This window comes from Peptostreptococcus sp. D1 (assembly GCF_900112955.1).
Classification (GTDB): domain Bacteria; phylum Bacillota; class Clostridia; order Peptostreptococcales; family Peptostreptococcaceae; genus Peptostreptococcus.
The window spans coordinates 1-57,671 of the sequence record NZ_FONP01000003.1; the positions used below are offsets into that span (position 1 = coordinate 1).

Genomic DNA, 57,671 nt, shown 5'->3' on the forward strand with positions numbered 1-57,671 from the left:
ACATTAAGCGGAGATATTTAAAATGATGAATAAAATAAAAATAGGTTGGAAAGAATTTGATATTGAACACATTGAAAAAGAAAAGGCAAGATTGAATGTAGTAAGTGGCGACTGCTATGGAGAGATTCATTTTGATAAAAATAAAATTTATTTAAATAATGAATTTTCAGATGAACAGAAACAAGCAACTTTAATACATGAGGTGTTGCATGGAATCGAAAGAATGTATTCAATTGATAGCTTAGATGAAGATACAGTAACAAGGCTAGGAAATGCGTTGTATACAGTATTAATTGATAATAATTTAGAAATTGTAAAAAAAGAAAGAGAGGTAAAATGATGAATTACATTGAAAGAATGGAACAGGAATATATAGAACTTACAGGAAGGTTAGAAAAATTATACAAAGGCATAAAAACGCTTGAAGGTCTTACGGCTGATGAACTAGGTTTAATGTACGCACAGTACTATGTTATGAAAAATTATGAAGAAGTGTTGTCAAGAAGAATTTCATTAGCAAAAGAATTAGGGAAAAGGAAATAAAAAAGTGGATTAACTCTATTTCTTATGTGGAGATAGAGAAAGTATATATCGACCTAGACACGTCGTTAAAAGGTCTTATTTTATTACAATGAAAGGAGTAACTATAAGGGATGAGAGATAACTTACAGGGACTAATAAGAATGAATTTACAGCTTTTGGCAGAGGATACAGGAGCTGGTAATGGTGAGGAAAATAATCCACCAGATGCAAAAGAGGGTAAAACTTATACGGATGAGGAGTTGCAGAAATTAATTCAATCTGAATCTGATAAAAGGGTTACACAGGCTATGAAAACTGCTGAGCTGAAATGGCAAAAGGAATATGAAAAGAAGCTAGAGGATGAAAAATCAGAGGCTGAGAAGCTTGCTAAGATGACAGCAGACGAAAGGGCAAAAGCTAAATTTGAAAAAGAAAAACAGGAATTTGAACAGGAAAGAATAAAATTTCAAAGAGACCAATTGGAACTAGAAACAGTAAAAGAACTTGGTAAACAAGGGCTTGATGTTGAATTTAGTTCTTTTTTAATGGGTGAAAATGCTGAAGCAACAAATGAAAATATCAAGCTGTTTAAAGAAAAATTTGATAGTGCAGTTGAAAGGGCTGTTACTGAAAGGTTAAAAGGAAACACACCCAAGACTACTGATAAGAATACTACGATATCTGTGGATAGTCTAAAGGATATGACCGTTGATGAAATCAATGCAAATTGGGATTCAATCAAGGGAATGAAGCTATAAGAGAAAAGGAGATTAATATATGTCAATAAAGAATTTTATACCTAATTTGTATTATTTAGTACATATCAATTTGTTGGTTTGTATTTGAAATTAAATGAAAAGGATGTTGTTTATAGAGTAATTTTCTTTATTTAATTTTTTTAAAAAAATTGTTGACATATATTTTAAATAGTGGTATAAATGTATTAGATAGTTTTAGCACTCTAGTTAAATGAGTGATAACAAAAGAATGATTTAAGTTTATGAGAGAAGGTGATACTATGGATCTTACTGAAAGACAATTAAATATACTTAAGGCCATAGTGAAGGACTATATAGAGACGGCTGAGGCAGTCGGTTCAAGGACATTGTCTAAGAAATACAATCTGGGTATATCAGCTGCTACTATTAGAAATGAAATGTCTGACCTTGAAGATATGGGATATTTGGTACAACCACATACATCAGCAGGAAGAATACCAACACAAAAAGGATATATATTATATGTAGATTTTTTGATGGGAAACAGTGAATTAGAAGCTCATGAAAAAGAAATTATTCAGAAATGTATTAAAAGTAATTTTGAGAAGGTAGATAGTTTAATTGAAGAACTTTCGAAATTATTATCAAGTTTAACTAACTATACGACTATAACCGTTTACGACAATCATAGTGAAACTTCAATAATAAAATATATTCAGCTTGTGAACTTGTCAGTGGATAAAATACTTTTGATCGTGGTGTCCGAGGATGGTGAAATAAAGAGTCAAGAATTTATTACTACAGAAGAGCTACCTCAGGCCAAATTAAATGTAATATCATCAAACTTGACGAACAAACTATCTGGTAAAAAAATTGGTGATTTGGATGAAAATATGATTGAGTATATTAAATATGAAATTGGAGAATATTCTGATATAGTAGATGACTTGATTGATTTATTAAACGATGTGGCAGATGAAGATTTCAAAATTTCTTTGAATGGAGCTACGAATATATTCAATTATCCTGAGTTTAATGATATGGTAAAGGCAAAATCATTTTTAAATATGCTAGAGGAAAAGGACCACATTGCCAAAATGATTGGAACAAAAGGAATACAGAAAGATAATTTAAACATTGTAATCGGAAATGGTGAAAATAATATTAGTACCGATTTGAGTATTATAACAGCGACCTATAATGTTCAAGATAATATGCAAGGTAAAATTAGCTTTATTGGACCTACTAGAATGGATTATTCGAAAGTATATTCTATATTAAATTATATGAGCTTGCTGCTTGATGGTAAGTGATAGGGTAAAGGGGTGTAAAAATGGAAAATGAAAAGAAAGATATTGATAATCTTCAAGATGATGTAGCTGTGAGTGAAGAGATTGACAAGAATGTAAACTTGGAGCAAGAGAGCTGTTCAGATAAAGAAGTTTTAGAATCTGAATCTGATGGAATATGCTCCAATGACGATGAAAACTCACAAAATGAAGAATCTGAACCAGCACTAAGGATTGGCTTACTGGAAAAAACAATCAAAGATAAAGAAGATGCTTATCTTAGGTTAAATGCTGAGTATTCAAATTACAGAAGAAGAACATCAGAGGAAAAGTTGACAATCGGTTTGTTTGCAAATGAAAAAATAATGAGTGAGCTAATTCCAATAATTGACAATATGGAGAGAGCATTATCATCATTTGATGAGAAAGAGTCTTCTATGTATCAAGGTGTGGATTTAGTATACAAACAATTGATTGATGTACTTGCTAAGCAAGGCTTGGAAGAAATATACCCTAAGATGGGGGATGATTTTGATCATAATTTTCATATGGCAGTACTTCAGGAGCCTAGCGAAGAATTTGAAGCTGGAAAGGTGACAATGGTACTTCAGAGAGGCTATAAGCTTGGTAAAAAAGTTTTAAGAGCTGCCATGGTTAAGGTTTCAAGCTGATAATATATGATAATTTATAATATCAGATTAAGAAAAGATAATCATTACTAAGAGTAAATAAAATATAGTATGAAATATTAAAAAATATTTACAATAATAAAAAAATAATATATTAATTTAGAAAAAATTTTTGGAGGTAATAAAATGTCAAAGGTAATAGGAATAGATTTGGGTACTACAAACTCATGTGTCGCAGTTTTGGAAGGTGGAGAGCCTGTAATAATACCAAATAACGAAGGTATGAGAACGACTCCTTCTGTTGTGGCTTTCACAAAGGATGGAGAAAGAATAGTTGGTGAACCAGCAAAAAGACAGGCAGTTACAAATGCTGAGAGAACAATAACTTCAATAAAAACTCATATGGGTACTGATTACAAAGTGGATATTGATGGAAAGGCATACACTCCACAGGAAATTTCTGCAATTATTCTTCAGAAGCTAAAGGCTGATGCTGAAAGCTATTTGGGAGAAAAGGTTACAGAGGCTGTAATTACAGTTCCAGCATATTTTACAGACGCTCAAAGACAGGCGACAAAGGATGCTGGTAAAATAGCTGGACTTGAAGTAAAGAGAATTATAAATGAACCAACAGCGGCTTCATTGGCTTATGGTATGGATAAATTGGAGCAAGAAAAGAAAATATTAGTGTTTGACCTTGGTGGAGGTACATTCGACGTTTCAATTCTTGAAATTGGAGATGGTACCTTTGAGGTTCTTGCTACAGCAGGTAATAATAGACTTGGTGGTGATGACTTCGATAAAATTATCATCGACTATTTGGCTGATGAGTTTAAGAAATCAGATGGTGTTGACCTAAGAAGCGACAAAATGTCTTTACAGAGATTAAAAGAAGCAGCTGAAAAGGCAAAAAAAGAGCTATCTTCAACAATGACTACAAACATCAATTTACCATTTATTACAGCAACAGCAGAAGGTCCAAAGCACTTAAACATCGACCTTACGAGAGCAAAATTCAACGAATTAACAGCATCTCTTGTTGCTAAGAGTATGGAGCCTACAAAGCAGGCTATAAAGGATGCTGGAATTTCGGTTTCTGAAATAGATGATGTTTTATTGGTTGGTGGATCTACAAGAATACCAGCAGTTCAAGAAGCCGTTAAGAATTTTATAGGAAAAGAGCCTCACAAGGGAATAAATCCAGATGAATGTGTTGCAGCTGGAGCATCTGTACAGGCTGGTGTGTTGACAGGTGAAGTAAATGATATATTGTTGCTAGATGTAACTCCACTTTCTCTAGGAATAGAAACATTAGGTAATGTATTTACAAAGATTATAGAAAGAAATACTACTATACCTACTAAGAAATCTCAGGTATTCTCTACTGCAGCTGATAATCAAACAGTAGTTGATATTCATGTTCTTCAGGGTGAAAGAGCAATGTCATATGACAATACAACTCTTGGTAGATTCCAGCTTACAAATATTCCACCGGCAAGAAGAGGAGTTCCTCAGATAGAAGTAACTTTCGATATAGATGCAAATGGTATTGTTAACGTTACAGCAAAGGATCTTGGAACTGGTAAGGAACAGAAAATAACAATAACTTCAAACACAAATATGTCTGAAGAAGAAATTGAAAAGAAGATAAAAGAAGCTGAAGCAAATGCAGAGGCAGATAAGCAGAAAAAAGAAAAAATTGAAGCTGTTAACCATGCTGAATCAGTTGCATATCAGACTGAGCAAACTCTTAACGAGCATGGTGAAAATATAAAGGCAGAAGATAAGAGCGAGATAGAAGCTGCGATTGCAAAGGTTAGAGAGGTTAAAGATAAGCAGGATGCCACTGTAGATGAAATAAGGGGTGCAATTGATGAACTAATGAATAAGTTCCAAAAAATATCACAGGAAATATATGCCAATGCTCAAGCTCAGCAGGGACAGGCAGCAGAATCTGAAGGTCAATCAGATCCAAAAGATGATAATGTAGTAGATGCTGATTTTACAGAAGTTGATGATAAATAATAAATTGTTTTAGATATCAATGGCTTGTAGTTTTTCTACAAGCTATTGTTTCTGTAAAAAATAATGTCAAAATAATTTAGGAAAGTAGGTGCTATCATGGCGTCAAATAAAGATTTTTATGAAATACTAGGGGTATCGAAATCCGCTGATGAAAAGGAAATAAAAAAAGCATATAGAAAAATGGCTATGAAATACCATCCTGACAAAAACCCCGATGACAAAGAAGCTGAGGAAAGATTTAAAGAAGTAAATGAGGCATATGAAATACTATCTGATCCTGAAAAAAGGAGAATGTATGATCAGTATGGTGCAGATGCTTTTAATGGACAAGGTGGTTTCGGAGGTGCTGGAGGATTTAGCGGTGCTGGCGGCTTTGAAGATATTTTCGATATGTTTGGAGATGTATTCGGTGGCGGAAGAGGCTTTGGTGGATTTGGAGGCTTCAGTGGTTCTTCAAGACGTGGTCCTAGGAGAGGCGATGATATCAGACAATCTATAACGTTGGATTTCTTGGATGCTGTTTTCGGTAAAAAAGTATCGATAAAGGTTACGAGAAATGAAGAGTGTGATGTGTGTCATGGTACAGGAGCGAAGCCGGGTACATCTAAAAAAACCTGCCAAACATGTAATGGATCTGGTGTGGTAAGAGATGTAAAGAATACCCCATTTGGAAACATAGCAACACAAAGAGAATGTCCAACTTGTCATGGTACAGGAGAGGAAATAGAAAGTCCATGTACGAATTGTCATGGAAAAGGCTATGTTAGAAAAACAAAAACAGTAGAGGTAGACATTCCAGCAGGCATTGATGATGGACAGGCTATCAGACTTGCAGGTCAAGGTGAATATGGAGAGCTTGGTGGACCGAGAGGAGATTTAATTTTAATAATAAATGTCAGAGATCATAAGATGTTCCAGAGAGATGGCTTTGATATTTATATGAATATGCCAATATCGTTTGTTCAAGCAGCATTGGGTGATGATATACAAGTTCCAACCGTAGATGGTGACGTTAAATACTCAATTCCTGAAGGAACTCAAACAGGAACTGTATTTAGATTGAAAGGCAAGGGAGTTCAAAAGCTTAATTCTCAGGGCAGAGGTGATCAATATGTCAAGGTAAATGTGGAAGTGCCAAAAAAATTGACAGATAAGCAGGTAAGCCTATTGAAAGAATTTGCAAAAGAAGCTGGAGAGGCTGTTACTGGAAACAGAAAAACTTTTGGTCAAAAAATTGAAGATTTTTTTACAAAATAGTACGATAATAAGCTAGCACATCTATTAAAAATAAATGTGCTAGTTTTCTTGTTTGCCAATAATTATCAATTTGTAGAATGCTGATTGTATGTATTAAAAAGGTTTAATTAAAGTCATAACCAAAAGCATTTTTCATGTCCTGATTTGCATCAGAAGCTGGTATTTTTCCACTATACGTTGCTTTAACCATATACCTTAGGCTACCATCGTCATTACAAGTGATAAGAGTAAGCTCTGTTATTCCCTCAGAATCGTTTATTACATCAACCTGTGTTGGTTTGATTGTCGTTATAGATAATGTATCATAAATATAAATAAAGCTAAAATCAGTCAAATAAATTATATTTCCTTGATTAATTTTTGCCAATGGTGAGAATAAAATTTTTGGAGAGTCTGGATAATTATGTCCTGCCAGTGCATAATTTCCGCTACCCATTACTTGATTTTCCTTCATAGTACCAGCACCATAAGCAAGATTGTAATTGTTCAGTGCATCGAAAATAGGAAGGCTTAAATTAATAGCTGGTATTGCTATTGCACCACTAGCATTGTTAAAATTAACCTTATTTTTTGCATTTACAACCGTTTGAAGACTCAATCTTTCAACATTGTCAAAATTATAATCTGCTTTGGAAATATTTTTTTCCTTGTTTTTAGCATTTTTTGATGCATTAATCAATATTTTGCTTTTATTACTCTCGTATTCACTGATATTTTCATTTAATAAATGACTTTTTAATGGCTTTGATAAGAAGAGACATAGAGCAATAATAAGAAAAATAATCCCTAATGTTAATCTTAGATTTACTTTATTCTTTCTTTCTTTTAATTTTCTTTGACGTCTAGACATATTTTCTCCTTTCAGATAGAATATTAATATTTTTATTATAACATACAATTATTACTAAAAGAATAAAATATTTTTCATGTATAGATTCGTGAATGTGTCTGTTTATTATTGTGTGAAATTATGATATAATTAAAGGGCGAAAGCTCTTTGAAAAATAAAAATATCGATGTATAAAACAGTGGTGATTTAGATAAAAAATATTTTATGTTATATACTTATATACCTTTGTTTACAGTTTTTCTGCTGTTATGATTGTGATTTTGGAGGAATAGATAATGTCTAAAAATAAGAAAAAACAAAAACCTTACTATAAAGTTATGACTACAAATAATAAAATAGAAAAAGAATCAAAAGCTTTAGATCTAACAAAAAACACAACTTTTATGCTGGGTGTTGGATTTATTTTACTAATGTATTCAAAATATGTTTCTAATAATCTATTTTCAAGACTTACAGCAATTTTAGGATTACTGATAATGCTGTTTGGAATATATAGCTCAATAAAAAATAATAGAATAAAGGAAAACAAAAATAAAATTAATTATATAATTGATTATGGTGCTCTAATACTAATAGTTGCAACATTATTGTTTAATATTTATATTCTGATTATGAAAAATATTTAAATAATACACAAAAATATTTAAATTATATATTGACAAATTGTCTCATTAGTAATATCATAAATAGCATAGTAAAAAATTAAATACATCTCTTATCAAGAGTGGTGGAGGGACTGGCCCTATGAAACCCGGCAACCTGATATTTATCAAGGTGCTAATTCCAGCGACTTTATGTTGATAGATGAGTAGAATTTCGTGTCTGGTGTGAATTTTACTCCGGGCTTTTTTATTATATTTTTTAAAAAAACATAATAAAATTTGTAATATACAGATTAAAATTATATTTATAAATTTTTGATAATTTTTATTAAAATTTAGAATTTTTGGTATATATTAATTATAAAATTTAGAAAGGGAGTTAAATAATGATTGAGATAAAAAATGTGAATAAATATTTTGGTGAAAATCAAGTGCTGACCGATGTAAGTGTAGATATTGAACAAGGAGAAATCTTCGGCATTATTGGACATAGTGGGGCGGGTAAATCAACGCTTTTGAGATGTATAAATAGATTGGAAACATTTGATAGTGGAAATATAGTAGTAGATGGTAACAATGTAGGTAATCTCAATGAAAAAGAATTGAGGGAGCTAAGAAAAAATCTCGGAATGATTTTTCAACATTTCTCACTACTGGAAAGAAAAACAGTATTTGAAAATGTGGCTTTGCCAATGGAGTGCTTTGGATTTCCTAGGGATGAGATAAAGAGAAGAGTTGAGGAATTGCTTGATTTAGTAGGCATATTAGATAAGAAAGATGACAAGCCTAGAAATTTATCTGGAGGTCAAAAACAAAGGGTAGCAATTGCGAGAGCACTTACAATGAGTCCCTCTGTATTGCTTTGTGATGAGGCTACGTCAGCTCTTGATCCTAAAACAACTAATTCAATTCTTTCTCTTTTACAGGAAATAAATGAAAAGCTTGGAATAACAATAGTGATGGTAACTCACCAAATGGAGGTTATAAAACAGATTTGTACGAGAACTGCAATTATGGATGCTGGAAAGATACTTGAAATTGGAAATACTGAAGATATTTTCTTAAATAACAATAAACCTCTGAGAAAATTGCTTGGTGAAGAAAATATAGTTCTTCCGAGTGGAACAAATTTGAAATTATTATTTACAAATGATTTGTCTAATAAATCGATAATCACAGGTATGGCAAGAGAGCTAGATATAGATGTATCTATTGTATTTGGCAAATTAGAAAAATTTAGAGAAGATATATTGGGATCACTTATTATTAATATTCCAGAGGGGTCACTTGATAAGGTTGAACAATACTTAACAAATGTTGGAATGAGATGGCAGGAGGTAGACGATGAGCTTTAATGAGTATATTACAAATTTATTTCCACCAGCAATTTTACAAACCTTGTATATGATAATAGTACCTACTGTATTAGCATCAATTATGGGGTTTGTTATGGCAATTATATTAGTTATTACAAAAGATGGTGGATTAAAACCGAATAAAGCAGTAAACTGTGTGTTGGGATTTGTGGTAAATGTAATAAGAAGTTTTCCGTTTATGATATTGATTTTTGCGATGATACCACTTACAAGATTAATTGTTGGAACAAGTATTGGGGAAACAGCTGCTATTGTTCCGATAACAATAGGGTCTGCACCTTTCATAGCAAGACTTATGGAAAGTGCGTTAGATGAAGTCGACAAAGGACTAATTGAGGCAGCAAAATCTTTTGGTGCTACTAATACTCAAATAATTTTTAAAGTGATGGTAAAAGAAGCTATGCCGTCTATTGTGTCTGGTATTACTCTTTCAGTTATATCAATTTTGAGCTATACGGCGATGGCTGGTGTCGTAGGTGCTGGAGGATTGGGTAATGTTGCTCTGACTTATGGATATAGCTCTTTTGATTACAATGTAATGACTTTTACTGTTATCGCATTGGTTATCATCGTACAGATTATTCAAGGCTTGGGAGATATTGTGTACAAAAAAATAAAATAAGCTAATATTATCTAGTAGATTAACAGAGCAAATAAATTAAAAAATAACAAATTATAAAAATAAGGTAAAAGCAAACTTTTTAAAAATAAGTTTGTTGATATAAAAAATTATTTTAGGAGGAATTTTATGAAAGCAAAAAAAATATTATCATTGGCGGCTGTTGCCGTATTATCATTAGGTCTTGTAGCTTGTGGAGCAAAATCAGGAGATAACTCAAGTGAATCTAAATCATCTTCAGATGAAAAGGTAATAAATATAGGTGCTACACCTAGCCCTCATGCAGAGATTTTAAATGAAGCTGTTAAACCGCTTTTAGAAAAAGAGGGATATACTGTAAATGTGAAGGTGTTTAACGACTATGTATTGCCGAACAAGGCATTGAATGAAGGTACATTAGATGCAAATTATTTCCAACATTTACCATACCTGGAAGAGTTTAACGCTCAAAATAATACGAAATTAACGTATACAGTTAAGGTTCATATAGAGCCGATGGGTGTATATTCTGATAAGGTAAAAAAAGTATCAGAAGTTAAAGATGGTGGAATAGTGGCTGTACCAAATGATCCTACAAATGAATCAAGAGCACTAAAAATACTTGAAAAAGAGGGGCTAATAAAGCTTGCTACTGGAAAAGAGCTGTTGAATAAGAATGATATTGTTGAGAATCCAAAGAAGCTTGAAATTAAAGAATTGGCTGCTGAACAGCTGCCATCAGCTTTAAAAGATGTTGATCTTGATGTAATCAATTCAAACTATGCATTGCAGGCGAAGTTGAACCCTGCTAAAGATTCTATAGCATTGGAATCGATAGACTCTCCATATGCAAATATAATCGCTGTTAAACCGGAAAATAAGGATTCTGAAAAAATAAAAGCATTAAGCAAGGCTGTTGCATCTCCAGAAGTTAAGAAATTTATTGAAGAAAAATATAATGGAGCAGTAATACCATCATTTTAATTAAGCATTGATTTGAAAGCTTAAAATATATCTTAAAAAACGGCTTACTCACTATATGCTGAATCAGATAGTTAGAAGAATTATCTAATTTGGAGCATCATAGAGTATGCCGTTTTTTAAAGCTTTGTAATGTTTTTTGTATTTTAGTTATAAATTACAAATTCACTATTAATATTATTCGGGTTAATTACTAGGAAGAAGTGATTTTATAAAATTGACTATTTTTTCAAAAAAACCACTTTCCTTTACTTGATTTCCAATATCGCCAGCAATGCTTGCAGCTGTGTTCAATCCTTCGGCAGTAGTGCTGATAACAGCATCAGATGACAACTTTGAGTCATCAAACCTATTAAAAAAGTTAGCAGCATCTTTATTATTATCCAAGAAAGATTTTATTGTATTTTGGAAACCTTTTAAATCAATATTTTCTCCAGACTCCTTTAATTTGCTTATAACATTTGCTGAAATATTATTCAATGTATCTTTAACGTCATTGTAATTGTAGCTTTGACTAGAAATATCTTTTAACAGATTTACAATAATATTTATATCGCCAGTCGTTAAATTTACATTGTAGTTATTTGCTACCTCTTTTACTGCATTTTCAATTTGCTTTTCGTCTTTTATTTTGTCCTTTATTACTTCCTTTTTTGCGTCATTTACTATTCCGGCAGCTTTGTCTTTTCCGATTTTTTCTGCCAGGTTTCCAGTAGTTATTAGCTCTTCATTTGCTAATTTTTTCTTTTTCTCAGTCAGAACTTCACCAGAAGACTTTTCAAATGCCATAATTATTCCTGTTAGAGCACCAGTACCACTTACAGGGAACGGAGCTGCTGCTACGACGTTTGCATTTTCCACTCCGGCCGTAGACAATGTAGACGCTATCATTGAGCTTGTAACCCAAGTTATATTTGAAGTCTTTACATTAATACCACCATCATTAGTTGGTACAACGTAGGAAGATGACATTGTAACTCTACCTATTTGTTCCTCTGGAGCTATGCCTGACAAATATTTTCTCTCTTGCTTATTATTTACATAGATAATATTCGGATTATTTTCATCTACACCAAAATAGTTTAATATCTCTTTTTTTTGAGTGTTATTTAAGTTTATTCCCAAAGTGATGACCTCAGATGTCGCATCTGCTTTTGATAGGGGAGACACTGACATCAAGATGATCATGGACATTATAATCATCGACATTCTTTTTAAAATTCTTTTCATTTTTTACCTCCATAAAAATCTAAAAGATTTAACCCCGAATTACTAAAGAGAATAAACCATTAGACTTAATTTTTCCTTTAACTTTATTATAGACTTTTAATGCATTTGAATGTTATAATAAACTAAAAGAATAGACTTGAAAGGAGATAATTATGTCTAAAGAATTAGTGAAGGACAGAGTAATAGAGTATCTAATCGATGAATTGGGTGTGCCAGAAAATATGATTGAGGTTGATACACCGCTATCAGAGTATGAGGAAGGTATAGAGGGTACTATTGATATTACAGTAGTAACAGAGGACGATAATGGATTTTTGCTTCCATTGATGGTAGTGCAGTGTATTGATGACGATATAGAATTGACTGAAAGCGTAGTAGAAGCACAGATGGACTTTTTAGAATTGATTGATGATACAACACAGGTAGGAAGAATAATTTTGACGAATGGCGATCAGATGATGTATGCCGATTGGAATGGCACTGAATTGGAAGATGAAGAAGCATTGCCAAATTATGAAAGCTTGATTGAAGAGTACAAAGAGCTTGAAAGAGAGTATTTAGAACACGAATATAATCATGAAAATTAGGAAAACAAATATAGTTTGAATTATAAAAAATGGGTTACGATGTCGTAACCCATTTTATGCATATTCACAAAAGATTATAAAGCTGATATACTTACATAAGCATTATATATAAATGCAAATGAATTTATACTAATGTCTTAAATTCGTATCCGTTGCTTTTATAATATTTAATCATCTTATCTAAGTATTTAACAGTTTCTTCTTTTCCGTATGTATCATGCATTAACAAAACTATCAAATTATTTCCTGCACTTGATTTTACAGCAAAATCATAAAGCTGATCTGCATTCTTTTTAGCACCTTCTGCATCACCATTTAAGGCATTCCAGTCAATTGACGCCATATTGTTTTTAATCATGTATTCATTTAATGGAGTTGTTTCTTTCCAAGATAACTGCCCGCCTGGACATCTAATAACTCTTGTGGAGAAGTTATCCATACCCAATGATTTATTGATTAATTTACTGTTTTTGTTAAAGTCTTCCAAAAAATTGTTCATATTTAACACTCTTGAAGGATATAGATATGAATAGTCGTGAGTATATGAATGGTTACCTATTGCATGACCCTCTTCATAAATTTGCTTTAATATTTCTGGCGCACCATCCATTCTCAATGACCTACCAATAACGAAAAAAGTTCCCTTTACACCGTTGTTTTTTAATATCTCTAAGACCTTTGGCGTATTTGTTGTTGATGGACCATCATCGAATGTCAAGAAAACTTCTTTTTTTCCACCGTTCTCATAGTCATACGCATTCAAAGCATTCCAAACTTTTTGGGCATCAACACCTACTTTTTCTTTAAATTGTTTTTTCTGACCGACAACTTTTTGATTATCCTGGTTGTTTTCGAGAAGCTTTTTAAGTTTTTCTTTGTTTTCCATTTCAATTCTTGTTATTTCTTGCTTATGTCTATAAGCAAGTGCAATTTTTACACATCCTCCGATTGTAACGACAATTAGAAGTAACAAAAGAACTTTTTTCATATTTAATCTTTTTCTTCTTTTCCTACCTCTAGAATTTTTTGAAAAATTAATGTTTGCACTTGAATCTTTTTTTCTATTTTTTTTAGTCATATTCAACCTCCTTAATTATATTTTACTATATATTATCTTATTGTTAAAGGGTATATTATTAATATTAATAATAAAAAAAATATGAAAGAAAATATAGAGAGATGGTTTTTTTTATAAACTAATTAGTAAAAATATGGTATAATAAGGTAGGTAGTAAATAGAATTGATACTTTTATTATATCAATAAGTTATTATTTTATCGCAGAGGTGCAATTATGAGGAAATTTAAGTGTAGAGAATGTGGTTATCTTCATATTGGAGATCAACCTCCATCAATTTGTCCAGTGTGTGCTTTTGATTCAAATGTCTTTTTTGAGTTAGATGATAATAAGGATTTGTCATCAGGTTATTTTGAGATGTTGGATACTGCAGATTCTACGACAATAAAGATTATTAGAAATATTTTTGATGCATATAGTGAGTTGGCAATTATTTCGTTAGCTATGTCTATTCAGGCTAACTATGAAGCGAGAGGAAAGGATGTTATTGACAGTTTGGAATGTCTAAGCAAAGAATTGTCAAATCAAGCAACGATTTATGCTATGTTTCTAGGAGAATTTTTGGAGTTTAATACAGAATTGAATATAAGAGATCTTAAAAAGAAAATTGCAAAATTAATGTCAAAAAATAATGAATTAAAGAATAATATAGAGCTTGATTATCCAGAATACAAGAAAATAATTGATAAAAATAATAAAAAACTAGAAAATTTAATAGTTAAAATATAAAAAAATATGCTCCATATTCTTTTTAATATAGATTAGTATAGGATGATGGAGCATATTTTTATTTTTTGATGCTCGTATTATTCGGCAAATACTATTTTTCCATTACAAATTGTGTATTTTATTTTTCCAAACAATTGCCTTCCAATGAAAGGTGAGTTTGATGATTTTGAATGAAATTTTTCAACTGTAAACAGCTCATCTTTATTGAAAATACAAATATCAGCAGTTTTACCAATACTGATATCTCCTTTGCCAAGCTTATATATTTTTGATGGATTAACAGTAAATTTAGCTAATATTTGACTTAAAGAAAGATGTCCTTTTTTCTCTAACTCCGTAATAGCAAGTGCAAGTGCAGTTTCGAGTCCAATTATACCACTAGGGGCTTTTGAAAATTCAACATTTTTCTCATTGTACGAATGTGGTGCATGATCAGTTGCAATTATTTCAATAGTGCCATCCTTCAATCCCTCTATTATTTTTTTCTTGTCATAGGCAGTTCTTAAAGGAGGATTCATTTTTGCCAGAGCTCCATGTTCGATTATAGCTTCCTCTGTCAGTGTAAAGTGATGAGGTGTTACCTCTGCGATTACATTTGCACCCATTGATTTTATATATCTTATAAAATCAACTGAATTACCAGAGCTAATATGCTGTATTACTATTCTTGCTCCAGTGTTTAATGCGAGAATACAGTCTCTAGCAACCATTACATCCTCAGATTCACGTGGGGCACCACTTATTTTTAATTCTTTAGAAATCACGCCATCGTTAATGCCATGAGTAGAGATAAGGCTGTTATCTTCCTCGTGAAGGGCTATTATCGTATCTAATTCTTTTGCCTTCAACATAGCTTCCTTCAATATTTTTGTACTCATTATCGGAACACCATCGTTAGTAAAGCCTATAGCACCATTTTTGTGTAAACTATCCATGTCAACTAACTTATCTTTGAAATCATGTGTGAGTGCTGATTCCTGTAATACATTGATTTTTGCATTTTTTGCCTTGTTGTAGACATAGTTTAAGGCTTCTACAGAGTCTACCTTGGGATTTGTGTTCGCCATCATGACAACTGTTGTAAAGCCACCAGCAGCAGCAGCGTTTGCACCACTAATTATATCTTCCTTATGAGTGAATCCAGGATCTCTAAAGTGAACATGAGTATCTATTAAACCGGGTGAAACAATACAGTCTGAGGCATCTAATTCTTTAAAATTTGCTCCATCATTTTTTATTACATCCTTTACTTTCATGATGTCGATGTTTTTTGCTATTTCACTCACTTTACCATCGACAATTAGAAGGTCAGATACAGAATCGAGTTCTGTAGCAGGGTTTATAATTCTTCCGTTTTTTATTAGCAAAATATTTTTCGCCATGCTTTCCTCCTCAAAAAAATAAATCCATATGATAAAATTCGATTGAATTTAATATTATACTATCGAAATTTATATTGTCTTATAAAAAGAGATTAATTCTAAAGTAGAATTAATCTCTTTAATTAACATAAAAGCTTTATTTGTAAATTATCTTAACCGGATCGACCTTTGATGCCTTTAGTGCTGGCACCAAACCGAATATTATTCCAGTTAACACGATTGCTATAAAAGCGTATAGGAAGGTGTTGATGCTAGGAATTGGTTTAAACGGAAGAACGTTCTTAGAATAAATTGTAACGGCATAGCCTACAATAACTCCGAGAGCACCACCACAAGTAGTAATGAATACTGATTCTATTAAGAACTGGAATAGAATAGATCTAGGCTTTGCTCCAAGAGCTCTTCTAATACCTATTTCCTTACTTCTTTCCATAACAGAGACATACATAATATTCATTATACCAACACCACCTACGACCATAGCAATAATCGTAATTAGTTTAACTGTTTTATCGATTCCTTTTGTCATCTCTTCAGTAGATTTTTGAATACTAGATCTATCTTGAACTTTATATTCTCCCATTATATTAGGATGAAGAGATATTAATTCTGAAACTACGGAATCTGAAACATCGTTTATTTCAAACCCTTCCGCAACAGTTACGATAACCTGGTTGATAGAAGAGTTGTTGGCAATTTTTCCGGCTATTATATTGAACGAACGCTCAGGCACTACAGATGAGGATGAAGATGTATCGAATTGAGTTCTTTTTTTGAATCCCTTTTCAACAGGATCGTACACGACATCACCGTCAAGTATGCCAACGACTTCATATGTCAAGCCTTTAATGGTAACACCTTTTCCAATAGGATTTTCATCCTCAAACATATCTTTAACCACATTGCTTTCAAGTACAATAACTCTTTTTCCATCATCAGCAGGAGTCAAAGCTCTCCCTTTTGTGACCTTGTATTTGGCCTCAGTAGAGGAGATAAATGAACCTGCTCCAGTTTTATCAAAATATGATATGTCAGAATAAACATCATTTGATGTGCTGAAAGTAGGAGTTCGAGAAACATATTTATCTGAAGTCTCTATTTTTTCAACTCCATCCAAGGTCTTTAATATTTGGATATCAGAAGTATTGAATGGATCAAACAAGATCTGATTTGTTTTATATGCATCATCAGATGGTTCAAAATATATTATTGCCGCTCTAGGAGCTACAGCTTTAAAGGATTGCTTAAAAACAGCACTCATTGCATTACCCATAGAGCTTACAAATACAACAGATGTTATACCTATAATTATCCAAATGAATGCAATTGCCAATCTCAATTTGTGACCCTTCAAATTGGCTAGGGAATTTTTTATTAATGTAATCATATTTTATCCCCCTTAACAAAGCATCCATCTTTGAGTGTGACAACTCTGGATGCATATTTTGTCATATCAAGGTCATGTGTAACCATGATAATAGTAGTACCAGATTTATTAAGGTCAGATAATAGACCCATTATGTCTAGACCAGTTTCACTATCCAACGCACCTGTAGGTTCATCAGCAAAAATCAGTTTTGGATTGTTTACCAAGGCTCTAGCTATTGCAATTCTTTGCTGTTGACCTCCGGACAGATGATTTGGAAAACTATTTGCTTTATCGGATAAACCAACATCCTCAAGTCTTTTTTCAACAAGCAGTTTTCTTTGGTTCTTATCCTTCATTCCGGCATAAATCAGCGGAATTTCGATATTTTGGAAAACAGTCAAGGTCTCAATTAGGTTAAATTGTTGAAAAACATACCCAACATAGTTAGCCCTGTATTGTGATCTCATATTCTCCTTCAAACCACTAACGTCATTACCATCAAAATAGTATTTACCCTCGTCTAAGGTATCCAAAAAACCCAATATGTTTAGTAGGGTAGTCTTACCGCTACCAGATTTACCCATAATCATCAGAAATTCACCAGCTTCGATTTCAAGGTTTAAGTTTTTTAGTACATGAAGCTTATCCTTCCCTACTTTATAGTACTTCTGTACATTATCTAAAATGATTTGCATACTGTCACCCTCTAACTACATTTCTTCAGCTTTGTCATCTGCTTTGGCGTCCTCTTTATCTTCACCAGCCGCTGAATTAACAGGTGCAGGATCGCCTTCCTTCATTTGTAGAGTAGGGTTCTTTATTATTACATCATTTTGATTTAAATCTCCAGTTACAACGGAATAGTTATTACCCTCCGAAATAACTTCAATATTTACTTTTTTTAATATACCTTCAATGTTAGCTAATACATAAACTTCTTCTCCAGAATTCAGGATTGCAGAGCTCGGTATTTTATGTTTGTCAGAGTTTACCTCTATAGTGGCCTGAGTATGGTATCCATCTACTACACCTTCTTGAGTGTCGAATGCTAGAACAACATTATAAAATGATAGAGAACCAGTATCCTGTGTAGAGCCTGAAGGCTGAGTAGCACTTGCAGGTCTATCGGAAATATAGCTAATTCTTCCTTTTAAAGTATCACCAGTGGAAAGAACAGTTACGTCAGCAGTCATATCTTTGCTAATCTTTGAAAGGTCTTGCTCACTTATTTGACCATTCATTACATAGTCAGTTGTTTGAACCGTCATCAAAGAGCCGCTCGTTGCAGAAGCTTCAGTTGATGATCCTGCTGATGTGTGAAGATATACTTTTCCATCAAAAGGAGCTTTTACCTTTGTATAAGCCTTTGCATTTGCAGCAGAAAGATTTGTATTTAAAGTTGATATTTGATTATTTATAGATACAATTCCAACATCTCCAGTTTGAAGAGTTGATTTTTCTCTAATTAGATTGCTGATTTGGGTCTTTATAGACGCAATTTCTTGGATAGCAGCCTCATCCTTTACTATATATAATACATCTCCAGTCTTTACGCTTTGTCCATTGCTGACTCTTATGTCAGGTGTGGTACCATTTGCTGGTCCCATGATTTCCTTGCTTTGCTTTGGAACAACTAGACCATTAATAAATATTTTTTCGTTTTCAGGTATTACATAGGTTTGAACAACTGGAACTTTTTCCTTGTTATGACTGTTGTAAATTATTCCAACACCAACAGCTACAATAATCAAGACGGCTGCAGCACCAACATAAATTTGAATTTTTCTGTTTGTTTTAAATTTTTCCCAGCCTTCTTGCAGTTTAACTTTTAAAGACATCTTGTTTCCTCCCGATTTATATTAATTGCATTATCAAAGTGAAAATTATGATTGATGACAATACAAATGTATCATTCATTTCATTATAAAGCCAATGCATATCCAACCAATAAGGCATAACAGCAGTGGCTAAAAGTATCAAATCAACATATTGATAACAAGTGCAGATGACCTGATAAAATGATTTGCTAAATGATTTGAATTTTGAAATATAATCCCCCCATAAAATACAATGATTTTATTTTCATTTTCACATATTATATTTTACCCTAAATGCAAGGCAAAATCAATATTATATATAAAAACAACCACTATTTTTTTAAAATAATGGTTGTTTCGAAATAGATTTGATTAAAAATTCAAATTATGCATAAAATATAGCATAAATTTTTTCATAAAAAATGTGGTGCCTCTATATCTAGTATCCAGAGGCAAAATACAGCAGATTATTCCTCGCCTGTCATTACCTCGTTTTCATCATAGCTTATCCAATCTGAAAAGCTACCAGGGTAAATCTTATAGTCTATTCCAAGTTTATCCAGTGCTAGAGCATTCACCATCAACGATATACCTGAGCCACAATATACAATCTTTTCCTTGTCATTAAAAAGTGAAGAGAAATGTTCTTTTAGAAATTCATCTGATTTAAAAGAGCTGTTTCTCATATCATCTATATTTAGAATATCCATAAAAAAGAAATTTTTTGCACTTGGAATGTGACCTGCAACCTTGTCGACTGGTTCTTCAAGACCAAGATATCTTGGATTTGATCTTGAGTCAATCAATATAGTATTTTCGTCATACAGTTTTGATTTGACGTAATTCATATTTACAATCATATCATTTTTTAAATTCAAATCTAAATCCTGCTTGGATTTTGTTGGAATATTTTCCTTAGATTCAATTTCACCACCATTATGAATATAAGCAGTGATACCACCATCTAATGCTCTTGCGTTGTCAAAACCTATACTATTAAGCTGATATACTAATCTTCCGGCTCCTTGTAAATCGCCATCATCGTAGGTGATTACAGTAGTGTCATTATCTATTCCAAATGATTTGATAATTTCCACAAATCTTTCTACTTTAGTGAATGGATGTCGACCGCCATGAATACTTGGCTTTTCCGCAAGATCATTTTCTATGTCAACTAAAAAAGCACCTTTAATATGTGATTTTTTGTAGGAATCAATACCATAAGTTTTATTCATAAGATCGAATCTACAATCTAAAATTACATATTTTTTTTCTGAATTTAATAATTCGAAAAGCTCGTCAACACTTATAAGTTTTTTCATAAAAGCACCTCCATAACTTATATTCAAAAAAATTATACCTAAATTATTGTAACGAATATATTTATGAATATAATTATATCATACTTTTTATAAAATGTATCTCAAATTACAATAAAGTCTAAATGATAGGAATGAATTTTAATTAGCATTTTTTGCAATAGTATCCAAAATAGAAAATTTAATTTCAAAAAAAATAATAATTAATTTGTTATAAAAAACTATAAAAAAACTAAATTTTGTTGTATAATTATGTTAACTTATTTTACTTATTTATTTAAATGTCTCTAAACCGTCATCGTGAATATGCGGATTTTTGTGTTGTTATGAAAATTAGCGTTATACTGATGGGTAAATTGACATTATTTTTGGATACTAACTAATTTAACTAATGAATTATTTAAGGGGGATGGTTGTAATGAGCTATAAAATAGTAGATAAGAAACAGCTTAATGAGGTTGTTTACTTAATGGATATTGAAGCTCCAAGAGTGGCTAAGTCAGCTAAGCCAGGTCAATTTATCATCGTGATAATAGACCAAAAAGGTGAAAGAATTCCTTTGACAATTGCTGATTACGATGTGGAAAAAGGAACAGTAACTATCGTATTCCAAATTGTTGGTGATTCTAGTAAGAAACTATCAAGGCTTGAAATTGGCGATAGCATCAAGGATTTCGTTGGTCCTCTAGGTAGACCGAGCGATTTTGTTGATGAAGATATCGAAGCAATCAAAAAGAAAAGCATAATATTTATAGCTGGTGGTGTTGGTGCTGCTCCAGTATATCCGCAGGTTAAGTGGATGCATGAAAACGGTATTGATGTTGATGTTATCATAGGTGCGAGATCAAAGGATATAGTAATATTTGAAGAAAAAATGAGAGCTGTTGCAAAAAATGTATATATGTGTACAGATGATGGTTCTTATGGATTCCATGGTAATGTAACAATGCTTCTTGATGATCTTGTAAATAATCAAGGTAAACAATATGATGAAGCGATAGTAATAGGTCCTATGATAATGATGAAATTTGCTTGCTTGGCAACTAAGAAATTGAATATACCTACGATTGTCAGCTTAAATACAATTATGGTTGATGGTACAGGTATGTGTGGTGCTTGTAGAGTTAGTGTCGGAGATGATATTAAATTTGCTTGTGTTGATGGTCCAGAATTCGATGGTTGGTTAGTTGATTTTGATGAAGCGATGAAGAGACAGACTATGTTCAAAACTGAAGAGGGAAGAAAATCATTGAGAAAGAGTGATGGAGACACACATTCAAATCCAAACTGTAAGATAGGAGGATCTCACTAATGGCTATTAATCCAGTAAAGGTTCCTGTAAGAGAACAAGAAGCAAAGGTAAGAGCTACAAACTTTGAAGAGGTTTGCTATGGTTATAATGCTGAAGAAGCGATGGAAGAAGCTAAAAGATGTCTAAATTGTAAAAATCCAAAATGTGTTCAGGGATGTCCTGTTAGCATAAGTATTCCAGAATTTATCCAAGAAGTAAAGGCTGGTGAATTTGAAAAAGCTGCAAAAGTAATAGCTAAGAGCAGCTCTCTACCGGCAGTATGTGGTCGTGTATGTCCTCAGGAAACACAGTGTGAGGGTGTATGTGTTGTTGGTATTAAGGGAGATCCAGTTTCTATTGGTAAGTTAGAAAGATTTGTAGCTGACTGGTCAAGAGAAAATAACATAGATTTGACTGGTGATATTGAAAAGAATGGTATTAAAGTTGGAATAGTTGGCTCTGGTCCTGCAGGTCTTGCTTGCGCCGGCGACCTTGCAAAATTAGGCTATGATGTTACGGTTTTTGAAGCTTTCCACGAATCAGGCGGTGTTTTAACTTATGGAATACCTGAGTTCAGATTACCAAAAGAAAAAGTTGTTAATTATGAAATCGATTCAATTAGAAAATTAGGTGTTAAGATAGAAAATAACGTTATTGTTGGTAGAACGATAACAATCGATGAAATGATCGAAGAAGAAGGCTTTAAAGCTGTATTCATAGGCTCTGGGGCAGGTCTTCCATCTTTTATGGGGATTCCGGGTGAAAACGCCAATGGAGTATTGTCTGCAAATGAATTTTTAACGAGAGTAAATCTGATGAAGGCTTATATTGATGACTACGATACTCCAATTAGAGTTGGTAAGCACGTGGCAGTTGTCGGTGGTGGCAATGTTGCCATGGATGCTGCTAGAACTGCACTTCGTCTTGGTGCAGATACTCATATTGTATATAGAAGAAGTGAGGAAGAATTGCCAGCGAGAGTGGAAGAAGTACATCATGCAAAGGAAGAAGGAATTATCTTCGACTTACTAACAAATCCAAAAGAAATTCATGTTGATGAAAATGGAAATGTTTGTGGTTTAACTTGTGTAAAAATGGAGCTTGGTGAACCAGATGATTCTGGAAGAAGAAGACCGGTTGAAGTTCCTGGCTCTGAATTCAGAATTGACGTTGATATGGTTATCATGTCACTTGGTACGAAGCCAAATCCACTTATTGCTTCAACTACTCCTGGTCTTGATGTAGATAAGAGAAGATGTATAGTTGCAGATGAGGATGGATTGACATCTCTTGAAGGTATATATGCCGGTGGAGATACTGTTACTGGTGCTGCTACAGTTATTTCTGCAATGGGTGCTGGTAGAGTTGCGGCAGCTGCAATGCATAAATATTTAAAAGAAAAATATCTTTAAGTATTCAGAGGAAGCTTAGAGTTTAATATGAATGAATTTAGGGTGTTAGTTTGAAATGATTTTTTATAATTTCGAATTGACACCCTTAATTTAGTCCCATTTTTATACAAACCTTTACTAAATAAGGCTTTTGTGTTATAATTAATAAACGATTTTATTTTGTTTAATTACCTTGCAGGAGGTTTGATGGGATATGAAAAAGAGTTTTATTTTAGGTTTAATAGTTACATTCTCAATTTCTTTAGTTGGCTGTGGTTTTAATGAATCAGGACAGCTTATGAGTGATGCAAGGACTTTTATTGAAAAGGCTGAATATGATAAAGCCATGGATAATTTGTCAAAGGTGCTTCAGGAAGACGAAACAAATGTTGAAGCTAGAGGGATGTACTATCAGGCTATGAAATTACAGAAAGCCGATAGGGCGAAATATAGAAAAGATTATGAACAAGAAATAAAAGAGCTACAGGATTTAATAAATGATAATCAAGGCTCTGCAAAAATTAGAAGTCAAGCAGAAGAAAAATTAGACTTGGCTCAAAAGGCATTCAAGAGTCAGAGGAATGCGTCTATTACGAGAAAAGAAAACGCAAAAAAAACTGCTGAAGAAAACAAATCAAAGTATGCTACAAGCTCTATCTATGGGCGAAAATATACACAGAATACATATAACAGTAGTAGAAATTCTAGCTCATCGGGTAGTGGTAAAACTACAACAGGCAATACCGGAGGCTATGGAGCCGCTGGAAATAGTGGATCATCGACTAATATGGGAGCTGGAAATGGTGGATACGGCTCTGGAAGCTTGAATGGGAATGGTACAACAGGAGGTACGACTAGTTCTAGTAATACCGGTGGTGGCTCCTATACAGGCGGATCTTCGTCTGAAAATTAATAGTGAGAAAAAGACTATTTCGTTTTTTCGGGATAGTCTTGTTTAATGTTTAGTATTAAAGCTTTGATAAACGGAGGTAATATGAGAATTAATAAGTTTTTATCCAATTCTGGAGTTGCATCGAGAAGGAAATCAGATGAAATGATTTCTCAGGGGAGAGTGAAAATAAATGGTAAGGTTGTTGTAAATCTTGGTACTATAGTAGATATTGATAATGATGTTGTAGAGGTTGATGGAAAGAATGTTGATATAAAAAAAAATCAAAAAGTGTATATTTTATTAAATAAGCCTGCTGGATATATTACAACAGCAAAAGAACAATTTGGAAGGAAAAGCGTTATGGATCTGGTTTCAGATATAAAAGAACGTGTTTATCCAGTGGGAAGGCTTGATTATGAAACAGGTGGTCTGCTATTGTTAACGAATGATGGTGATTTGACATATGCGTTGACCCACCCAAAGCACGAGTTTGAGAAAATATATATTGCATCGGTTAGAGGAAAGCTTTCGGAGAATGGGATTAATGATTTTAAGAATGGTTTGGAAATAGAAAACTATGTCACTTCTAGGGCAAAGATAAGGGTGTTAAAATATGACTCTGACAAAAATTATTCAGTATGCAAGGTGGGGATACATGAAGGGCATAATAGACAGATTAGAAAAATGTTCGACAAAATAGGAAACCCAGTTATGAATTTGAAGAGAGTACAGCTTGGGAAAATAAGGCTGGATGATTTGGAAATAGGAAAATATAGGCACCTTAAAGCATCAGAAATTGAATATTTAAAAAAATTTTGCAAATAATTTTAGCTGGGAGGATTGTGTTCTATTATGAATGATTTTAATAATGTCAATTCAGTAATAAAGTTAATTATTGGGTTGAAAGTAAAAGAAAATAGTATAGTTTTGGATTGTACTGTTGGAAATGGGAATGACACAGAATATCTATCATCGTATTTGGGGGATAAAGGATTTATTTATGGATTTGATATTCAACAGAATGCAATTGAAGCTACCAAAACTAGATTGTCATCAATAGGCTTTGAAAACTATCAATTGTTTTTTGATGGGCATGAAAACATCGACAAGCATATTAAAGAAGAAATTGATTTTGCAGTATATAATCTCGGATATCTACCAAAATCAGATCATATGATAATTACCAAGTCAGAAACGACAATACAATCGATATCAAAGGCTATGGATTTGCTGAGCATTGGAGGCTGCATATGTGTAGCCAGCTATATTTCTCATGACAATGGTGTGGAATATCATAATATAAAAAAATTTTTGAAATCTGTGGACCAACAACATTTCAACGTTGCTGAAATGGATTTTGTCAATCAGAAAAATTTTCCAGCACATCTTTTTATTATTGAGAAAAGAAATTAAATAAAGTTAAAATTTGTCAACCATAATATTTTTGTATTGATTGAATGTAATTGATATATTTAGTATAATATTATGTAGTGATAAACAGATACTAAATTTTAGCAAATAGAGGTGTAGTAATATGGACAAACAGGCTCATGACATGGAGTGCAATGGTCTAATAAAAATAATTAAAGACAATTATAAAATGATGAGTAAAGGACAAAAATTACTGGCGAAATATACTCTTGAAAATTACTCAAAGGTCGCTTTTATGACAGCATCAAAGCTTGGTGAAACTGTGGGTGTGAGTGAATCGACGGTCGTTAGATTTGCAAATGCGTTGGGATATAGTGGTTATCCGAAATTTCAGGATGCTCTTCAGGAATTGATTAAGACTAAACTCACTACCGTTGAAAGGGTTGAAATATCAAATAAGGATTATTCTACGGATAGTTTAATACTAGAAAAAGTATTAAAGGATGATATTGATAATATAAAGGAAACGTTGGATTATCTGTCAGAGGATACGTATGAGCAAGCTGTAAATGCAATTTTTTCTGCGAGAAAGGTGTATATTATGGGGCTTAGAAGCTCGATTTATGTGGCCAAGTACCTTGGATATTATTTGAGCTACATTTTGGATGATGTAAAGATAATTAGGATGGATATGGGCGATCCGGTAGAGCAGATGATAAAAATTGGAGAAGGAGATGTGTTTATTTCTATAAGTTTTCCTAGGTACTCTAAAAAGACACTTCAGGTTGTAAACTTTGCAAGGGGAAGAGGTGCGAAGGTAATAGCCATTACAGATAGTCACAATGCCCCTATTTCGAAGGTATCTGATGTAGTAGTCACTGTTAAGAATAATATTATATCTTTTATTGACTCTCTTGTTCCGGCTTTCAGTGTAGCAAATGCACTTGTGATAGGTGTAGCTATGAGAGAAAAGGACGATATCAAGTCATATTTTAATGAGCTAGAAAATATTTGGAAAGAATTTGAGATATTTGAATAGAAGAATACTTGAATAGTAAACCTAATATGGATTCGTATTGGGTTTATTGTTTTGAAAGGAGAAAGAAATGAACAACACGTATTATTTGGTGAGGCATGGTGAAACTGAATGGAATACAATGGGTAGGACACAAGGGCATGGAGACTCACCATTGACAGAGCTGGGGATAGTGCAGGCTGAAAATGCTGCTATTGCTCTTAGTAAATTTCCTATAGATATGATATATTGTAGTGATTTGGGGAGAGCAGTTCAGACAGCTGAAATAATAGGTAAAAAACTCAATAAAGAGGTTATCGCAACAGAATCTCTTAGGGAAATGGGGTTTGGCGAATGGGAAGGCATGAAAATAAAAAATATTCAAGAAAAATTTCCTGCAATGTTTGGAATTTGGAGAAATAGTCCAGATAGATTGGATATTAAGGGTGCTGAAAATCTATTTATTGTAAAAGAAAGACAGGATAAATTGATTGAAGAGTTGAATGAAAAATACTCGGATAAGCATATTCTTTTAGTTTCACATTCTGTGACAGTTAGAGTTATGCTGTTGAGTTTTTTGGACTCTCACGTGAGAAATATATACAGAATCAAGCAGGATAACACTGCGATAAATATTGTTGAAAGCAGAAGCTATGGTCCTGTAATCATAAAGATGAACGATACAAAGCATCTGTCTGATCTTAATATAAAATCATCTCCTGATGTGAAAAGTGCGTTGGAATAGTTATGAACGATAATATATATGATTTGATTGTGGTTGGTGGTGGACCAGCAGGCATAATGACAGCATTGACGGCAAAAGAAAAAAATCCTGACTTTAAGGTTTGTTTGTTAGAGTCTCAAGGCTCAATCGGTAAAAAACTATCTATAACAGGTGGTGGCAGATGTAATTTCACAAGCTCCATTGATATTTCAGATTTTTTTGAGCATATTGTCAGGAACAATAAATTTTTGTATTCTTCATTGTATAGCTTTACGAATCATGACTTAATTGAATTTATTAAAAAATTAGGGTTTAGCTATATGATTGAGAAAAAAACTTCAAAGGTTTATTTAGAAGGAAAAAAAGCTGCTGATTTTTCTAAAGCACTGTATTTTAGATTGAGGAATTTGGACATTGATATTTTTACAAACACGGAAGTAAAGGGCTTTGATTTAGTAAAGAAGGACAAGGCTTCTGATTCAAAAAATTATCTTTATGAAATTTCATCAGGAAGCAAAAAATATTTTTCAAGAAACGTGGCTCTGGCAACTGGAGGAAAAAGCTACCCTCAGCTAGGGTCTAATGGAAAATTTTTTGAAATTCTAAGAAAAAAAGGGATAGAGATTGAAAAAACAGTTCAAGCCCTTTCACCAATATTGATTAAAGAGAGCTATTTTAAAGATATTCCTGGAGTTTCTCTTCAAGACATATGCATTTCTGCAAAGAAACTAGATGGAAAAAAGAAGAGTGTAAAATCAATTTTTGGTGACATAGTATTTACTCACAAGGGGATTGGAGGTCCAGCTGCTTTAAAAATTTCGTCATATATTAACAGAAATACAAAGGAGTATTTTTTGGAGGTTGATTTTATACCTGATATGAGCAGAGAAGAAATTAGAGATTTGATTTTGAAAAGTAGAAATAAGACATTATTTGGAATTATGAAAAAAAAACTTCCTTCGAATTTTTTAAGAGCCGTTTTGATAAATTGTGAGTCGGTATCTGAAAGTAATTTCAGCTTTACTGCTGAAAAAGCCGCCAATATATCTAATTATGAAATTGAAATATTTATTGATTTTCTGAAATGCTGTGTTTTTTCACCACTTTCTCTTGAGAAAATGGAATGCTCTACGATAACTTCAGGTGGAGTATCCACCAAAGAAATTGACTCAAGTACGATGGAATTAAAAAAATTTCCAAGGCTATTTGTCGTTGGTGAAATGATTGATGTCGATGCACTTACTGGTGGCTTTAATTTACAGATTGCATTTTCTACGGGCTATTTGGCTGGTATTAACGTGTATTAGTATCGATAATATAGTTACCTATCGTATGATTATTATGATTAGTATAGTTTAAATAAAGATATATTTAATAGTATAAATAAGTGAAAACAGCAGTATGATGTTTTTTGATTTAGAGAGGAGAACAGATTTGTCTAATACTGATAAGAACATTGTGATAGCAATAGATGGACCAGCAGGAGCTGGAAAGAGTACAGTCGCAAAGCAGATTTCCAGAATCTTAAATATTAATTATATTGATACTGGAGCAATGTATAGAGCAATTACTTACAAATGTATAAAGAATGGCTTGGATTTGGAGGATGAAAAATCAGTCGTTGATTTATGCAAAAATACAGCTTTGAAATTTGAAAGCAACTCAATTTTTATTGATGGACAATGTGTGGATGACGATATTAGGACCCTGCAGGTGAGCTCAAAAGTTTCTTATGTAGCTTGTATACCAGGTGTAAGATGTCATCTTGTCGAGCTGCAAAGAGAAATGGGAAAAGCTGATAGTGTAGTGTTGGATGGAAGAGATGTTGGGACTCAGATCTTTCCAAACACAAAATACAAATACTATTTAAATGCTGCAGTGGAAACAAGGGCAAAGAGAAGATATGATGAGCTGGTATTGAAGGGTGTCAAAGCAGAATTTGAGAGGGTTGTTGAAGATGTCAGAAGCAGAGATAAGATTGATTCCACAAGGGAGATATCTCCATTGATAAAGGCAAGCGATGCAATAGAGATTGATTCAACGAATATGACAATTGAAGAGGTTGTTGATTTTATAGTAAATGATGTTAGAGGTAAATAATAATGAGCTTTTATAAATTTGTAGTAGGTGTGTTGTCTTTTCTATCAAAAATTCTGTATAGAGTTGAAATAATTGGAGAAGAGAATATACCGTCAGAAGGTAATTTGATTATAATTGCGAATCATAAACACTTTTTAGATCCGGTTTTTATGTTGATCGCAGTGAAAAATAGAAAAATAATTCCGGTAGCAAAGCAAGAATTGTTTTCAGTTCCAATTTTAAGATTATTTATGAAAAAGGTAGGAGCAATTCCAGTTAATAGAGATAATCCAAGTATTTCTACTTTTAGAGCTGTATTGTCTGAGATTAAATCCGGAAATGTACTTGGTATTTTCCCGGAAGGTACAAGAGCAGGTACATACGATTTTCTTACTCCAAAGTCTGGAACAACAATGTTTTCACTAAAAACAAAATCCGATATTATCCCAATGAGTATAATATCGACGTTTAGACTTTTTTCAAAGGTGAAGGTGGTAATAGGTGAAACTATTGATATGTCGCAGTATTACAACAGGAAAGTGGATAAAGCTGAATATCAGGGGATTGTTCAAGAATGCTTTGATGTAGTTGTCAAAAATTATAAGGACAATATGGGAGGTATTATTCCTGAAAGGACAGAATAGTATGAAGAAAATAATTTTGGCAGAACATGCTGGTTATTGCTTTGGGGTTAAAAGAGCAATGAAGCTGGCTTGGAATGAACTCGAAAACAAGGAAAATAAAAAAATATTTGCCTTAGGTCCTCTTATTCATAATAAGCAGGCAGTTGAAAAATATGAACAAAAAGGACTGATTACTATAAATGATATAGAGGATATTGACCTAAGGAATGTAAATCCAAAAGAGGTTATTATAAGATCTCATGGTGTGGCAAAGGAAGTATACGATCAGGCGAGTGAAAAAAAACTAGATATAGTCGACACGACATGTCCCTTTGTCAAAAAAATACATGAATTGGCAAAAGAAAGTTACAAAAAAGGAAAAAGGTTAATTCTGATAGGAGACAAAAATCACCCTGAAGTAATTGGGATAAATGGATGGTGTAACAATGAAGCGATTATCATCAAAGAACTAAAAGAGCTATTTGACGTTGAATTGGATTCTAGTGTTGAATATGTAATTGTTTCACAAACTACAATGAACGAGAGAGAATTTGACGTTATTATAGATTATTTAAAGGATAAGAATATAAATATGGTAGTGAATAATACCATATGCTCTGCTACGAAGGTAAGGCAGCAGTCAGCAAGAGAAATATCAAATAAAGTGGATTTGATGATTGTAATAGGTGGAAAACACAGCTCCAACACACAAAAATTAGTGTCTATATGTAAGGAGTCAGTTAATACTATTGCAATAGAAACAAAGGTAGATTTAATTGACGTTGATCTTAGAGAGTATGATGTAATTGGTGTAACTGCTGGAGCGTCAACTCCTGATTGGATCATTGAGGAAACTATTGAGTATATTGAGAATGGAGTGATATAGTATGGATAAAGACAAGAGACCAAAATCAGATTTTTTGTGGTTCTATTCTTTTTTATTGGTAGTTATGCTGGTTTTTAACGCATTCATATTACCAGGTATTTCAAAAAAAGGCGTAAATGAAGTAGAATACAGCACCTTTATTCAAATGCTTGATAAGAAGGAAGTTAAAAGTGTGGAAGTAGAAGACTCAAAAATAGTTTTTACTTCAAATAAGAAAAACGATAATAAGGCTTATGTAACTGGAAATATAAGTGATCCCGATTTAGTAAAAAAGCTTGAAAATTCGGGGGCAGCTTATAGCAAGAAAATTCCAGTAGAGAACTCGCCTCTTCAAAGCTTCGTTTTGACTTGGGTGCTGCCATTTTTAATCTTCTGGTTAATAGGTAGGATGTTGGTTAAAAATATGGGAAGTAAAATAGGCGGAAGCAGCATGATGTCGTTTGGGAAAAGCAATGCAAAGCTTTATGTTAAATCAACTGGTGTTACTTTTGATGATGTTGCTGGGCAAGATGAGGCGAAGGAAGCACTGACAGAAATCGTGGATTTTTTGCATAGTCCTGATAAATATACTTCAATAGGTGCAAAGATGCCAAAGGGTGCTTTGCTGGTTGGACCTCCAGGTACGGGAAAAACTCTTCTAGCAAAGGCTGTGGCAGGAGAAGCTGGTGTTCCGTTTTTCTCCATTTCAGGCTCTGAATTTGTTGAAATGTTTGTCGGAATGGGTGCGTCAAGAGTTAGGTCGTTATTTAAGCAGGCAAATGAGAAAGCTCCATGTATAATCTTTATTGATGAAATAGATGCTATAGGTAAAAGAAGAGATTCAAGCTTCGGTGGAAATGATGAACGAGAACAAACCTTAAACCAGCTTTTAAGCGAGATGGACGGCTTTGAAAATGATCTTGGAATAGTTATTTTAGCTGCGACAAACAGACCGGAGTCACTTGATAAAGCATTGCTGAGACCTGGTAGGTTTGATAGAAGAGTTCCGGTAGAATTACCGGATTTGTTGGGTAGAGAGTCAATTTTAAAGGTTCATTCAAAAAATATCAAAATTGATGAAAATGTTGATTACAATCAGATTGCCAGAGCAACCTCAGGTGCCTCAGGAGCTGAATTGGCAAACATCGTGAATGAGGCAGCCCTAAGAGCTGTGCGAAATAAGAGAAACATAGTGCTACAAGAGGATTTAGAGGAATCGGTTGAAACAATAATTGCCGGATATCAAAGGAAGGGTGCAGTAATCAGCGACGAAGAGAAAAAAATAATAGCATATCATGAGGTTGGTCATGCGTTGGTAGCTGCTGTTGGAAAACATTCTGCTCCTGTGCATAAAATTACAATTATTCCTAGAACTTCGGGTGCTCTTGGATATACTCTTCAGATAGATGAACAGGAAAAGGTACTGATGACGAGAGAAGAAGCTATAGATAAGATCACTACCTATACTGGTGGTAGAGCTGCAGAAGAAGTGATATTTAATATCAAAACCTCAGGAGCTTCTAACGATATAGAAATGGCAACTAAAATTGCTAGGGCAATGGTTACTAGGTTCGGCATGAATGATGAAATTGGAATGGTTGCACTGGAAACTGTCAATAATGCCTATCTCGGTGGGGATACATCACTAGTATGTTCTCCAGAAACGTCCTCACAAATTGACAAGGAAGTCGTTAAGATAGTAAAATCTTGTCACGATAGAGCGGTTTCTATTTTGAGTGATAATATTGATAAGCTTCATGAAATATCAGCTTACCTATTAAAGCATGAAACAATTACTGGTGAAGAGTTTATGGATATTTTAAATGACGAATATAGAATTACTACAAGAGCCACAAAAAACGTTGAAGAACAGCTTGCCAATTATAATTCAGTGCAAGAAGATAGTAAGGAAGTACTTTACAAGGATAGCTCGGAATTGGTGAATGACAATTCTGAATTAATAAAAACAAAAAATAATATGGAGGACTACAATGTTTAAGATGTTTTTCGATAGAACAGAGGCGGATTCTTTGAAAATAACTGATATTAGTATTTCTGATTTGATTGGAGAAAAAAATAATGAATACTATATGGAAGCATTTGAAAAAATTGAATCTGGGGAAAAAAGAGTTTTTAATAAATCTGCCATTTTTGCTGGTCCGTACTGGTATATTTACAGAAAAATGGTATTCAGAGGTGTGCTGATGATTGCTTTTCAAGCAGTCATCGCTACCATGGCATATGCAACAAAATCGTCGATATGGATTACGGCTTTTATACTATCATTTTTAACTTTTGTTTATTCAGGCTTTTATGGAAATAAAGATTATTATAATAGAGTTGTTACATTAGTCGAAGAATCAAAAGCCATAGACAATAAGTTTAAAGGGCGATTTTATGTTGATAAATCAGGAGTAGATGCATATATTACAGGTTGCTGGGTTGTCGGTACTGTATTTCTGTATGCAGTAATAATATTCTTATAAAAAAGGTGATTGTATGGCAAAATTATATTTTTATTATGGTGTTATGGGGAGTTCAAAGACTGCAAATGCTCTGATGGTCCATTATAACTACCACGAAAGAGGCAAAAAGGCACTTTTGGTAAAGACTGATATTGATACTAGAGATGGAGATAAAATAGTTAAATCCAGAATTGGATTGAAAAACGAGTGTGAGAACTTATCTGAATTTGTAAAGTATTCAAATGATAGGATAAAGCAATATGATTGTATCATTGTCGATGAGGTGCAATTTGCCACAACTGAAGAAATAGATTTTCTATCTGATATTGTGGATGTGCTAGGCATACCAGTAATGTGCTATGGGCTTAGAACTGACTTTAGAAATGAATTGTTTGAGGGGTCTTCACGGTTGATTTCAATCGCTGATGAAATTCACGAGGTAAAGACAGTTTGTTGGTGCGGCTCGAAGGCGACTTGTAATGCTAGATATAATGAAAATGGCATTGTAAGAGAAGGGGAACAAATTGAGCTAGGAGCAAATGACAAATATATAGCTTTATGTAGGAAGCATTATAAGCTTGGTGATTTCGGTCCGAAATAAAAAATTACAAAACAAAGCAGATAAAAACTGAATGGATAACATTCAGGCTTTATCTGCTTTATTTTGAATAATATTTTGTTAGAAATAAAATATAATTATCACCTTAATTGTAGCATAATTTGCTATTTTTTTCAATACCAATCGAAAGTGTTGAAATATTTGATATTCTTCGACCTTTAATCATTTCTTTTTACCCCTAATACAGAATCTTCGTCCAACCAGTCGAAATTCTTGACAATTTCTCTCTTTGAATTTTTTCTATGAGCAGAATATAGCTGCGTTGTAGTTACATTATCGTGATCTAGAAGATTTTGCACATCGTAAATTGAAAATCCGGTTTCTATCATCGATGTAGCAGCAGTTGCTCTTAGCTTATGTGGGCTGTAGCCATGATTTCTGGAGGTTCCCATCGCAATAGAGGTGTACTTTTTTACCAAATCCCTTATAGAACGAGTAGTCATTCTTTTTTTCTGAAGAGATAAAAATAATGCATCTTCATTTTTGCTATCAAGCTCCTCGTTTTTTGCTCTTTCGTTTTCAATATAATCTAAAACGACTTTTTCGCATGCATCATTTATTGGCATTTGTACTTCTTTTCCTCTTTTTCTATATATCACAAAAACGCCCCTTGAGAAATTAAACGATGATATATTTAATTCCCTCAATTCACTTAGTCTTAACCCATATGTAACGAATAATACTAGTATTGCTTTATCTCTCAGCTTTGTTTTTAGCCAATAGTCTTTTTCCTTATCGGTTAATCCAGTTCCATTTTGAACTGTGTCTAGCATAATTGCAACTTCATCAATTTCCAATCTTTTAATCGCATCTGGCTGTGTCTTTTGAAGCTTTATAGGATTGAAGCCACCAGTAATATCACTAGGTAATTGCTCGTTTCTAAACAAAAATTTGAATAGGGTAGACAATGATGATTTTTTTCTAGATAACGATCTGCTGTTATTTTCAAAAATAACCCTATCGTCGTTGATATTTTTATAATATCTATTGCAGTAATCTCCAATAAATAGATTGACATCTCTTGATGTAATCTCCTTAAATTCATCAATTGTTATATTAGAAGCTTTTTCGGCGTTTGTGTATAAATCGGCTTCAACCAAGTAATTGCAGAAAAAAAGTATATCCTGTAAATATGCTCTTCTTGTGGTAACAGCTACTGAGCCCCTAAGAAAAATGAAGTACTCCCTCATAAATTTAGGTAATGATGATTCAATTGCTTCACATTCTTTGATAATTTCATTGTCTCTAGCTATAATATTATCAGGCTTAGAAGATTTGTTATGTATTTTTGTACTCATAAAATCACTCCAATTTATTTTTATGTTATTTATATTATACCATACTTAAAAAATAAAAATGTTACGATAAATAAATTAATATAAAAAAATAATATATTTTTTTATTGATTAAATAGGATATATAGTATACAATATATATAGATAATTATTCAAATATACCATACTATATAAAATAGACAAACGATTTTATATTTATTAATAGTTATTAATTATATATAGTGTGTAGTATAATTAAAAACACTTTTTTATAACAGGGAGAAAATTATTTTTATAGCATGGAGGAAATTATGAAAATCAAAGTAGGTCTAAATGGTTTCGGAAGAATTGGTAGAGCAGTATTAAGGATTATTGAAGAATCAAACGATTATGATTTCGAAGTTGTGGCTATTAATGCTAGAGCAAGCTCAGAAACACTTGCACATCTATTTCAGTATGATTCAAGCTATGGTATTTTTAAAGGTAAAGTAGAAGCTAAGGATGAAAATTCAATAGTAGTAAATGATAAGGAGATAACAATAACGAGAGCTGGATCTCCAGGAGAGATTCCTTGGAAGGAGCTTGGGGTTGATATCGTTATTGACAATACAGGTAAGTTCAAAACAAAAGAAGCGGCAATTGGTCATATAGAGGCAGGAGCAAAAAAGGTTATTATTACTTGTCCGGCAAAGGGAGAGGATTTAACAGTTGTACTTGGTGTAAATGATAAAAAATACGATCCTCAGATTCACCATATTTTATCTAATGCATCCTGCACTACAAATTGCTTGGCACCAGTAGCAAAGGTTTTAGATGAGAGCTTTGGGATCGAAAATGGTATGATGACAACTGTCCATGCTTATACGAATGATCAACAGGTTCTTGATAAGACTCACAAGGATTTAAGAAGAGCAAGAGCTTGTGCAGAATCGATTATACCTACTACCACTGGGGCTGCAAAGGCAGTTTCACTGGTATTGCCTCAATTAGAAGGAAAACTAAATGGTTTTTCTTTAAGAGTTCCAACACCGACGGTATCTGTTGTGGATTTGGTAGTAAATCTGAAGAAAAAAGATGTAACTGCTGAGGAAGTAAACGCGGCTCTTAAGAAAGCATCTAAAAATGAGCTTAGAGGGATATTGGGATACTGTGAAAAGCCTCTGGTATCAGTAGATTTTAAAGGAGATTCGAGATCTTCGATTGTCGACGCTCCGTCTACAATGGTAATGAATGATGGTATGGTAAAAGTCGTATCTTGGTATGATAACGAGTGGGGGTATGCAGTTAGAACTGTAGATCTTACTAATATAGTAGCAAAGGCACTTTAAATAAAATATATAAAATATTGAGTTACTATGAATAATAGCTACAAAAGACTAATGTCAGATTGACGCTTAAGTTCAGTTTTTTAAATGAGGTTGTCACATCCTGAAATATGGATATGACGACCTTTTTATTTTTACATATTAATTTACATATTAATTTTATACATTCTTCTATTTTATTTCTAGCACCATCAAAGAAAAAAAGGGTATAATTATAATAAGGGGATTATATACATTAGTATTTTTTAAACAGCGAATTGATATTTTTCTAAAAACTGGTATAATATTGCTATTATATTTAATAGGTTAGAAAAATAAATATTATAGCTTGAAAAATATTTGTAAATAGTAAGGATGTATTGTCAGATACATGGAGGTGGTATGATGGGCAGAGCGTATAACTTGGGAATCGATATTGGTTCAACTACGGTTAAAACTGTTCTTAGAAACGGAGAAGAAATCCTTTATAAAGAATACAAAAGACACTTTTCCGATGTAAAATCTACTGTTGTAAAGCAATTAAAGGAAATATATAAAAAAATTGGTAATTCTAGTATTAAAGCTGTTATCACAGGCTCTGGTGGGATTGGATTATCAAAAAAAATAAATATAAAATTTGAGCAGGAGGTTATTTCTAGCACAAAAGCTATAAGGTTTATGCATCCAGAAACGGATGTCGTTGTTGAGCTTGGTGGAGAAGATGCAAAGGTAACTTTTTTGTCAGGCGGCATTGACCAGAGAATGAATGGAATTTGTGCTGGTGGTACAGGGGCATTCATAGATCAGATGGCAGCTTTGTTAAAAACTGATGCAGCAGGATTAAATGAGCTCGCAAAGGATTTTGAAGTAATATATCCTATTGCATCCAGATGCGGAGTTTTTGCAAAGACAGATATTCAGCCATTGATAAACGATGGTGCAAAAAAATCTGATATTGCAATGAGTATTTTTAATGCTGTTGTTGTACAGACTGTCAGCGTTTTATCGTGTGGTAGAAAAATCGAGGGTAAGGTGGCGTTTCTGGGAGGTCCATTGTACTTTTTATCGGAGCTTAGAAGACAATTTTGCAATGTAATAAAATTATCTAATGAAGATGTTATTTTCCCAGAAAATGCACAGCTATATGTTGCCTTAGGAGCTTCAATACTTGCGGAAAATGAAGAGCCACTTTTGGTAGGTGAATTATTAGACAGAATAAATTCAGTTGAATCGCTTGAAGATGGAGAAGACGAAGAGATTATTCCACTTTTTGCGAACGAAGCAGAATACATAACCTTCAAAGAAAGACATAGTAGGGCGAAAGTCGATAGGGTTGATATTAAAAATTACATAGGAAATTATTTTTTAGGGTTGGATGCTGGATCTACGACAACTAAAGCAGTGTTAATAGGGGATAATGGAGAAATATTGTTTAGTCACTATGGAAGCAACGAAGGAAACCCTCTAAGCACGAGTATTGAAATATTGAAAAAAATATATTCACTAATACCAAAGGATGCCAGAATATCTAGAGTAACAGTAACTGGATATGGTGAGGAGCTTATCAAAAAAGCACTAAGGCTTGATGACGGTGAAATCGAAACAATTGCTCATTATAGAGCTGCACAATATTTTAATCCTGATGTCGATTTTATTTTGGATATCGGTGGACAAGACATGAAGTGTCTAAAAATCAAAAATGGTGTGATTGATCAGATAATATTAAATGAGGCGTGTTCTTCGGGATGTGGATCCTTTCTGGAGTCCTTTGCTCATTCTCTTGAGATGAATATTGTCGACTTTGCACAGTGTGGTATATATTCACAAAAACCAGTGGATTTAGGGTCTAGATGTACCGTTTTTATGAATTCGAGAGTCAAGCAGGCACAGAAGGAGGGCGCTACGGTTTCTGATATTTCAGCAGGATTGGCATATTCTGTAGTAAAAAACGCACTTTTCAAGGTTATTAAATTGAGGGATATAACATCATTGGGGGAAAACGTCGTAGCTCAAGGCGGAACCTTTTACAATGATTTGGTGTTGAGAGCATTTGAAAGACTAGCTGGAAAAGAAGTAATAAGACCTGAAATAGCTGGTTTGATGGGAGCATTCGGCTGTGCACTGATCTCGAAAGAAAAATATAATGGAATCGTATCGAATGTTCTATCAGAAAATCAGTTGAATGACATAGAAATAAAAACGAGCATTACTAGATGTAAGGGCTGTTCAAACAAATGTCTTTTAACTATCAATAAATTCTCGAAAACAGAGATATTTGTTTCTGGAAATAGATGCGAAGTGGGTGAAGCCATATACACGAATACGAGGATTGATAGAGATAAGGAAAACATAAATCTTTATAAATATAAGTATGATAAGCTGATGGAATACAAGCCTCTTGATAAAAACTTAGCCAAGAGAGGTGTAATCGGTGTACCAATGGTGCTAAATATGTTTGAAAATCTTCCTTTTTGGCATACTATGTTATCAGAGCTTGGTTTTTCCGTAGTATTGTCGGGGAAATCATCCAAAGAGGTTTTTGAAAAGGGAATAAGCTCTATAGCATCTGATACAGTTTGTTATCCAGCTAAATTGGTGCATGGACATATTGAGCTATTGATTGAAAAGGGCATAAAAACAATATTCTATCCTTCCGTAACTCATGAATTTAGAGAAGATCCAAATTCTGATAATCATTACAATTGTCCGGTAGTAACTTCATATCCAGAGGTTATTAAGAGCAATATGGATAATTTGCAAAGCTCAGATTTGACATATATTAATTTCTTTGTGTCTATGAACAACAAGGAAAAGCTGAAAAAGAGAGTTCATTCTGCTATGAAGTACTATTACCCTGATTTGAAGCTGTCTGAGGTTGAAATCGCAATTGATAGAGCGACGTTAGAATACGATAAATTCAAACAGGACATAAGAATACAGGGAGAAGCAATAGTCAAAAAATTAAGTGATGAAAATAAAAAGGGAATAGTATTGTCAGGCAGACCTTACCATCTAGATCCAGAAATAAATCATGGAATACCTGAGCTGATTAATTCACTAGGTATGGCTGTACTGACAGAGGATTCGATTTGTCAGCTTGCAGATATGAAAAGACCTCTAAGAGTTGTAGATCAATGGGTTTATCATTCAAGGCTATATAAGGCTGCGACATTTTGTTGCGAGCATGATAATCTTGAAATGGTACAATTAAACTCATTTGGTTGCGGACTTGATGCAGTAACTACTGAACAGGTAGAAGAAATACTAAATGAAAGAGCTAAAATTCATACAGTGTTGAAAATAGATGAAGGTAATAACCTTGGCTCAGCAAAAATAAGATTGAGATCTCTTAAAGCTGCGATAAGTGAAAGGGATAAAAATGGAATCAAACCATCTGCGGCAAAGGTGGAAAAGGTAGAGTACGAGAAGAATACGAAATTAAATACTAACCATACATTGCTGGCACCTCAAATGGCACCAATACAATTCCAATTTATTGAAAAAGCTCTCCAAAGTGTAGGGCTAAATGTTGTCGTTTTGAGCAATAATTCCTCTGAAATAATAGAAGAGGGATTGAGATATGTAAATAATGATGCTTGTTATCCTGCGATTATTGTGATTGGACAGATTATTAATGCATTAAAATCCGGAATGTATGATACAAACAATACGACGGTTCTTATGACTCAAACCGGTGGTGGCTGTAGAGCAACAAATTATATTGGATTTTTGAGAAAAGCATTAAAATCTGCAGGATTTGGTAATGTTCCAGTAGTATCTATTAGTGCAAATGGAGTCGAGGATAATGGTGTAAAATCACAGTTGACTCTTGGAATTTTCAATAAAATAATGATGGGTGCAGTCTATGGAGATCTTTTGATGAAGGTTCTGCTTAGGATACGTCCATACGAAAGAATTCCTGGAAGTGCTAATAAGCTGTACGAATACTGGGTTGAAAAATGCAAGAAATCACTTGAAACTGGTAATATTAAAATGTACAAGGCTAATATTAGAGGTATCGTAAGAGATTTTGACAGCCTGGAGATAACTGATGAAATAAAGCCAAGAGTCGGACTTGTAGGAGAAATACTGGTTAAATTCAGTCCAATTGCAAATAATGATCTTATTTCTATAATAGAGAGAGAAGGTGCTGAAGCTGTTGTTCCTGAGCTAATCAACTTCTTTACTTGTGCAGCATATAACAGTATTTATCAGAGCGAAAAGCTTGAGGCTACCTTCAAAAAGAAAATAATAGGCAAATCAATAGTAAAGCTGATTGAATTGTATTTGTCGACCTACTATTATGCATTGAAAAAGAGTAAGAGATTTGAGCCTCCTATGAGAATTAAGGATATAGCTGAGCATACGAAGAGCTTTGTTTCGCTTGGTAATCAGACTGGTGAGGGCTGGCTATTGCCTGGTGAAATGCTAGAACTCTTAGAAACGGGAACAAATAATATCGTTTGTATGCAACCATTCGGCTGTCTACCAAATCATATTATTGGAAAGGGTGTAATAAAAAGTATTAAAAGAGAATACCCTAAGGCGAATATTATTCCTATTGATTACGATGCTTCTGCGACATCAGTCAATCAGCTGAACAGAATTAAGCTTATGCTTTCAACTGCATTTTCAGAGATTAATGGAACGGACAAAAAAATGTATGAAGATTCTCTTAAACCTATTGATTTAAACAGACTGATATAGTATATTAATTAGGAATGCAGAGAAAATTTGTTTTTCGATTAGTATTTTGCATAAACCAATCAAAGCTCTGATTGGTTTATGTTTTTTTAAAGGAGAGTGTTCGTTATAGGAGAGGCAGTAAGATCAAGATATTGTACGAATGAAATAGGCGAGGATCTCATTATATATTCTGGAAAGTTTCATATATACTCAGATATTCAATTGAGGTGTGATGGAATCCTATACTATAAGCTTTCAGAGCCTGTTTCAATTAATTTTTCAGCAAAAATATACAAATTTGAAGCTTTGTCAGAAATTGATCTGATTAATTTTTCAAAGGAAGCTACTCTTGAGATTTCAGGTTATAAGCTGATGAGTATTGAAATAGAAAGTATAAATAATGGCGAAATTATCGGATACGTAAATGATAATGTTATAAAATCAAAGGATAACAGTGTGCAATATATTCAATTTGATATATTGAATATGGACAAAATTCCAGGCAAATTAGTAAATTATGATGATTTGGTTTATGCAGGGAGGCTTGAATTTAGAGTTAATGATTACAAAATAACCATAGATAAAAGCTATAATTATAACAAAGATTTTCACAATAGATTAGTAAATCGTAATGGAAGTGTGATTACTCATACTGGTAAAATAGAGAAATATGATGGTACGGTGTTTAACACCAGAAATATATACAAGCTGATTACGCAGCTATCAATTGCTCTCAGCTTTTCCTGTGGTAGATTTATTGCCATTCCAAATTGCTTTGGGTATAGTAATTCAAAGGAAGTATACAGGTCATGGCATAAGATGTATTCAAATAATTATCAATTTGTGTTTAATTGGACTTCAACTATTTCCAATTACTATAATTTTGAAAAATATTTGTCGCTTATGACAAAAAAGCTTGAAGAAACCTATTATTTTGATGCTTTTTCTAGTATTTTGGATTGGTATGTCGAATCCTTAAATGGAATTAATATGGGCAACAATATAATATCGATTCAAACTGCACTAGAGATGTTGTCATATGTGGTGCTTGTAGAGTTGGAGCGAGTGTTTTCAAGAGAAGAATACGATAACAGGGCAGCAAATCAAAACATTAGAGATTTGTTGAAATTCTGCTTTATAGATCACGATATACCCTTCGCAGTAAGTGGTAGAAATTACAACAGCAAGATAAAAATGGACTCTGTCGACCTTATTACTCAGTATAGAAATATTGTGGTTCATCCAAGTAAAAAAAATCATAATATACACTTAGATTTTGAAGAGATGTGGAACATTATTTTGTGTGGAATTAGCTATATTGAGCTTGTGATTTTGTATATAATAAATTACAAAGGCGAGTACACTAATAGATTTAAGGATTTGAGATTTGGAGATGTTGAGAATGTTCCATGGTCGAAAAAATAAAAAAGTATAAATTTTCTGAAGCATATTAGGGATGAAAAACAAGAATATACTTTTCTAAATGAATTGAACTTATAATAACTATAAATATAAGTTACAATGATTTAAAAAGAGAGGTAATAATAAAAAATAAAAAAAGTATTGACATTATGTTTGAATTGTATTAATATAGATTCAAACAATAAACAATATAAAAGCATTGATAAGAAATAGTAGTCATGTGGAGTTAATCAGAGAGCTGCTGGCTGGTGAGAAGCGCAATATGAATCATGATGAACACATCTTTGAGTTTGGTACCGAATTAGTAGTAGGCTATCACGGGGACGCCCGTTACAGTGTTAAGGTATGTTAGTACCTAATGAGGTTATCGCTGTGAGGTGATGACAAATAGAGGTGGGAACACGAAGTAGAATTTTTACTCTCGTCCTCTGGCATAAGTCAGAGGATGGGAGTTTTTTTATTTTATTAAATTGTATTAAATTGGAGGAAAAGAAAATGAAAAAAGGCATTATAAAAAAACTATCATTAGTAGCTTTAGGTTTAGTATTAATTTCAGGTTTAGGAGCTTGTTCAAAGAAGGAAGAAGCAAAAACTACCGAAAAAACTGATAATACAGTAATTGTCGGATTGGATAACACATTCGTTCCTATGGGATTTTTGGATGAAAATAATGAATTGGTAGGCTTTGATATTGATTTGGCAAAAGAGGCTTTTAAAAGAGCCGGATACACTCCAAAATTTGAAAATATCGAGTGGTCAATGAAGGAACAAACTTTAAATAATAAAAATGTCGACTGTTTGTGGAATGGATATAGTATAACAGAACAAAGAAAAGAAAAGGTTGCATATTCAAAGCCATATTTCGATAATAGACAAATAGTGGTTACTATGTCTACTGATTCATTCAAAAAAATATCTGATTTGAAGGATCAGCCAGTTGGTACTCAGGCAGGCTCTACTGGATTGGATGCTATAGAATCAAACAAAGAATTTCAGAATATGATTAAGGGCAAGCAAGCTTCAACTTATGATACATATGACAAGGCTCTAAGAGATTTGGAGGTAGGTAGAGTTAAAGCCATAGTTGGTGATGAAGTGTTGTTAAAATATTATATCAAGCAGAGAGGCGAAGATAAGTATACAGTATTAGAAGGTGATCTTGGAAGTGAACAATATGGTGTCGGCTTCAGAAAAGATGACAACGAGCTTAGAGAAAAGGTTGATAAAGCTTTAGATGAAATGAAAGCTGACGGAACTTTTGACAAGATAAGATCAAAATGGTTTAAATAATAATTTGGAGGTTGTGTAATGTTAGAAGGTGTAAAGATTGTTTTGGAATTATTTTTCCTGACAACAATATTTTCGATTCCACTTGGTATTGCAGTAGCGATGGTAAGGGTATCAAAAAATAAAATAGGAAGTGCTGTAACAGGCGCATACATATGGATAATGAGGGGGAGTCCACTATTATTACAGCTTGTGTTTTTTTACTATGGACTTCCAGCCATAAATCCCAATCTAGTGTTTGATAAAATGACTGTTGCAATTTTTGCATTTTCTATCAATTATGCAGCGTATTATGCCGAGATATTTAGAGCGGGTCTTCAATCGATCAATAGAGGTCAATTTGAAGCAGCTATGGTTCTTGGCTTGGATAAGATTACAATGTACAAGAGAATAATTTTTCCACAGGTTTTAAAAATTGTTATTCCACCTGTCGGAAATGAACTGATAACTCTTGTAAAAGACACTTCATTGGTTTATATATTGGCTGTTAACGACTTGTTGAGAGTGGCGACTGCAGCTAGTAATAGAGAGGCTTCATTGATGCCATTTGTGGTAGCGGGTGCTATTTATTTGGTGATGACTGGAGTGTTGACACAAGTGTTGGCAATCGTCGAGAAAAAATTCTCATATTACAGGTAAACTGTTGTATTGCAGGTAAATATATTTATTGAATAGATTGAAAAATCTAGTAGTGAGGTGTATTGATGTTAAAGGTAGTTGATTTAAAGAAAAGTTTTAATAACGTCGAGGTTTTAAAGGGAATTTCTTTTGAAATAGAATCAGGCGAAATCGGTGTTGTGCTAGGCAAATCTGGTGCTGGAAAAACTACGTTGATAAGATGTATTAATGGATTAGAAACTTTCGATAGTGGAGAAATAATTGTAGCTGGTATAAAAATAAAGGACTCGAATGATAGAAGGAAAATAAGAGGACAAATAGGAATGGTATTTCAAAATTTCAATTTATTCCCTCATTTTTCGGTATTGGAAAATATTATTGAAGCTCCTATGAGGGTTCTTGGGAAATCAAGACAGGAGGCGGAAAAAATAGCTATCGAGCTGCTGGAAATGGTAGATTTGAGTGATAAAAGGGACAGCTATCCATTTGAATTGTCTGGTGGTCAACAGCAAAGAGTTGCTATTGCCAGAAGCTGTGCCTTGATGCCAAAAATACTTTGCTTCGATGAGCCGACATCTGCATTGGATAAAGAAAATATACAAAAAGTCCAAGAGATAATAACTAGATTTAAAGAAAGAGGCATGGCAATATTAATAATTTCACATGATGTCGCATTTTCAAAAGAAATGGCAGATAAAATAATATATATCAAGGAAGGACTTTTAGTTAATGAAAGTGAAGTTGAAATATAATTTTTAAAGAAAATCGATTATATGGATATTTTTAGAGGTATTTTCAAAAATCATATTTATGGTAAAATATTGAGATAAATTAGTAAAATTATCTGATTTTTACAATGATAAAAATATGATTTTAAGTCAATACCTCTTATTTTTATGTTATAATTAACATAGAGGAGTGTTGCTTATGAACGATAAATTTTATAGAAATGATAATAAACATAATGATAGCCGATATAATGATAATTATTACAGAAAGTATGATGATTTTAAAGTAAATAACGATAATAATTACAAGAGAGAGTACTATAAACAGATGAGACAAAAATCAATTGATGAAATTTTTTCAAATATAGATTTTGGTGAAATCAATGAATTGATGAGGTCAGGTGTTGATTTAGCCTATAGAGAAGTGAAAAAATCAAATGTGTTTAACGTCGCCACCATGATAACATCTACTTTTTCTGACTATATTAATAATAGAGATGATAATAGGCATGTTGGAGAAAGGATAGAGCAAGGATTTGATATTGAAAGATATTCTAATAAGCCTCAGGGATATATTCCTATGGTTATTGCTCAAATAGGCTTTTATACAATTGCCAGTACTATTTTGATTTCTGGATGTATTTTTGCTTTATTAGGGATTTCTGGATTGGCTGCATTGCTTTTTTCAATTGCAATAGCTTCATTTGGATTTGGAGTATTTTCTAGCATTAGAGCAAGAACTATTACACGATTTAGGAAGTATATTTCTTATTTCAGCAATAGAGAATTTGATGATATCGATAGGATTTCGAAAACCTTAAACATTGATAAGAATAAGGTTGTCAAGGACTTAAAGACAATGATAAAAAATAATTATTTCAATCAAGGTCATTTGGTAGAAAATGATTCCTTGTTTATTGTGAATAATCAGTGCTATCAATATTATTATGAGGCATATAAAAATAGACAGAAGATTGAAAAAGAAAGGCTTGAAATTGAGAAAAATGATGAGCTTAAAATCTTTATAAATGAAACGAATGAAAAAAACGACGAGCTCAATTATCTTAGCAAGACTATTACGGACAGAGATGTTGTAAATGAAATAGACAGAATACTTGAATCTTCAAAGCAAATAGTTGAGGTTGTGAAGAAGTATCCTGAGCAGCTGGTGTTGCTAAATCGATATTCAACATATTATTTACCAACTACTGTCAAGCTTGTAAAAGCTTTTTCTGAGATGGAGAATAATTCAGAAAGAATTGTCTCGTCTAATACAACTAAAGATCAAATTTCAAGCACGCTAGTCACAATTTCTGAAGCCTTTGACAGGTTGCTTGATCAGCTGCTTTCAGTAAAAAAAATGGACATAAACGCTGATATTTCAGTATTGAATACTATGCTGTCACAAGACGGATTAAAAAAATAATACTATGTTAGAATGGAGGAAGGAGCAAAGCTCCTAAATGAGAATATGAGTGAAGAAATAAAATTGACCCTTGATGGTTTGGTCGAAAAAGAAATAAAAAATGAAAATAGCAGTGAGTTAAATATAAAAAGCTTGGCTGATTTTAACGAGCTTGATATGTCGAATTTTACTGAGGAAGAGAAACAGATTGTGCAGGATTTTTCCGAAAAAATCGATATTTCAAATTCACAATTGGTTCTTGAGTATGGCGCAGGTGTACAAAAGAAGATGTCGGATTTTTCCGATCAAACTTTGAGTGTTATAAGAACAAAAGACCTAGGTGAGGTTGGAGATATGATTTCCAATTTAGTTGTAGAGCTGAAAAGCTTTGATTTGGATTCAGACAAGAAGGATTCTGGTATTTTTTCTTTTTTCAAAAAAGCAGCAAAGAAAAAGGATATGATTCAGGCGAGATACACAGAGGCAGAAGCAAATGTCGATGAAATCGTAAAAACTCTTGAAAAGCAACAGATAACTTTGATGAAAGATGTTGCGATGCTTGATCAGATGTACGATCTGAACAAGAACTACTTTAAGGAAGTTTCCATGTATATAGCTGCTGGAAAGAAAAAATTGGAGGAAATAAATACAAAAACTCTTCCGGAGTTGAATGCTATAGTGACAGCAAATAGAAGAGATGAAGACATTCAAAAGTTAGATGAATTAAATTCTCAAGTTGTTAGATTTGAAAAAAAGCTTCATGATCTGGATTTGTCGAGAACAATTTCTTTGCAAACTGCTCCACAGATTAGGATGGTACAAAACGTAAATATGGAAATGGTTGAAAAAATCCAATCTACAATTGTAAATACAATACCTTTGTGGAAAAATCAAATGGTGATATCTCTAGGAGTTGCAAATGCCCAAGAGGCTGTGAAAATTCAAAAGCAAATTTCTGATACAACTAATGCACTTTTGAATAAAAATGCTGAAGCCTTGAAAATGGCTACTGTAGAGGCGGCAAGAGAGTCAGAAAGAGGCATTGTGGATATTGACACCTTAAAAAAGACAAATGAAGCATTAATTTCAAGTCTTGATGAAGTTATGAAAATTCAAGAGGATGGAAGAACGAAGAGGGCAGAAGCGGAAAAAGAAATTAGAAATTTAGAAAACGAATTGAAAGCAAAAATAATTGAAATAGCTACAAAGTAGTTATATAAAATGGAGGAACGCTAGTGAATAAAAAATATACGCTAATATCGCCGTGTTTTTTTGGAATGGAAAAAATGTTAGCTAATGAAATTAAAGCTCTTGGGTTTGAAATAGAAAAAACTGAAGATGGGAGAATAACCTATAAGACAGACGAATATGGAATTGCAAAGGCAAATATTTGGTTGAGATGTGCTGAAAGAGTTAATCTAAAAGTAGCAGAGTTTACAGCCAAAAGCTTTGAGGAGCTTTACGATAAAACTAGAAGAATAGACTGGTCAAGATTTATTCCATATGGCTCACAGTTTCCGGTTTCAAAGGCGTCGTCTATCAAATCTAAGTTATTTTCTACTACAGACATTCAGTCGATAGTAAAGAAAGCAGTAGTTGATTCCTTGAAGGAAAAATATCTGGAAACAGGAATTTTAAAAGAGGACAAGGAAAAATATCCAATATTCGTATTCATACATAAGGATAAGGTTGTTTTATCGATTGACACCAGTGGAGTAGCCTTGCATAAAAGAGGATATAGAGAAGCTGCGAATAAGGCTCCAATAAGAGAAACCCTGGCTGCTGGCTTGGTCTATTTAACACCCTGGAAGCCTGGGAGAACACTTGTCGATCCGTTATGTGGCTCAGGGACTATTCTGATTGAAGCAGCCATGATCGGAATAAACATGGCACCTGGATTGAACAGGGAGTTTATTTCTGAAAAATGGAGAACAATAGATAAAAAGATATGGTGGGATGTGAGAAGAGATGCTTTTGATCAGATGAACGACAATGAAGACTTTGTGATTTATGGCTATGATATAGATCCGGAAAGCATAAAAATTGCAAAAGCAAATGCCGAATTGGCTGGTGTTGAAAGCTATATAAAGTTTGATGCTGCAGATGCTACAGCTTTTAAAAGCGACGAGGAATATGGATTTATAATAACGAATCCACCATATGGAGAAAGATTGGAGGACAAAGAGTCGGTAAAGATGTTATACAAAGCTATGGGATATACCTTTAGGAATTTGAAAAATTGGTCATACTATGTAATAACTTCTTTCGAGAATTTTGAGTACGAGTTTGGTATGGATTCTTCTAAAAAGAGAAAGCTGTACAATGGTATGCTTAAAACATATTATTATCAGTATCCAGGTCCAAAGCCACCAAAGAAAAGCGAATAGGAGGTAGAGCTTTGAAAAAAACAAAGATATTTTCATTTATGGCAATTCTTATATTGATAGCTTTTAATATTTCTGGCTGTAAGCTTGAATCTCTGAGATCTCCAGAGAAACTGTTAGAAATGCCTATTTATGATGAAAGTAGTAGAAATTTGTATCTTGATGTAAAAAAATTAACTCCAGCCGATACAAGCTTTATTCTACCCAAGAATGTAAATGATATCGGAAAAATAAATACTGTCAATCTTGACAATAACGAAAATAAAGAGCTGGTTGTCTTTAAGAAAAAAGAAAATGATAATCACAATATCAATAGTATTTATATGTATATATTTCAAATTGAAGATGGCACAATCAAGGATGATACTGAGCAAATTGTAAGGCTGTCAGGTGATAGCATAAAGTATGCAAATTTCGTAGATATAAATGGTGATAATAAAAATGAAATCGTAGTGCAGGTTGTAAATAAAGGGCTTGAGAGTATATATATTTTCCAATATAACGACAATATAATAAAAAAAATAGCGGAATACTCATCGTCAAAAGAGTCCATAAGATTGAATTATTTTGATTATAATAGTGATGGAAAAAAAGAATGTCTTGCTTTAGTGCAGGATTTATCAAACTACACTGTTAAAATTTCTGAGATGAAATATTCAAATGGCAAGATATACTTTTTGAAGGGATCTGATAACCAAAACATTGACAATATGGAAAAGGTAAATATATTGGATGGATTTGTTTCAAAGGATTCGAAGGGGAGCGTTATCGTATACCAAAATATTGCTGGCTCATCTGTGAACCAAATAATTGTCTATAGAGATGGAAAATTCGAAAAGGTAATAGATGAAAACGATGAAAAAATAAAAAATCCAATTGCATTGAGAGTAGCAGATATTGATAATGACGGGATTTTTGAAATACCAAAGATGGAGTTTAAGTACAGCAATAACACTACTAATGAGGCAAGGGTAATATCATGGTACAAATGGAATGGTAAAATTGGAAGCGAGTCAAGTATAAATTTAGTTGAACAGATTTTTTACTGTTATGATTACAATTTCAAAATTATAATACCAGATAAATTCCGAAATAAATTTTTTATTAGACAAAATTATGAAGAAAATAAAAGCACATTCCAATTTTATATAAAAGACGAATATGATAATAATCAAAATAATCAAAAATTATTTAATATTGATATAGATCTTAAAGAACAAGAAGGGTATGACAAAAATAAAATTTATAGAAAAAGCAATGTGCTTTGTGAGTTAGATAATTATATATACTATATATCTAGTATAAACGAAAACAATTTAAATAAATATGGTATTAGTATTGAGGATATAAAAAATAGATTTTACCAGATTAATAAATAGTTAATTGAGTTCAAAACAGGAGGAAGCATGGAAAAGATTTTAGTGTTGGAGGATGAAATTGGTATTAGGAGCTTTGTCAGTATCAATTTGAAAAGAGAAGGCTACGAAGTGATTGAGGCTGGAACTGGATCTGAAGCTATAGAAAAATTAAACTCTGAGAAAAATATATCTGTGGCACTTTTGGATATAATGTTGCCAGATATGAGTGGTATTGATGTTTGTAAATACATAAGAGAAAACTATGACAATATAGGTGTTATTATGTTGACTGCGAAATCTCAGGAAGAGGACAAAATTGAAGGGTTTGTTTCTGGAGCAGATGACTATATTATAAAGCCATTTAGTATTAAAGAGCTATTAGTTAGAGTTGCAGCACTTATCAGAAGAGTTCAAAAAAATAATGACTCAAAGAAGAACAATATGATAGATACACCGCCCTTTTTACTGGATCAAAATAAGAGAAAGCTGTACAAAAATGGTATAGAAGTGGATCTAACACCTACAGAATTCTCTATTGTCAAATATTTGATGATAAATGACAGTCAAAGCCTGAGCAGAGATCAGATATTGGAAGAGGTATGGGGGTCTGTCGTGCTTTATGACTACAAGATTGTTGATGTCAATATCAGAAGAATTAGAAATAAAATAGAAGATGATCCATCAAAGCCAAAGTATATTCAAACTATTTGGGGGTATGGATATTCATTTAGGAGAGGGGAATAATGCCAATACATTTTGGAGGCTTACGAAAAAAAGTATTAAAAAACTTCATAATAATAATTATAATGGTTGTTTTGTCATTTGAATTAATAATTACTTTTTTTGCAAGTAGATATTACTATAACTCTGTTAGGCAAGTATTGATGACACAGGTTTCGAATGCAAATTCAATAAATACATCTCTAAATGTCGATAATTCAAGCTTTATCGACAAGGCGACTAAAACAGTCGACAGCAGACTACATAGCTCTGATAGTAAAATAGCTATAAATATAGTAGACAAAAATGGCAGAGTGATAGTAGATCAATATGGATTTAAGACATATAAATTTGCAAATTATATAGATGTAAAAAAAGCTATGCAAAATATTGATCCAGTTGCGCCATACACATACAGAGAAAATATTACTGGTGAAAAGGTCATGAGCGTATCTGTTCCTATCAAGGTGAGTGGATTGGTTGAAGGTGCAATCAGATACAGTATATCTTTGAAATACATCGATTTAGAAATAATAAAAATAATAGTATATTTAGTTTTCATAGGTATTTTGGTGCTTTTATTTAGTATTGGATTGAGTCTTAAATTTGCAGAGAGTATCATAGAACCGCTTACTGAGCTAAAAATATTTTCAAATATGCTAGCAAAGGGCAATTACAACATAAAGATGAATAAAGAGAGAATTTCTGATGACGAAATAGGTGATCTTGCAAGAACCTTTGAAAATATGGCTAGTGAAATCCAAAAGAGTGACAAGCTTAAAGACGAGTTTATCTCATCAATTTCTCACGAGCTTAGAACTCCGCTGACCTCCATTAATGGATGGAGTGAGACCTTAAAGCTGGATAATATCAACAAGGAAGAATTAAGCATGGGTTTAAATATAATTCAAGATGAAACCCATAGATTGATTAAGCTGGTAGAAGAGTTATTGGATTTTTCGAGGCTGTCATCGGATCGAATCAAGCTGCAAATTGAAGAAGTAAATATCGAAAATTTGGTTGTAAGTGTAATCAATCAGCTTAGGGCAATGGCAGTAGATAAAAATTTGAGATTGAGCTTTGAATTTATCAATCAGAATATGAAGCTGATTTATGCTGATAAAAATAGATTGAGGCAGGTATTGATAAATCTGATACAAAATTCAATCAAATTTACTCCAAGTGAGGGGATAATTGTTGTATCAGTCGATCAGGATTTTGATATGACAAAGATAGTGGTTCGTGATACTGGAGAAGGTATAGAAGAGCAAAACCTCAATAAAGTGTCTCAGAAGTTTTTCCAGGAAAATTTCCACAAGGCAGGAAGCGGTCTTGGCTTGGCTATTAGCGAGGAAATTATCAAGCTGCATGGTGGTGTAATGCAGATAAAAAGTAAAAAAAATGAAGGTACAGAAATTACTTTCACAATAAAAAATGACAATAAAAAGAAGTCTAATGATAGAGCTTTAAGATAAATATAGAGTTTTTGTATTAAGCTTTGCATTATGCTTGGATAAATAGCTAAGATTTGAAAATTAATAAAGATGATAACACAACAATTTCATATTTATATGTCTATTGTTGATGGAGGTAAATTTGAATACTGATTTGGGTAGTGAAAAAATAACGAAGCTTATATTTATGCAAAGTGGACCAGCTATAATGAGTATGGTGGTTGCTGCAATATATAATATTGTAGATAGGATTTTTGTTGGAAGAATAGAACCATTGGCACTTACTGCTGTTGGTATAACAATGCCATTTCAATATGTTCAAATGGCATTTGTTCTTTTGATCGGTATTGGCGGATCAACATTGATATCCATTAGATATGGAGAAAAGGATATTGAGTCAGCTGAAAGTATACTGTATAATTCATTGATTTTTATTGTTGTTGCCGAGCTAGCTATAACTGTACTGGGGATACTTTTTATAGACCCTATATTTAGGCTGATGGGAGTATCACAATCAGTGGATAGAATGGCTAGAGAGTATATAGTAATAATTCTTCTGGGAGGAGTTACAGGGTTAACGGGATATTGCTTAAATAATTCAGTTAGAAGTACTGGATTTTCCAAATATTCGATGAAATATGTAACTATAAGCTCTGTTATCAATATAGTATTAGATGCAATTTTTATTTTCGTATTTGGCTGGGGAGTAAAGGGAGCAGCTTTTGCAACTGTGATATCTCAATCACTTGTTACACTGTACGTGATTAATTTCTTCATAAAGAATGAATCGGCTCCAATTAGACTAAAGCTTGGGGCATCAAGGATTAGCAAGGATAGTATTAGAAAGATAGTATCCAATGGAGCACCAAGCTTTTATATGAATATTTCTGGGGTTGTTTTGGGAGTAATTCTGAATAGATTTATAATAAGCTTCGGTGGAGATTATAATATGGCATCAATTACCATAATGTCATCAATAAGTATGCTGTTTACAATGATATTTTATGGTATTAGCCAAGGTGCTCAACCGATAATTGGATATAACCTAGGAGCAAAGCAAATAGATAGGAGTATTGAAGCGGTTAAAGTAGCAGCAATTACAATAACTATATTTTCTGTCATTTTTCTGACATTTATCGAATTATTTCCCAATTTGCTGGTGAGTATGTTTACGTCTGATAAGGAATTGATAAAATTGACAAGCCACAATATAAAGATTTTCCTTTTGGGACTTCCTATGATAGGATTACACTCGATCTCAACAACATATTTCCAGTCTATATCAAGAGTTAATATGACTTCTATTCTATATGTACTCAGATATGGTGGAATACTTTTACCATTGCTGTGCTTTTTTCCAAATATTCTAGGAATAGATGGAGTATATGCTTCAAATGCATTAAGTGATATTATCTCTGGCATTATTGCACTATTGTTTTTGATTATAGAAATTCGAAAAGCAAGACCATGCTCAGAGCATTAAAAATATCTTTGCTTTGAAGTAATATTTAAAAAATTAGTGCATAAAAAATTAATGCATAAAAAAATAGAATAGTATTACTTTTATTAAAAAATGGCTATTATATAGAAAGGAAGATGAAAATATTGATATTGATAAATATGTTTAACGGATTCTGTATGGCTTTGGCTGACAGTGTTCCAGGTGTTTCCGGTGGGACTATAGCATTTATATTAGGATTTTATGAAAAATTACTGGAGTCAATCAATATACTTACGACAAGGGATAAGAAAAATTTTAGAAAAGCAGTATCTTTTTTGATTAAATTGATGATAGGATGGGCATTTGGCATGCTTTGTTCCGTTTCATTTTTGACGAAAATGTTTGAGAAAAACATATATTTTATGAGTTCACTTTTTATAGGGCTGACTGTTGCGTCAATTTTCTATATAATTAGGAGTGAGTTTTCCAAAATAGAAAAAAAGAATTCATATTTGCTATTTTCAATATTTGGTATTCTTCTGGTTGTTTGTATTTCGGCGTTGAGAGATCGATTTTCCAATAATGGACTTGTGGTCATGACAAATATGAGCTTATTTGAATATTTGTATCTATTTTTTACTGGGGTAATGGCGGTTTCGGCAATGGTTCTGCCTGGAATTTCAGGATCAACTCTCTTGCTGATATTCGGAGTCTATGTTCCTATTATATCGGGCTTAAATAGTATAATAGGTGGTGATTTCTCGACCTTGGGTGGATTAGTAGTGTTTATTTTTGGAGTTTTTTTCGGATTGATATCATCTGTTAGAATAATTAGACGCGCATTTATAAAATACAGAAGCAAGATGATATATTTTATTGTAGGCTTAACAGCTGGATCAATTTATGCTATTATGCTAGGTCCAACTACCTTGAAGGTCAAGCATGATATGGTAGGTATGAACAATTTCAGCATTTTGGGATTTATTGTTGGAGTCGGAATACTGATATTCATTGGAATGATAAGTCGTAGAAATAAGGGTGAAAAGCTTGAAAAAGGCAGTTAATACTAATATATATAGAGAATTTAGAAATACAAAAAAAAGATTAATTTCAATAATTGTACTGATTTTTTTGGGCGTATTAGTTTTTGTTGGGTTGAAATCCAGTGGTGGAGATATCAGAAAAACGGCACTGGATAACATTTACAAATCAAACCTTGCAGATGCTTTTGTGATGTCAAATGTCGGTCTGGATCAATTTGATATATCTACGATTAAAAGTAATTCAAATATAAAAAAGCTTGAACTGGTTCATTCATCTGACCTGATGATAAAAAATTCAAATGATGCGATTAGAGTAATGAACATTCCAGCTGAAATTTCAAAGCTTGAATTAGTAGAGGGAAAATTTCCTGAAAAAGCTGGACAAATACTTTTGGATTGTAGGCTAAAGAATGACTACAAAATAGGCGAGCAGATTTTTTTCGATGAAAATAGCTTGTACAATAAGACATACTTAAAAAGTAAACGATATACGATCACTGGATTTGTAAATTCTATGGAATATATAGACTCGTTTAACTTGGGCTATTCGACAGCTGGTAATGGCAAGCTGAAATTCATTTCCTATGTTAAGGATTCCGAGTTTGATATGGACTTTTACAGTATGGCAAAAATTAAATACGATATAGCTAGCTACGAGGGCGACAAAATAACTAAGTCATCTGAATATGATTTTAGCAAAGAATATCGTAATTTTGTGGAAGTGAATAATAAACAGCTGAAGAGAGAGCTATCTAAAAATGCATACAAAAGGCTAGAGAAATTTAATAAAAATTCATTGGATACCTTTGCTGAAAATGAGAAAAATATTTTAGAAGAAAAAATGGCTTTGGATGCAAAGAAAAGAGATTTGGCTTTACTTCAGGAACAATTAAAGAAGCTGGAAAATGAATTTTTATCAAAAGCTTTTAACAATTCAAGTGAAGTGGAGTCATTTTCAAAAAGGCTGAATGATATTAGAGATAAAATAACTAAAACGAAAACATTTATTAATAACAATAAAAACACTATAGAGGCAAAATGGGAATATATTCAAGGGCGTAGAAAAGATTTAAACGATAGCTTGAAAGCCATAGCAAATGTCAAATATAGTGTAATGGGTAGAGATGATTATATTGTTAGCTATTCAACCTATTGGGATGGATCCTATAAAATCGACACACTGTCAAATGCATTTCCTGTATTTTTCTTTGCAGTAGCTCTGCTCGTAACATTGTCTACTATGATAAGAATGGTAGACGAACAGAGGCTATTTATGGGAACGATGAAAGCAATGGGCTATAGTGATATTGATATAATAAAAAAATACGTCTATTATGGATTATTCAGTGGAACAATAGGATGGTTTTTTGGTATGCTTTTCGGAGCATTTGTATTACCTAAAATAATATTTATATCATATGGACACAATTATATATTTAAGGATGCGTCTATTGTAGTTTATTGGAGATATATCTTTGAAGCATTGTTATTATCACTCACTGGAACTACATTTGTTTCAATATTTGTGGCTATGAGAGAATTGAATAATAAGCCAGTGGAATTGCTTGGAAAAAAAGCACCAAAGCATGGCTCTAGAATTTTGCTTGAAAGAATTACATTCGTTTGGCATAAAATGAGCTTTAATAACAAGGTAACTGCCAGAAATATTTTTAGATATAAGATCAGAATGATGATGACAGTTTTGGGTGTTAGTGGATGCACAGCCTTACTTGTAATCGGAATGGGAATAAAAGATTCTATTTCAGGTGTTTCAGATATACAATTCAAGCAGCTGTCTAAATACGACATTATATCTATATATAATAATCATATGAGCAATGAAGACTCTGACAAATATAAGGATAAAATACTCCATTATGAAAATGTAAGCTATGTAGTTCCCATATTTTCAGAAAAGGTAAGCATAAAGCTAAACGATGGCAGTAAGGACACTGCAAATATATTTGTGACAAAGGGAAAAAATGATTTTTACAAGCTAATTAATTTGAGGGATAGAAAAACAAAAAAAACGTTGAAAATATCCGATTTAGACGTCGTTGTAACAGAAAAGCTATATAATTTGATGCTTGAAAACAAAATAGCTAATACCTCTGTTGAAAATAAACAATTGACAGTTTATACAGAAGAGGACAAAGCGATTGACCTCAAGCTCAATACCAATACAGAATGGTACACTGGACATAATATTTTTATGAGCGAAAAATATTATGAAAAAGCATTTGGGAAAAAATTTAAAGAAAATGCATTTTTAGTTAAATTGAAGAATCCTACTGATAAAAATATCGATAATATCTCTAAGAAGATAATGGCAATAAATGGTACAAGCTACTTAGTGACTAGCAGGGATAACGCCGGTATGATAAATTCGGCATTAGACGGACTTAATTTTATAGTTTTTATTATGATAATTTGCTCCCTGATGCTGGCTTACACTGTGCTTTATAATCTTACGAATATCAATATTAGTGAAAGAAAGGTAGAGCTTGCTACTATAAAGGTTTTAGGGTTTTATCCAAAAGAGGTCTCTATGTATATATTTAAGGAAACATTTTTGTTGACTATAATGGGAATAGCTGTTGGAGTTGTATTGGGAGCTGGAATGCATCATTACATTATCCAAAATCTTACTCCAAACGATACTATGTTTTTACAAGGAATAACGATTAAAAATATAGTATTCTCAATGATACTTACAATAATTTTTGCATTGATTGTCATGAGAATCATGCATACGAATATTAACGATATAGATATGCTTGATTCACTAAAAAGCAATGACCAGTAATTTGTGGTATTTTTTACAAAAATCATAAATAATTTCGATAGCAACCAC

The 57,671-nt window shown here is 32.8% G+C and carries 51 protein-coding genes, 1 riboswitch and 1 other annotated feature; of the genes, 42 read left to right on the forward strand and 9 right to left on the reverse strand.

Annotated features, from left to right (window positions below):
• Positions 1-22 precede the first annotated feature (22 nt).
• The 7 genes from BM120_RS03760 to dnaJ all read left to right on the forward strand — a co-directional run bounded on the left by BM120_RS03760 (position 23) and on the right by dnaJ (position 6,441).
• A complete protein-coding gene (locus tag BM120_RS03760) occupies positions 23-340 on the forward strand; it encodes a hypothetical protein (RefSeq protein WP_091993400.1) in 318 nt (105 codons plus the stop codon).
• Entirely contained in the window at positions 340-543 is a 204-nt protein-coding gene (locus tag BM120_RS10860) for a crAss001_48 related protein (protein ID WP_177187367.1), read from the forward strand. Before BM120_RS03760 ends, BM120_RS10860 begins: the two co-directional genes overlap by 1 nt.
• Before the next feature lie 110 nt (positions 544-653).
• Positions 654-1,280, forward strand: coding sequence for a DUF4355 domain-containing protein (locus BM120_RS03765; RefSeq protein WP_091993401.1), 627 nt, complete (start codon positions 654-656; stop codon positions 1,278-1,280).
• Between the two features lie 260 nt (positions 1,281-1,540).
• Entirely contained in the window at positions 1,541-2,554 is a 1,014-nt protein-coding gene (hrcA, locus tag BM120_RS03770) for a heat-inducible transcriptional repressor HrcA (protein ID WP_091993403.1), read from the forward strand.
• A gap of 20 nt (positions 2,555-2,574) precedes the next feature.
• Positions 2,575-3,201 (forward strand): nucleotide exchange factor GrpE, encoded by a 627-nt coding sequence (grpE, locus tag BM120_RS03775; RefSeq protein WP_091993405.1) that lies wholly within the window; start codon positions 2,575-2,577, stop codon positions 3,199-3,201.
• Positions 3,202-3,345: 144 nt separating this feature from the next.
• Positions 3,346-5,184 (forward strand): molecular chaperone DnaK, encoded by a 1,839-nt coding sequence (gene dnaK / locus BM120_RS03780; RefSeq protein ID WP_091993407.1) that lies wholly within the window; start codon positions 3,346-3,348, stop codon positions 5,182-5,184.
• Between the two features lie 96 nt (positions 5,185-5,280).
• Positions 5,281-6,441, forward strand: a complete 1,161-nt coding sequence (dnaJ, locus tag BM120_RS03785) for a molecular chaperone DnaJ (RefSeq protein ID WP_091993409.1) — start codon at positions 5,281-5,283, stop codon at positions 6,439-6,441.
• A gap of 103 nt (positions 6,442-6,544) precedes the next feature.
• On the opposite strand, the gene BM120_RS03790 is transcribed toward dnaJ, so the two are convergent.
• Positions 6,545-7,291 (reverse strand): class A sortase, encoded by a 747-nt coding sequence (locus BM120_RS03790; RefSeq protein ID WP_091993410.1) that lies wholly within the window; start codon positions 7,289-7,291, stop codon positions 6,545-6,547.
• A gap of 275 nt (positions 7,292-7,566) precedes the next feature.
• Between BM120_RS03790 and BM120_RS03795 the strand changes: the two genes are divergently transcribed.
• From BM120_RS03795 to BM120_RS03810, 4 genes are all read left to right on the forward strand, one after another.
• The gene (locus BM120_RS03795; protein ID WP_091993412.1) at positions 7,567-7,917 is read left to right on the forward strand and encodes a hypothetical protein; all 351 of its coding nucleotides are present in this window, start codon (positions 7,567-7,569) and stop codon (positions 7,915-7,917) included.
• A gap of 86 nt (positions 7,918-8,003) precedes the next feature.
• Positions 8,004-8,102, forward strand: a riboswitch (SAM riboswitch).
• A 177-nt stretch (positions 8,103-8,279) separates the two neighbouring features.
• Complete coding sequence (locus BM120_RS03800; RefSeq protein WP_091993413.1) at positions 8,280-9,248, forward strand: methionine ABC transporter ATP-binding protein; 969 nt, start codon at positions 8,280-8,282, stop codon at positions 9,246-9,248.
• Positions 9,238-9,891, forward strand: coding sequence for a methionine ABC transporter permease (locus BM120_RS03805; protein WP_091993415.1), 654 nt, complete (start codon positions 9,238-9,240; stop codon positions 9,889-9,891). Before BM120_RS03800 ends, BM120_RS03805 begins: the two co-directional genes overlap by 11 nt.
• Before the next feature lie 126 nt (positions 9,892-10,017).
• Positions 10,018-10,851: a MetQ/NlpA family ABC transporter substrate-binding protein gene (locus BM120_RS03810; protein WP_091993416.1), complete on the forward strand. Its 834-nt coding sequence runs from the start codon at positions 10,018-10,020 to the stop codon at positions 10,849-10,851.
• A gap of 183 nt (positions 10,852-11,034) precedes the next feature.
• Here the strand turns inward: BM120_RS03810 and BM120_RS03815 are convergent, their stop codons facing one another.
• On the reverse strand, positions 11,035-12,078 hold the full coding sequence (locus BM120_RS03815) for a DUF1002 domain-containing protein (protein ID WP_091993418.1): 1,044 nt from the start codon (positions 12,076-12,078) through the stop codon (positions 11,035-11,037).
• A gap of 152 nt (positions 12,079-12,230) precedes the next feature.
• Here BM120_RS03815 and BM120_RS03820 point away from each other — a divergent pair, with 152 nt between their 5' ends.
• A complete protein-coding gene (locus BM120_RS03820) occupies positions 12,231-12,665 on the forward strand; it encodes a type I restriction enzyme HsdR N-terminal domain-containing protein (RefSeq protein WP_091993419.1) in 435 nt (144 codons plus the stop codon).
• 124 nt (positions 12,666-12,789) lie between these two features.
• On the opposite strand, the gene BM120_RS03825 is transcribed toward BM120_RS03820, so the two are convergent.
• Positions 12,790-13,743, reverse strand: coding sequence for a polysaccharide deacetylase family protein (locus BM120_RS03825; RefSeq protein ID WP_091993421.1), 954 nt, complete (start codon positions 13,741-13,743; stop codon positions 12,790-12,792).
• Positions 13,744-13,958: 215 nt separating this feature from the next.
• Between BM120_RS03825 and BM120_RS03830 the strand changes: the two genes are divergently transcribed.
• Positions 13,959-14,471 (forward strand): rubredoxin-like domain-containing protein, encoded by a 513-nt coding sequence (locus BM120_RS03830; protein ID WP_091993423.1) that lies wholly within the window; start codon positions 13,959-13,961, stop codon positions 14,469-14,471.
• 77 nt (positions 14,472-14,548) lie between these two features.
• Here BM120_RS03830 and BM120_RS03835 read toward each other — a convergent pair whose 3' ends face one another.
• From BM120_RS03835 to BM120_RS03855, 5 genes are all read right to left on the reverse strand, one after another.
• Positions 14,549-15,853 carry a dihydroorotase gene (locus BM120_RS03835; protein WP_091993424.1) on the reverse strand — a complete coding sequence of 435 codons (1,305 nt, stop codon included), beginning with the start codon at positions 15,851-15,853 and terminating at the stop codon, positions 14,549-14,551.
• A 136-nt stretch (positions 15,854-15,989) separates the two neighbouring features.
• Positions 15,990-17,240: an ABC transporter permease gene (locus BM120_RS03840; RefSeq protein ID WP_091993426.1), complete on the reverse strand. Its 1,251-nt coding sequence runs from the start codon at positions 17,238-17,240 to the stop codon at positions 15,990-15,992.
• On the reverse strand, positions 17,237-17,917 hold the full coding sequence (locus tag BM120_RS03845) for an ABC transporter ATP-binding protein (RefSeq protein ID WP_091993427.1): 681 nt from the start codon (positions 17,915-17,917) through the stop codon (positions 17,237-17,239). The genes BM120_RS03840 and BM120_RS03845 overlap by 4 nt, the downstream gene beginning before the upstream one ends.
• Before the next feature lie 15 nt (positions 17,918-17,932).
• Positions 17,933-19,060 (reverse strand): efflux RND transporter periplasmic adaptor subunit, encoded by a 1,128-nt coding sequence (locus BM120_RS03850; RefSeq protein ID WP_091993429.1) that lies wholly within the window; start codon positions 19,058-19,060, stop codon positions 17,933-17,935.
• 446 nt (positions 19,061-19,506) lie between these two features.
• Entirely contained in the window at positions 19,507-20,361 is an 855-nt protein-coding gene (locus tag BM120_RS03855) for a sulfurtransferase (protein ID WP_091993431.1), read from the reverse strand.
• 415 nt (positions 20,362-20,776) lie between these two features.
• Here BM120_RS03855 and BM120_RS03860 point away from each other — a divergent pair, with 415 nt between their 5' ends.
• The 14 genes from BM120_RS03860 (at position 20,777) to BM120_RS03925 (ending at position 33,675) form a co-directional block, all read left to right on the forward strand.
• The gene (locus tag BM120_RS03860; RefSeq protein ID WP_091993432.1) at positions 20,777-21,670 is read left to right on the forward strand and encodes a sulfide/dihydroorotate dehydrogenase-like FAD/NAD-binding protein; all 894 of its coding nucleotides are present in this window, start codon (positions 20,777-20,779) and stop codon (positions 21,668-21,670) included.
• The gene (gltA, locus tag BM120_RS03865; RefSeq protein ID WP_091993434.1) at positions 21,670-23,061 is read left to right on the forward strand and encodes an NADPH-dependent glutamate synthase; all 1,392 of its coding nucleotides are present in this window, start codon (positions 21,670-21,672) and stop codon (positions 23,059-23,061) included. The genes BM120_RS03860 and gltA overlap by 1 nt, the downstream gene beginning before the upstream one ends.
• Before the next feature lie 193 nt (positions 23,062-23,254).
• Positions 23,255-23,953, forward strand: coding sequence for a tetratricopeptide repeat protein (locus BM120_RS03870; protein WP_091993435.1), 699 nt, complete (start codon positions 23,255-23,257; stop codon positions 23,951-23,953).
• Positions 23,954-24,034: 81 nt separating this feature from the next.
• Entirely contained in the window at positions 24,035-24,757 is a 723-nt protein-coding gene (locus BM120_RS03875; RefSeq protein ID WP_091993437.1) for a pseudouridine synthase, read from the forward strand.
• A gap of 27 nt (positions 24,758-24,784) precedes the next feature.
• Positions 24,785-25,345, forward strand: coding sequence for a tRNA 5-(aminomethyl)-2-thiouridylate-methyltransferase MnmM (locus BM120_RS03880; RefSeq protein ID WP_091993438.1), 561 nt, complete (start codon positions 24,785-24,787; stop codon positions 25,343-25,345).
• Between the two features lie 121 nt (positions 25,346-25,466).
• Complete coding sequence (locus BM120_RS03885; protein WP_091993440.1) at positions 25,467-26,342, forward strand: MurR/RpiR family transcriptional regulator; 876 nt, start codon at positions 25,467-25,469, stop codon at positions 26,340-26,342.
• A gap of 67 nt (positions 26,343-26,409) precedes the next feature.
• Positions 26,410-27,063: a histidine phosphatase family protein gene (locus tag BM120_RS03890; protein WP_091993442.1), complete on the forward strand. Its 654-nt coding sequence runs from the start codon at positions 26,410-26,412 to the stop codon at positions 27,061-27,063.
• Positions 27,064-27,065: 2 nt separating this feature from the next.
• On the forward strand, positions 27,066-28,349 hold the full coding sequence (locus BM120_RS03895) for a BaiN/RdsA family NAD(P)/FAD-dependent oxidoreductase (RefSeq protein ID WP_091993443.1): 1,284 nt from the start codon (positions 27,066-27,068) through the stop codon (positions 28,347-28,349).
• Positions 28,350-28,476: 127 nt separating this feature from the next.
• Positions 28,477-29,142: a (d)CMP kinase gene (cmk, locus tag BM120_RS03900; RefSeq protein ID WP_242941555.1), complete on the forward strand. Its 666-nt coding sequence runs from the start codon at positions 28,477-28,479 to the stop codon at positions 29,140-29,142.
• Between the two features lie 2 nt (positions 29,143-29,144).
• Entirely contained in the window at positions 29,145-29,765 is a 621-nt protein-coding gene (locus BM120_RS03905) for a lysophospholipid acyltransferase family protein (protein ID WP_091993445.1), read from the forward strand.
• 1 nt (position 29,766) lies between these two features.
• Positions 29,767-30,630 carry a 4-hydroxy-3-methylbut-2-enyl diphosphate reductase gene (ispH, locus tag BM120_RS03910; protein ID WP_091993447.1) on the forward strand — a complete coding sequence of 288 codons (864 nt, stop codon included), beginning with the start codon at positions 29,767-29,769 and terminating at the stop codon, positions 30,628-30,630.
• Position 30,631: 1 nt separating this feature from the next.
• Positions 30,632-32,608, forward strand: coding sequence for an ATP-dependent zinc metalloprotease FtsH (ftsH, locus tag BM120_RS03915; protein WP_091993448.1), 1,977 nt, complete (start codon positions 30,632-30,634; stop codon positions 32,606-32,608).
• A complete protein-coding gene (locus BM120_RS03920) occupies positions 32,601-33,095 on the forward strand; it encodes a DUF2628 domain-containing protein (RefSeq protein ID WP_091993450.1) in 495 nt (164 codons plus the stop codon). The genes ftsH and BM120_RS03920 overlap by 8 nt, the downstream gene beginning before the upstream one ends.
• Positions 33,096-33,108: 13 nt before the next feature.
• The gene (locus BM120_RS03925; RefSeq protein ID WP_091993451.1) at positions 33,109-33,675 is read left to right on the forward strand and encodes a thymidine kinase; all 567 of its coding nucleotides are present in this window, start codon (positions 33,109-33,111) and stop codon (positions 33,673-33,675) included.
• Between the two features lie 176 nt (positions 33,676-33,851).
• On the opposite strand, the gene BM120_RS03930 is transcribed toward BM120_RS03925, so the two are convergent.
• Positions 33,852-34,991, reverse strand: coding sequence for a tyrosine-type recombinase/integrase (locus tag BM120_RS03930; RefSeq protein WP_091993453.1), 1,140 nt, complete (start codon positions 34,989-34,991; stop codon positions 33,852-33,854).
• A 287-nt stretch (positions 34,992-35,278) separates the two neighbouring features.
• Between BM120_RS03930 and gap the strand changes: the two genes are divergently transcribed.
• The 15 genes from gap (at position 35,279) to BM120_RS04005 (ending at position 57,623) form a co-directional block, all read left to right on the forward strand.
• Positions 35,279-36,295 (forward strand): type I glyceraldehyde-3-phosphate dehydrogenase, encoded by a 1,017-nt coding sequence (gene gap, locus BM120_RS03935; protein ID WP_091993455.1) that lies wholly within the window; start codon positions 35,279-35,281, stop codon positions 36,293-36,295.
• A gap of 381 nt (positions 36,296-36,676) precedes the next feature.
• On the forward strand, positions 36,677-40,978 hold the full coding sequence (locus BM120_RS03940) for a 2-hydroxyacyl-CoA dehydratase (RefSeq protein WP_091993457.1): 4,302 nt from the start codon (positions 36,677-36,679) through the stop codon (positions 40,976-40,978).
• Positions 40,979-41,074: 96 nt separating this feature from the next.
• Positions 41,075-42,382 carry a YopA family protein gene (locus BM120_RS03945; protein WP_091993458.1) on the forward strand — a complete coding sequence of 436 codons (1,308 nt, stop codon included), beginning with the start codon at positions 41,075-41,077 and terminating at the stop codon, positions 42,380-42,382.
• Positions 42,383-42,569: 187 nt separating this feature from the next.
• Positions 42,570-42,811, forward strand: a binding site (T-box leader).
• A 63-nt stretch (positions 42,812-42,874) separates the two neighbouring features.
• On the forward strand, positions 42,875-43,669 hold the full coding sequence (locus BM120_RS03950) for an amino acid ABC transporter substrate-binding protein (RefSeq protein WP_091993460.1): 795 nt from the start codon (positions 42,875-42,877) through the stop codon (positions 43,667-43,669).
• 18 nt (positions 43,670-43,687) lie between these two features.
• Positions 43,688-44,305: an amino acid ABC transporter permease gene (locus BM120_RS03955; protein WP_091993462.1), complete on the forward strand. Its 618-nt coding sequence runs from the start codon at positions 43,688-43,690 to the stop codon at positions 44,303-44,305.
• 65 nt (positions 44,306-44,370) lie between these two features.
• On the forward strand, positions 44,371-45,036 hold the full coding sequence (locus BM120_RS03960) for an amino acid ABC transporter ATP-binding protein (protein ID WP_091993464.1): 666 nt from the start codon (positions 44,371-44,373) through the stop codon (positions 45,034-45,036).
• Between the two features lie 175 nt (positions 45,037-45,211).
• Positions 45,212-46,438 (forward strand): 5-bromo-4-chloroindolyl phosphate hydrolysis family protein, encoded by a 1,227-nt coding sequence (locus BM120_RS03965; RefSeq protein WP_091993465.1) that lies wholly within the window; start codon positions 45,212-45,214, stop codon positions 46,436-46,438.
• Between the two features lie 45 nt (positions 46,439-46,483).
• Positions 46,484-47,629, forward strand: coding sequence for a toxic anion resistance protein (locus tag BM120_RS03970; RefSeq protein WP_091993467.1), 1,146 nt, complete (start codon positions 46,484-46,486; stop codon positions 47,627-47,629).
• A gap of 23 nt (positions 47,630-47,652) precedes the next feature.
• Entirely contained in the window at positions 47,653-48,804 is a 1,152-nt protein-coding gene (locus tag BM120_RS03975) for a THUMP domain-containing class I SAM-dependent RNA methyltransferase (protein ID WP_330389348.1), read from the forward strand.
• Positions 48,805-48,815: 11 nt separating this feature from the next.
• Positions 48,816-50,180, forward strand: a complete 1,365-nt coding sequence (locus BM120_RS03980; protein WP_091993468.1) for a hypothetical protein — start codon at positions 48,816-48,818, stop codon at positions 50,178-50,180.
• 27 nt (positions 50,181-50,207) lie between these two features.
• Positions 50,208-50,903: a cell wall metabolism DNA-binding response regulator WalR gene (walR, locus tag BM120_RS03985; protein ID WP_091993470.1), complete on the forward strand. Its 696-nt coding sequence runs from the start codon at positions 50,208-50,210 to the stop codon at positions 50,901-50,903.
• A complete protein-coding gene (locus tag BM120_RS03990; protein WP_091993471.1) occupies positions 50,903-52,354 on the forward strand; it encodes a sensor histidine kinase in 1,452 nt (483 codons plus the stop codon). Before walR ends, BM120_RS03990 begins: the two co-directional genes overlap by 1 nt.
• Before the next feature lie 121 nt (positions 52,355-52,475).
• The gene (locus BM120_RS03995) at positions 52,476-53,816 is read left to right on the forward strand and encodes an MATE family efflux transporter (RefSeq protein ID WP_091993473.1); all 1,341 of its coding nucleotides are present in this window, start codon (positions 52,476-52,478) and stop codon (positions 53,814-53,816) included.
• A gap of 113 nt (positions 53,817-53,929) precedes the next feature.
• A complete protein-coding gene (locus BM120_RS04000; protein WP_242941556.1) occupies positions 53,930-54,838 on the forward strand; it encodes a DUF368 domain-containing protein in 909 nt (302 codons plus the stop codon).
• Positions 54,822-57,623 (forward strand): ABC transporter permease, encoded by a 2,802-nt coding sequence (locus tag BM120_RS04005; protein WP_091993474.1) that lies wholly within the window; start codon positions 54,822-54,824, stop codon positions 57,621-57,623. Before BM120_RS04000 ends, BM120_RS04005 begins: the two co-directional genes overlap by 17 nt.
• The last annotated feature ends 48 nt before the right edge of the window (positions 57,624-57,671 follow it).

Excerpts from the sequence above, each read along its gene's own strand:
- BM120_RS03960 (WP_091993464.1), top strand. The coding sequence starts at position 44,371 with ATGTTAAAGGTAGTTGATTTAAAGAAAAGTTTTAATAACGTCGAGGTT.
- BM120_RS03850 (WP_091993429.1), bottom strand. The coding sequence starts at position 19,060 with ATGTCTTTAAAAGTTAAACTGCAAGAAGGCTGGGAAAAATTTAAAACA.
- BM120_RS03880 (WP_091993438.1), top strand. The coding sequence starts at position 24,785 with ATGAATGATTTTAATAATGTCAATTCAGTAATAAAGTTAATTATTGGG.
- BM120_RS03845 (WP_091993427.1), bottom strand. The coding sequence starts at position 17,917 with ATGCAAATCATTTTAGATAATGTACAGAAGTACTATAAAGTAGGGAAG.
- gap (WP_091993455.1), top strand. The coding sequence starts at position 35,279 with ATGAAAATCAAAGTAGGTCTAAATGGTTTCGGAAGAATTGGTAGAGCA.
- dnaJ (WP_091993409.1), top strand. The coding sequence starts at position 5,281 with ATGGCGTCAAATAAAGATTTTTATGAAATACTAGGGGTATCGAAATCC.
- BM120_RS03760 (WP_091993400.1), top strand. The coding sequence starts at position 23 with ATGATGAATAAAATAAAAATAGGTTGGAAAGAATTTGATATTGAACAC.
- BM120_RS03950 (WP_091993460.1), top strand. The coding sequence starts at position 42,875 with ATGAAAAAAGGCATTATAAAAAAACTATCATTAGTAGCTTTAGGTTTA.
- ispH (WP_091993447.1), top strand. The coding sequence starts at position 29,767 with ATGAAGAAAATAATTTTGGCAGAACATGCTGGTTATTGCTTTGGGGTT.
- BM120_RS03955 (WP_091993462.1), top strand. The coding sequence starts at position 43,688 with ATGTTAGAAGGTGTAAAGATTGTTTTGGAATTATTTTTCCTGACAACA.
- BM120_RS03925 (WP_091993451.1), top strand. The coding sequence starts at position 33,109 with ATGGCAAAATTATATTTTTATTATGGTGTTATGGGGAGTTCAAAGACT.
- BM120_RS03875 (WP_091993437.1), top strand. The coding sequence starts at position 24,035 with ATGAGAATTAATAAGTTTTTATCCAATTCTGGAGTTGCATCGAGAAGG.
- BM120_RS03940 (WP_091993457.1), top strand. The coding sequence starts at position 36,677 with ATGGGCAGAGCGTATAACTTGGGAATCGATATTGGTTCAACTACGGTT.
- BM120_RS03840 (WP_091993426.1), bottom strand. The coding sequence starts at position 17,240 with ATGATTACATTAATAAAAAATTCCCTAGCCAATTTGAAGGGTCACAAA.
- BM120_RS03920 (WP_091993450.1), top strand. The coding sequence starts at position 32,601 with ATGTTTAAGATGTTTTTCGATAGAACAGAGGCGGATTCTTTGAAAATA.
- BM120_RS03790 (WP_091993410.1), bottom strand. The coding sequence starts at position 7,291 with ATGTCTAGACGTCAAAGAAAATTAAAAGAAAGAAAGAATAAAGTAAAT.
- BM120_RS03860 (WP_091993432.1), top strand. The coding sequence starts at position 20,777 with ATGAGCTATAAAATAGTAGATAAGAAACAGCTTAATGAGGTTGTTTAC.
- BM120_RS03795 (WP_091993412.1), top strand. The coding sequence starts at position 7,567 with ATGTCTAAAAATAAGAAAAAACAAAAACCTTACTATAAAGTTATGACT.
- BM120_RS03990 (WP_091993471.1), top strand. The coding sequence starts at position 50,903 with ATGCCAATACATTTTGGAGGCTTACGAAAAAAAGTATTAAAAAACTTC.
- BM120_RS03905 (WP_091993445.1), top strand. The coding sequence starts at position 29,145 with ATGAGCTTTTATAAATTTGTAGTAGGTGTGTTGTCTTTTCTATCAAAA.
- dnaK (WP_091993407.1), top strand. The coding sequence starts at position 3,346 with ATGTCAAAGGTAATAGGAATAGATTTGGGTACTACAAACTCATGTGTC.
- BM120_RS03885 (WP_091993440.1), top strand. The coding sequence starts at position 25,467 with ATGGACAAACAGGCTCATGACATGGAGTGCAATGGTCTAATAAAAATA.
- BM120_RS10860 (WP_177187367.1), top strand. The coding sequence starts at position 340 with ATGAATTACATTGAAAGAATGGAACAGGAATATATAGAACTTACAGGA.
- BM120_RS03815 (WP_091993418.1), bottom strand. The coding sequence starts at position 12,078 with ATGAAAAGAATTTTAAAAAGAATGTCGATGATTATAATGTCCATGATC.
- gltA (WP_091993434.1), top strand. The coding sequence starts at position 21,670 with ATGGCTATTAATCCAGTAAAGGTTCCTGTAAGAGAACAAGAAGCAAAG.
- hrcA (WP_091993403.1), top strand. The coding sequence starts at position 1,541 with ATGGATCTTACTGAAAGACAATTAAATATACTTAAGGCCATAGTGAAG.
- BM120_RS03800 (WP_091993413.1), top strand. The coding sequence starts at position 8,280 with ATGATTGAGATAAAAAATGTGAATAAATATTTTGGTGAAAATCAAGTG.
- BM120_RS03765 (WP_091993401.1), top strand. The coding sequence starts at position 654 with ATGAGAGATAACTTACAGGGACTAATAAGAATGAATTTACAGCTTTTG.
- BM120_RS03830 (WP_091993423.1), top strand. The coding sequence starts at position 13,959 with ATGAGGAAATTTAAGTGTAGAGAATGTGGTTATCTTCATATTGGAGAT.
- BM120_RS03930 (WP_091993453.1), bottom strand. The coding sequence starts at position 34,991 with ATGAGTACAAAAATACATAACAAATCTTCTAAGCCTGATAATATTATA.
- grpE (WP_091993405.1), top strand. The coding sequence starts at position 2,575 with ATGGAAAATGAAAAGAAAGATATTGATAATCTTCAAGATGATGTAGCT.
- BM120_RS03825 (WP_091993421.1), bottom strand. The coding sequence starts at position 13,743 with ATGACTAAAAAAAATAGAAAAAAAGATTCAAGTGCAAACATTAATTTT.
- BM120_RS03890 (WP_091993442.1), top strand. The coding sequence starts at position 26,410 with ATGAACAACACGTATTATTTGGTGAGGCATGGTGAAACTGAATGGAAT.
- BM120_RS03805 (WP_091993415.1), top strand. The coding sequence starts at position 9,238 with ATGAGCTTTAATGAGTATATTACAAATTTATTTCCACCAGCAATTTTA.
- BM120_RS03855 (WP_091993431.1), bottom strand. The coding sequence starts at position 20,361 with ATGAAAAAACTTATAAGTGTTGACGAGCTTTTCGAATTATTAAATTCA.
- BM120_RS03870 (WP_091993435.1), top strand. The coding sequence starts at position 23,255 with ATGAAAAAGAGTTTTATTTTAGGTTTAATAGTTACATTCTCAATTTCT.
- BM120_RS03895 (WP_091993443.1), top strand. The coding sequence starts at position 27,066 with ATGAACGATAATATATATGATTTGATTGTGGTTGGTGGTGGACCAGCA.
- BM120_RS04000 (WP_242941556.1), top strand. The coding sequence starts at position 53,930 with ATGAAAATATTGATATTGATAAATATGTTTAACGGATTCTGTATGGCT.
- BM120_RS03965 (WP_091993465.1), top strand. The coding sequence starts at position 45,212 with ATGAACGATAAATTTTATAGAAATGATAATAAACATAATGATAGCCGA.
- BM120_RS03835 (WP_091993424.1), bottom strand. The coding sequence starts at position 15,853 with ATGGCGAAAAATATTTTGCTAATAAAAAACGGAAGAATTATAAACCCT.
- ftsH (WP_091993448.1), top strand. The coding sequence starts at position 30,632 with ATGGATAAAGACAAGAGACCAAAATCAGATTTTTTGTGGTTCTATTCT.
- BM120_RS03970 (WP_091993467.1), top strand. The coding sequence starts at position 46,484 with ATGAGTGAAGAAATAAAATTGACCCTTGATGGTTTGGTCGAAAAAGAA.
- BM120_RS03810 (WP_091993416.1), top strand. The coding sequence starts at position 10,018 with ATGAAAGCAAAAAAAATATTATCATTGGCGGCTGTTGCCGTATTATCA.
- walR (WP_091993470.1), top strand. The coding sequence starts at position 50,208 with ATGGAAAAGATTTTAGTGTTGGAGGATGAAATTGGTATTAGGAGCTTT.
- BM120_RS03820 (WP_091993419.1), top strand. The coding sequence starts at position 12,231 with ATGTCTAAAGAATTAGTGAAGGACAGAGTAATAGAGTATCTAATCGAT.